The organism is Flavobacteriales bacterium, from assembly GCA_016699575.1.
In the GTDB taxonomy this organism is placed as follows: Bacteria; Bacteroidota; Bacteroidia; order Flavobacteriales_F; family PHOS-HE28; genus PHOS-HE28.
In genome coordinates, this window is sequence record CP064979.1 from 2,535,803 (window position 1) to 2,593,473 (window position 57,671).

40 protein-coding genes (2 of these 40 running past the window's edge) are annotated in these 57,671 nt (G+C 60.6%); 31 read left to right on the forward strand and 9 right to left on the reverse strand.

The genetic code is table 11. The features are described from left to right. Positions 1-772, reverse strand: the 5' portion of a protein-coding gene (locus IPJ76_10485; protein ID QQR85047.1) for a polyphosphate kinase 2 family protein. The gene continues 113 nt to the left of window position 1, outside the view; 772 of the gene's 885 nt are visible here — the first part of the coding sequence; its start codon is at positions 770-772; its stop codon lies off the left edge, out of view. Between the two features lie 109 nt (positions 773-881). Between IPJ76_10485 and IPJ76_10490 the strand changes: the two genes are divergently transcribed. The 3 genes from IPJ76_10490 to IPJ76_10500 are packed head-to-tail and all read left to right on the forward strand — an operon-like array spanning position 882 to position 5,361. After that, positions 882-4,616 carry a hypothetical protein gene (locus IPJ76_10490; protein QQR85048.1) on the forward strand — a complete coding sequence of 1,245 codons (3,735 nt, stop codon included), beginning with the start codon at positions 882-884 and terminating at the stop codon, positions 4,614-4,616. Positions 4,617-4,642: 26 nt separating this feature from the next. Further along, positions 4,643-5,173, forward strand: coding sequence for a hypothetical protein (locus tag IPJ76_10495; GenBank protein ID QQR85049.1), 531 nt, complete (start codon positions 4,643-4,645; stop codon positions 5,171-5,173). Positions 5,174-5,208: 35 nt separating this feature from the next. Beyond that, a complete protein-coding gene (locus IPJ76_10500) occupies positions 5,209-5,361 on the forward strand; it encodes a hypothetical protein (GenBank protein QQR85050.1) in 153 nt (50 codons plus the stop codon). 44 nt (positions 5,362-5,405) lie between these two features. On the opposite strand, the gene IPJ76_10505 is transcribed toward IPJ76_10500, so the two are convergent. Continuing rightward, the gene (locus tag IPJ76_10505; protein QQR85051.1) at positions 5,406-5,780 is read right to left on the reverse strand and encodes a hypothetical protein; all 375 of its coding nucleotides are present in this window, start codon (positions 5,778-5,780) and stop codon (positions 5,406-5,408) included. A gap of 214 nt (positions 5,781-5,994) precedes the next feature. Between IPJ76_10505 and IPJ76_10510 the strand changes: the two genes are divergently transcribed. After that, positions 5,995-9,939 carry a PKD domain-containing protein gene (locus tag IPJ76_10510; GenBank protein QQR85052.1) on the forward strand — a complete coding sequence of 1,315 codons (3,945 nt, stop codon included), beginning with the start codon at positions 5,995-5,997 and terminating at the stop codon, positions 9,937-9,939. A 63-nt stretch (positions 9,940-10,002) separates the two neighbouring features. Here the strand turns inward: IPJ76_10510 and IPJ76_10515 are convergent, their stop codons facing one another. Beyond that, positions 10,003-11,100, reverse strand: coding sequence for a T9SS type A sorting domain-containing protein (locus tag IPJ76_10515; protein QQR85053.1), 1,098 nt, complete (start codon positions 11,098-11,100; stop codon positions 10,003-10,005). 335 nt (positions 11,101-11,435) lie between these two features. On the opposite strand from IPJ76_10515, the gene IPJ76_10520 reads away from it, so the two are divergent. Together IPJ76_10520 and IPJ76_10525 are read left to right on the forward strand one after the other, a co-directional pair. Further along, the gene (locus tag IPJ76_10520; protein ID QQR85054.1) at positions 11,436-12,002 is read left to right on the forward strand and encodes a transposase; all 567 of its coding nucleotides are present in this window, start codon (positions 11,436-11,438) and stop codon (positions 12,000-12,002) included. Continuing rightward, complete coding sequence (locus IPJ76_10525) at positions 11,999-12,439, forward strand: IS110 family transposase (GenBank protein ID QQR85055.1); 441 nt, start codon at positions 11,999-12,001, stop codon at positions 12,437-12,439. The genes IPJ76_10520 and IPJ76_10525 overlap by 4 nt, the downstream gene beginning before the upstream one ends. 97 nt (positions 12,440-12,536) lie before the next feature. Here the strand turns inward: IPJ76_10525 and IPJ76_10530 are convergent, their stop codons facing one another. Then, positions 12,537-13,517: an Omp28-related outer membrane protein gene (locus IPJ76_10530; protein QQR85056.1), complete on the reverse strand. Its 981-nt coding sequence runs from the start codon at positions 13,515-13,517 to the stop codon at positions 12,537-12,539. A gap of 345 nt (positions 13,518-13,862) precedes the next feature. Here IPJ76_10530 and IPJ76_10535 point away from each other — a divergent pair, with 345 nt between their 5' ends. Next, positions 13,863-15,629: a hypothetical protein gene (locus IPJ76_10535; GenBank protein ID QQR85057.1), complete on the forward strand. Its 1,767-nt coding sequence runs from the start codon at positions 13,863-13,865 to the stop codon at positions 15,627-15,629. Here IPJ76_10535 and IPJ76_10540 read toward each other — a convergent pair. After that, positions 15,615-16,433 (reverse strand): hypothetical protein, encoded by an 819-nt coding sequence (locus tag IPJ76_10540; GenBank protein QQR85058.1) that lies wholly within the window; start codon positions 16,431-16,433, stop codon positions 15,615-15,617. The two genes, IPJ76_10535 and IPJ76_10540, sit on opposite strands and share 15 nt — an antisense overlap. A 70-nt stretch (positions 16,434-16,503) precedes the next feature. Between IPJ76_10540 and kbl the strand changes: the two genes are divergently transcribed. Continuing rightward, positions 16,504-17,694 carry a glycine C-acetyltransferase gene (gene kbl / locus IPJ76_10545; protein ID QQR85059.1) on the forward strand — a complete coding sequence of 397 codons (1,191 nt, stop codon included), beginning with the start codon at positions 16,504-16,506 and terminating at the stop codon, positions 17,692-17,694. 10 nt (positions 17,695-17,704) lie between these two features. Here the strand turns inward: kbl and IPJ76_10550 are convergent, their stop codons facing one another. Together IPJ76_10550 and IPJ76_10555 are read right to left on the reverse strand one after the other, a co-directional pair. After that, entirely contained in the window at positions 17,705-19,126 is a 1,422-nt protein-coding gene (locus tag IPJ76_10550) for a T9SS type A sorting domain-containing protein (GenBank protein QQR85060.1), read from the reverse strand. A 3-nt stretch (positions 19,127-19,129) separates the two neighbouring features. After that, positions 19,130-21,832 (reverse strand): T9SS type A sorting domain-containing protein, encoded by a 2,703-nt coding sequence (locus IPJ76_10555; protein QQR85061.1) that lies wholly within the window; start codon positions 21,830-21,832, stop codon positions 19,130-19,132. Positions 21,833-22,086: 254 nt separating this feature from the next. Between IPJ76_10555 and IPJ76_10560 the strand changes: the two genes are divergently transcribed. The 19 genes from IPJ76_10560 to IPJ76_10650 all read left to right on the forward strand — a co-directional run bounded on the left by IPJ76_10560 (position 22,087) and on the right by IPJ76_10650 (position 48,941). After that, a complete protein-coding gene (locus IPJ76_10560; protein ID QQR85062.1) occupies positions 22,087-25,503 on the forward strand; it encodes a beta-propeller fold lactonase family protein in 3,417 nt (1,138 codons plus the stop codon). Positions 25,504-25,690: 187 nt separating this feature from the next. Next, entirely contained in the window at positions 25,691-31,081 is a 5,391-nt protein-coding gene (locus IPJ76_10565; protein ID QQR85063.1) for a tandem-95 repeat protein, read from the forward strand. Positions 31,082-31,098: 17 nt separating this feature from the next. Then, positions 31,099-32,031: a type IX secretion system membrane protein PorP/SprF gene (locus IPJ76_10570; GenBank protein ID QQR85064.1), complete on the forward strand. Its 933-nt coding sequence runs from the start codon at positions 31,099-31,101 to the stop codon at positions 32,029-32,031. 4 nt (positions 32,032-32,035) lie between these two features. Next, positions 32,036-34,252: an OmpA family protein gene (locus IPJ76_10575; protein ID QQR85065.1), complete on the forward strand. Its 2,217-nt coding sequence runs from the start codon at positions 32,036-32,038 to the stop codon at positions 34,250-34,252. Positions 34,253-34,356: 104 nt separating this feature from the next. Beyond that, positions 34,357-34,902: a hypothetical protein gene (locus tag IPJ76_10580; GenBank protein QQR85066.1), complete on the forward strand. Its 546-nt coding sequence runs from the start codon at positions 34,357-34,359 to the stop codon at positions 34,900-34,902. Positions 34,903-34,934: 32 nt separating this feature from the next. Further along, entirely contained in the window at positions 34,935-36,914 is a 1,980-nt protein-coding gene (locus IPJ76_10585) for a hypothetical protein (protein QQR85067.1), read from the forward strand. A gap of 11 nt (positions 36,915-36,925) precedes the next feature. Continuing rightward, positions 36,926-38,302, forward strand: coding sequence for a T9SS type A sorting domain-containing protein (locus tag IPJ76_10590; protein QQR85068.1), 1,377 nt, complete (start codon positions 36,926-36,928; stop codon positions 38,300-38,302). Positions 38,303-38,305: 3 nt separating this feature from the next. Then, entirely contained in the window at positions 38,306-38,737 is a 432-nt protein-coding gene (locus tag IPJ76_10595) for a hypothetical protein (GenBank protein ID QQR85069.1), read from the forward strand. A gap of 11 nt (positions 38,738-38,748) precedes the next feature. Further along, entirely contained in the window at positions 38,749-40,134 is a 1,386-nt protein-coding gene (locus IPJ76_10600; GenBank protein QQR85070.1) for a T9SS type A sorting domain-containing protein, read from the forward strand. Positions 40,135-40,345: 211 nt separating this feature from the next. Then, positions 40,346-40,774 carry a 50S ribosomal protein L13 gene (gene rplM / locus IPJ76_10605; GenBank protein ID QQR88441.1) on the forward strand — a complete coding sequence of 143 codons (429 nt, stop codon included), beginning with the start codon at positions 40,346-40,348 and terminating at the stop codon, positions 40,772-40,774. A gap of 1 nt (position 40,775) precedes the next feature. Beyond that, complete coding sequence (rpsI, locus tag IPJ76_10610; GenBank protein QQR85071.1) at positions 40,776-41,162, forward strand: 30S ribosomal protein S9; 387 nt, start codon at positions 40,776-40,778, stop codon at positions 41,160-41,162. 109 nt (positions 41,163-41,271) lie between these two features. Beyond that, positions 41,272-42,051: a 30S ribosomal protein S2 gene (gene rpsB / locus IPJ76_10615; protein QQR85072.1), complete on the forward strand. Its 780-nt coding sequence runs from the start codon at positions 41,272-41,274 to the stop codon at positions 42,049-42,051. A 99-nt stretch (positions 42,052-42,150) separates the two neighbouring features. Further along, complete coding sequence (locus tag IPJ76_10620; protein ID QQR88442.1) at positions 42,151-42,981, forward strand: elongation factor Ts; 831 nt, start codon at positions 42,151-42,153, stop codon at positions 42,979-42,981. Positions 42,982-43,217: 236 nt separating this feature from the next. After that, a complete protein-coding gene (locus IPJ76_10625; protein QQR85073.1) occupies positions 43,218-44,204 on the forward strand; it encodes a hypothetical protein in 987 nt (328 codons plus the stop codon). A 3-nt stretch (positions 44,205-44,207) separates the two neighbouring features. Further along, entirely contained in the window at positions 44,208-45,608 is a 1,401-nt protein-coding gene (locus IPJ76_10630) for a hypothetical protein (protein ID QQR85074.1), read from the forward strand. 380 nt (positions 45,609-45,988) lie between these two features. Next, positions 45,989-46,969, forward strand: a complete 981-nt coding sequence (locus IPJ76_10635; GenBank protein QQR85075.1) for a hypothetical protein — start codon at positions 45,989-45,991, stop codon at positions 46,967-46,969. Positions 46,970-47,007: 38 nt separating this feature from the next. Further along, positions 47,008-47,736, forward strand: a complete 729-nt coding sequence (locus tag IPJ76_10640; GenBank protein QQR85076.1) for a UMP kinase — start codon at positions 47,008-47,010, stop codon at positions 47,734-47,736. Between the two features lie 72 nt (positions 47,737-47,808). After that, positions 47,809-48,369, forward strand: coding sequence for a ribosome recycling factor (gene frr / locus IPJ76_10645; protein QQR85077.1), 561 nt, complete (start codon positions 47,809-47,811; stop codon positions 48,367-48,369). Between the two features lie 62 nt (positions 48,370-48,431). Continuing rightward, complete coding sequence (locus IPJ76_10650; protein ID QQR85078.1) at positions 48,432-48,941, forward strand: hypothetical protein; 510 nt, start codon at positions 48,432-48,434, stop codon at positions 48,939-48,941. Between the two features lie 47 nt (positions 48,942-48,988). On the opposite strand, the gene IPJ76_10655 is transcribed toward IPJ76_10650, so the two are convergent. Then, positions 48,989-50,014: an SPASM domain-containing protein gene (locus IPJ76_10655; GenBank protein ID QQR85079.1), complete on the reverse strand. Its 1,026-nt coding sequence runs from the start codon at positions 50,012-50,014 to the stop codon at positions 48,989-48,991. A gap of 84 nt (positions 50,015-50,098) precedes the next feature. Between IPJ76_10655 and IPJ76_10660 the strand changes: the two genes are divergently transcribed. Genes IPJ76_10660 through IPJ76_10675 form a run of 4 tightly spaced genes read left to right on the forward strand, consistent with a single transcriptional unit; the run spans position 50,099 to position 56,777 of the window. Continuing rightward, positions 50,099-52,507 (forward strand): carboxypeptidase-like regulatory domain-containing protein, encoded by a 2,409-nt coding sequence (locus tag IPJ76_10660; GenBank protein QQR85080.1) that lies wholly within the window; start codon positions 50,099-50,101, stop codon positions 52,505-52,507. Between the two features lie 60 nt (positions 52,508-52,567). Continuing rightward, complete coding sequence (locus IPJ76_10665) at positions 52,568-54,967, forward strand: MMPL family transporter (GenBank protein ID QQR85081.1); 2,400 nt, start codon at positions 52,568-52,570, stop codon at positions 54,965-54,967. Further along, entirely contained in the window at positions 54,964-55,833 is an 870-nt protein-coding gene (gene rfbA, locus IPJ76_10670) for a glucose-1-phosphate thymidylyltransferase RfbA (protein ID QQR85082.1), read from the forward strand. The genes IPJ76_10665 and rfbA overlap by 4 nt, the downstream gene beginning before the upstream one ends. Then, positions 55,833-56,777: a polyprenyl synthetase family protein gene (locus IPJ76_10675; GenBank protein ID QQR85083.1), complete on the forward strand. Its 945-nt coding sequence runs from the start codon at positions 55,833-55,835 to the stop codon at positions 56,775-56,777. The genes rfbA and IPJ76_10675 overlap by 1 nt, the downstream gene beginning before the upstream one ends. A gap of 3 nt (positions 56,778-56,780) precedes the next feature. On the opposite strand, the gene IPJ76_10680 is transcribed toward IPJ76_10675, so the two are convergent. Then, positions 56,781-57,671 carry the 3' end of a hypothetical protein gene (locus IPJ76_10680; GenBank protein ID QQR85084.1) on the reverse strand. 996 nt of this gene lie beyond the right edge of the window, so the window shows 891 of its 1,887 coding nt (coding positions 997-1,887); the start codon falls outside the window, past its right edge; it ends in the stop codon at positions 56,781-56,783.

Consider the following 57,671-nt stretch of genomic DNA (forward strand, 5'->3'; position numbering starts at 1 on the left):
CGATAGCGCGGGTTTCCCACTGCTCGTCGGCAGGCACGATGAACCACGGCGCGTGCTGTGCGGCAGTGGCGCCGATGGCTTCTTCGTAGGCCTGCATGTAGGCGTCCCAATGGCCGCGCTCGTGCACGTCGCCCACGCTGAATTTCCAGTTCTTCTTCGGGTCATCGAGCCGTTCCATGAAGCGTTCCTTCTGTGCATCGCGGCCCATGCGCAGGTGGAACTTCATGATGGTGATGCCTTGCGCGGCCACGTGCTCCTCAAAGTTGCGGATGCTCTCGAAGCGCTTTTTCCAGAACGGCGCGGTAGCATCCTTCGCATCGTTGACGCCTGGGATCTTCTGGCCGATGAGGTATTCGGGGTGCACGCGCACCACCAGCACTTCCTCGTAATGGCTGCGGTTGTGTATGCCGATCATGCCGCGCTGTGGCATGGCGGTGCCGTGGCGCCACAGGAAATTGTGCGCGAGTTCCTCGGCGCTGGGCGCTTTGAAGTTCCAAACGCGGATGCCGGCCGGGCTCACGCCGCTGAACACGTGCTTGGCACAGCTGTCCTTGCCGCTGGCATCCATCGCTTGGAAGATGAGGAGCAGGGTGTGGCGGTCGTCCACGTAGAGCTTTTCCTGCAGCTCCACGATGCGTTCGCGCTCCTCGGTCACGATCTTCTTCAGGTCGTCCTTGGAAGGTTTGTCCTGGAGACGGGTCGCGAAATCGGCAAGCCGGATGGCACCTTGCTTGCGCACGGTGAAGCGGGGGTCGGACAGGAGGGAGGGCATGGCGTCAAAAGTGCGTGTTGCCCGTTCAACATCCGTGTAAAAATCCGTCCATGAACAAGGTCGCGCCAACGACGGATCATCTAGTTTGGTCGATGAACAAGCATTGTCCATGTCACTATCGTTCCGCTGGTTGATGCCGGCCGGGTTGGTGCTCGCCACCAGCGCCACAGGTCAAATGGTGAACATCGGGCTCTACCCGACCGCGGTTCCCGACAGTTTCGAGGTGCGCATGGTGGCCACTGCTGGTAGCTATGGCGCGCTGCTGAACGCCTCTTTCACCGTGCGCTGGGAAGACAGCGCCGGGGGAAACATCACCAGCGCCGACCTGGCGAGCGATTGCGCGGCGTACAACTTTTTTTCCAGCGGTGGTGTGGTGGTGGACGGTGGCTACCGCTACTTCACGTTCTTCATCTTCTCCTTGGAGGCGATGGGGATCACCTGTCCCATCACCACGTTGGAGGAGCCCATCGGAGGGTTCCGCATCACCGGCCTGAACGGTTGCCGGAACGTACGCTTGGTGAACGACGCCTTCACGTTCAACAACAACCGCGACTACTACATGTCAGTTGGCGGAATGCCGTACACGGGTTTCATCACCACCGGTGCGTATGCCTCCGGTGCATGCCCACCGTGCACACCGCCACAGATCACCAGTGCAAGTGCCACAGGAGCTGGCTGCTTGGTGGATCCAGTGGTGGTGGCCGCAACGGCCACTGGCACGGCCCCAGCCTTCCAGTGGTTCGGGCAGGCCCACAACTATGTGCTGAGCCCATACGCCACTGACGTGCTGCCCGATGCGTTCGATGCACCGTACATGCTACTGGTGATCAACGATTGCGGGATCGATACCGCCGAGGTGCCGGTAGCCTTCGATACGACCAACTGCACACCCCCGGACATCCAGGGCATTGCCTGGGCGCCGTGGGGCTGCAATGGGATCACCCTCTCAGCAACCGTGACCGGCGCAGGCAACTGCGCCTACTATGATTGGACCGGCCCCGGCGCAACGTCGAACGGGCAGACGTTCACCAACGTGAACAATTATGATCCGGGCGTGTTCCAATTGGTGGTGACCAATGCATGCGGCACCGACAGTGCTCGGTTGGAGATCCTTCCCGATTCGACCGGCTGCAACACACCGGTGATCAGCAGTATCGTTTCGTCAGCATTGGGTTGCGCACCGGGCACCATCATGTTGCAGGCGCAGGTGAGCAATGCACTGCCTTGCCCCACCTACACTTGGACGGGTCCGGTGGCAGTGCCTGATGGTGCTGCATCCGCAACGGTGAACAATGCAGTACCGGGCACCTACCAATTGATCGTTACCAACGTGTGCGGTAGCGATACCCTCAGTGTGGTGGTGGATCTGGACACCACAGCGTGTACGAGTGCCCCGGAGATACTGGGCATTTCCACTTCCGGCATTGGATGCCCGGGCAGCTCCATGACGTTGCAAGCGAACGTGGTGGCCAATGGTGATTGCGTGTACCATACATGGACGGGGCCGGTGGCCGTGCCCGATGGGTCGGCGACAGCGGTGGTGAACAACCCGATGACCGGCCTCTACCAACTGGTGGCCAGCAACGGATGCGGCGCTGATACAATGGCGTTGGACATTGCACCGGACACGGCGGGTTGTGAGAAACCTGTGATCCAATCCATCAGCGCCTCTGTCCTCGGGTGCCCAGGCGACCCATTGACCCTGCAAGCCACTACGATCAACGGAGGTCCGTGCCCGCAATACATCTGGACGGGCCCGCAGGGCATGCCCGATGGCGCACCCATCAGCATCGGCAACACTGGACTGCCGGGCACCTACCAAGTGGTGATGAGCAACGCATGTGGTAGCGACACGGCTACCATCACCGTGGCATTGGACACATCGGCTTGCGTGCCGCCCGTCATTGATGGCATTACGTGGACGCCCCAGTACGGATGCAACAGCAACGTCATCGTGCAGGCGCAGGTGAGCAACGGCGGCCCTTGTCCGCAATACGCTTGGGTGACGCCGCATTTCAACACGAACTTGCCCGTTGCAGGTGGCCCGCCCGGTGGCTACCAATTGGTGGTGAGCAATGCCTGCGGAACGGACACGGCCTGGGTGAACGTGCCCGACTATCCTGACACCGCCGCCTGCGTGCCGCCCACCATCCTCAGTATCAGCCCCGCTTCGTTCTGCGGCAGTGGTGCTGTGAATCTCTCGGCCAGTATAGCCAACAGCACACCATGCCCCAGCTATGCATGGACAGGTCCCAACGGCTTTCATCCGCACACCTCGATGCCCTTCCTGCAGCCCCCGGTGCCTGGCACTTACCAATTGATCTTCAGCAATGCCTGCGGAAGCGACACACTGGCGGTGGACATCCTGCCGGACACCGTGGGATGCCAGCCACCGCAGATCACAAGTTTCACGTACGACCCGCCGGGTTGCACCCCGGGCAACGTTACCCTTCATCTGGAGGTGGACACGGTGGCCTGGTGCACGCAGGTGCAGTGGTCCATTGCGGACGGCACGTTCACGGGGCCCTACCAACCGCAGATCTCCTTCAACGGTGGAGCGGACACATACAGTGTATTGGTCATCAACAGCTGTGGCGCAGACAGTGCAACTGTGCAGGTGTTCGGCAGCGACACGGTGGGCTGCGTGCCACCGGCCATCGACACCTTGATGGCCAGCGGCCCCATATGCGCTGGCGACACCCTGAACATGTCGGCGATGGTGACCGGCAGCCCGACGTGCATGAACTACGACTGGTCGGGCCCAATGACAATGCCCGATGGTGCGCCGTACGTGCAGGTCATCACAAACCCCAACACGACCGGCAGTACGTACACCCTTACGGTGAGCAATCCGTGCGGTACGGCCACCGCGTCCATCACTGCCGAAGTGATCGCTGTGGTGAGCCCAGGGTCTTCATTGGTCTGCAGCGCGGACAGCGCCTTCAGCCTGAACGATCGGCTGGGCTTTCACGTGCCCGGAGGGGTGTGGCTGCACGATGGCGCGCTGCACAGCGGGTGGTACGATCCTGCCAACGACACCACCGGCACGTACTACTATCAGGACCCGAGCGGCCTCGGGTGTCCCGATGTAGCGGTGGGCGTTTATTGGCAACCCTCCATAAGCCTTGGTACCGCAGGCACTATCACGGTGTGCAGTGCCGACCCAGCGTTCGACCTCTTCAGCGTGCTTGGAGGCAACCCCGATCCAGGCGGCTATTGGACCCAGGGCTTGGCATTGGTCAGTCCCATATACGATCCGCCCACCAACTCACCTGGCACCCGCTTCTATCGGCACAACTCACTTTGCGCTTCTGGGACGGCTACACCGGTTACTGTGGCCGAGATCCTTGCCGAAGCCTGGTTCGCGGATGTGGACGGCGATGGCTTGGGCGACCCGGGCCAAGGGCAACTCGCCTGCGATCAACCGGTCGGTTGGGTGATCAACAGCGACGACGTGTGCCCGCTTACCGCTGACACATTGGGCACGCCATGTGACGACGGCCAGTTCTGGACCTACAACGACGCCATCGACACAACCTGTGCGTGCACCGGTGAATTGGCGCTGGCCGTTGATCCGCTTGCCGATGATGCAGTGTGGCAACTATGGCCCAACCCGAACAACGGCGAAGAGTTCCGTTTGAGCGCCAACGGCTTGATCGACGGCAAGGCTATGTTGCTTGTGCACGACCTGATCGGAAACCTCGTGATGCATCGCGAGCTGGCGGTCGTCCATGGTTCACTGAACGCCACCATCCATGCGCACGGCGCATTGGCGCAGGGTGTGTACGATGTGCGGTTGCACTGTAGTGGCGCTGTGCTCGCGCAGCGTATGGTGGTGCAATAGACGGCCACCATTGCCGTTTCCCGGTCGTGCGCGGTAGGCTCATGGTCCCAGTATTCGTTGCGCTTGCCGTAGCCGGCTGTGTGCGGAGCGATCTGGCACCCGGGGTGAGCCCCGAGCGCATCAAGCGAGTTCAGCTCGGCATGACCACCGACGCAGTGGTCGGCACGCTCGGGCTGCCGCTCTCGGTGAACGCTGCGCTGCACGTGCATCAGGGTCACTGCCTTGGACTTTCGCGACCCACCGACCGCAGCGTTTCCCATGCCACGGAGATCCATGTGTTCCTGGACAGCATCTTCAACGCACCGCCGTGTTGCTCCGCCAGACGGCGAGAGCAGGAGGAAGGACGGTTCTCGCTGAACTATGCGCGCATGGTGGACAAGGATGGCATCAGCCCCATGCTGTGGGTCCATTTCGACAAGACCGGTCATGTGGTGGAAGTGTATGCCCGGCTCAACAGCCGTGTCGCCTTCCGCGATGACGTGGGCATCTACCACTTGAACGCCAAGAGGCCCGTGCAGTGCGATCACGAACTGCTTGACAAGTACTTCTCGCCATGAGCCGGACTGCGTGCAAGGCCGCTTAGCTTGGGTGCATGGCACGGGGAAATCTCATTACTGCAGTGGTGGTGAACATCGCGCGGCTAGTGTTCCCCGGGAAGTCCAAGGTGCCCCGCTTCCTGCAAGTGCTCATCGTCATGGTGGTGGCGGCGCTGCTCACGGCGCTGATCGCTTGGGCGGGGGCGTAGGGCTGGCGCCCCGGACGTGCGATCGATGGACGCCCAGCGAGAGCTCACCCCAATCTCCCCTCGTAAACGTAATTCACCACGCCTCCTTGTTGTGGGGCCTCATCGGCATTCACGGCGCGCCAGGTGCCCAGCTCGCGGCGGCTGCGCAGCCGTTGCTGGCACCGGAAGGTGATGAGGTGCTCTGTCGTGTGGCGCTCCAGCGGGTCGAGCCTTCGGTTGAGGAAAAGGATGTTCTCGATGGACTTCACGTGGCGCTTGTGCTGCGCTTCGATCACCACTTCGGCCTGTTCGGTGGCGCCCAGACCGATGTTGCTGTGGTAGACGGGGCATACGCTGGCAATGCGCGCCAGCATGGCCTGCCACTCCACGTTGATCTCCGTGTAGGGCAGCGGGCGGTGTGATGCGATGGCGGTGGTCATGGCGGAAAAACCGTCAATGACGGCGCTAATAAGATATGTACCATTGGTGCTGTGCAGCACACGAATCCTTGTTGTGCGATGACCTAGGACGAGGCCACCCCATGGCCACATCAACACATGGTCCCGCCCCGTGTCAGCCTTCCCATCCGCAGCCGCAACGGTCATGGGCTGCTTGGCCGCGTTGCCGCACATTCGCGGGCAGCAAACCACCCCCATGCGAAATACCCTGCGTTCCCTGAGCCTTGTTGCTGGTCTGTGCACCACCGCTGCCTTCGCCCAACTGGAGCAACAGCGCTACGACGCCAACGTGTCCACGCAGCCGCAGTGGGTGCAGCTCATGTACAGCGCCAACCCCGATCCGGGCGCTGTCATCGCAGCGTACGAAGCTTACTACGCTGCCAACCCCTTCGTGAAGAACAGTCACACCCAGTACTACAAGCGCTGGAAGCGCGAGCTGGGCCACGACCTGGTGCCCAACGACCCAGCGCAACTGGCCAGCTACGCGCAGGACCTGCACGACTACCTCGATGCCACCGAAGACCTGCTGCAGCAGCGCGCCGCCAACTGGAGCTGCATCGGTCCGTTCGATTGGGACCACGGCGCCGTGGCCAAGAGCTACGCCTGCGGCGCGGCCCACGTGTACACCGTGGAGCAGAGCATGGTGAACACCAATTTGCTCTACGCCGGCACCGCCAACAGCGGCGTTTGGAAGAGCACCGACAAGGGCCTCAACTGGACGAACGTGACCAAGAATATGATGGTGGGATCGGTGCTGAGCGTTGAGCTGGACCATACCGTGCAGAACACCGCCTACTTCGGCGCCGAGGGCGACCTGTGGAAGACCACCAACGGCGGCACCTCGTGGACGGCCATCGGCGATGCGACCTTCCAAGGGCTCAACCACACCATCCGCGACATCGTGCTGCACCCCACCAACAACCAGCAGCTGTACGTGATCAGCAACCAGGGGCTCTGGCGCAGCACCGATGGCGGCGCCAACTTCACGCAGGTGAAGACCGGCAGCTGGCAGGAGCTGGAGCTGAAGCCCGGCGACCCCAACACGGTGTACGCGGTGAAGCAGACCAGCAACCGCACCGAGTTCTGGCGCAGCACGGACAATGGTGTGTCGTTCACGCAGGTGGGCACCGGCTGGCCCCTACCGGCCGGTGGCGATGAGCAGGAGCGCACGGAGATCGCCGTGACACCCGCCGCACCCAACACAGTGTACGCCCTCTGCACCGGCGTGGCTGATGGCGGTAGCGGTCTTTACGGCGTGTACAAGAGCATCGACAACGGCAGCAACTGGACCTTCCAATGCTGCGGTACCGGACCGGGCGGCGTGCCGAGCCCCACCAACCTGAACCTGATGGGCTGGGACGACGCCGGACAGGACGACGGCGGGCAGTACTACTACGACCTGGCCTTCGCCGTGAGCCCCACCAACGCCAACAACCTGCACGTGTGCGGCGTGCAGCGCTGGGTAAGCACCGACGGTGGCGCCACGTTCACGTGTCCCGCCAAGTGGAGCCACAGCGGCGACCCCGATTACCTGCACGCCGACATCCACGACATGCGGTTCTACGGCAGCGACATCTGGGTGGCCAATGACGGCGGCATCTTCTACAGCAACGACGGCGGGGTGAACTTCACGCGCCGCATGTTCGGCATAGCAGGCACCGACTTTTGGGGCTTCGGCCAGGGTGGCTGGACGGGCAGCAACGTGATGCTCGGCGGCACCTACCACAACGGCACGCTGCTGAAGGACAACAACGTGTACATCAACGGCTGGGTGAGCACCGACGGCGGCGACAACTTCCGCGGCTTCGTGCACCCGCAGTACGACCGCCGTGCGCTGAGCGATTATGGCTACAAGGTGCTCAGCGGCGACCGCACCGTGAACAACAGCAACAGCAGTTGGGACAAGGAGCCCAATGCGGATTACATCACCGGGCACAACAGCGAGGTGGTGTGGCACCCCAATCTGGTGAACAGCGCCTTCGTGGGCAGTGGCAACAGCCTGTGGCGCACCGACGACAACGGCGCATCGTTCGCGGAGCTGTACAACTTCAACGAGTACGTCACCAACATCGAAGTGGCCTTCAGCGATCCCAACACCATCTATGTGTGCACCTACCCCGATTGGTGGGGCGTGAAAAAGGTGTGGCGCAGCACCAACGGCGGCGCCAGCTTCACGAACATCACGCCAACGCCAGCGTTCCTCGGAGGCAACGAGTGGGTGCCCTACGACATTGCCGTGAGCGGCACCGACCCGCAGACCATTTGGTTGTTGCGCACCAGCCAGTACGGCGACGCGCCCAACATCAATAGCAACGTGGTGTACAAGAGCGTGAACGGCGGAACGAACTGGACGAACATCACCGACGCCAACCTGAACAACGAGTGGCCCACGAACATCGCGCACCAACTGGGCAGCAATGGCGCGCTCTACATCGGCACTCGTCGAGGGGTCTATTACCGCAGCGATGCAGCTCCAGCATGGACGTTGTGGAACGCCGGTCTGCCGGCCAACATCTTCAGCACCAAGTTGCTCATCAACTACCGCGACGGCAAGATCCGCAATGGCACCAACCGCAGTGTGTGGGAGAGCGCCTTGGAAGCCGCTGCACCGCCCGTGGCCAACTTCAGCGCCGACCGCCAAACGGTGACCTGTCTGGCACCCACGGTGCAGTTCTGGGACAACAGCGCGCTCAACGGGACGAACACCACATGGAGCTGGAGCTTTCCTGGCGGAAGCCCGAACACGAGCACCATCCGGAATCCCCTCATCACCTATAGCACACCGGGTACCTACAACGTGTCGCTGACGGTGACCGATGTGAACGGCAACAGCACGCGCACCATCAACAGCTTCATCACCGTGAGCAACAGCGGCGCATCGGTGCCGCTGCTCGCCGATGCCGAGAACCAGCAGGCCGCGCCCACCGGCTGGAGCTTGCAGAACCCCGACAACCTGAGCACCTGGGGCAACGTGGCGGTGGCCGCAGGCCCCAACGGCAACGCGGGCCGCGCATGGCGCCTGGACAATTATTACTACGATGCGGTGGGGCAGGAGGACCGCTTGGTGACACCCGTGATCACCTTGGGTGGCAGCGCGGGCACGCGTCTGAAGTTCCACCGCGCCTATGCGCCTTACGGCGGCGGCTACGACGATGCGTTGCGCGTGGAGATCAGCACCAACTGCGGCAGCTCATGGACACAGCTGTACTACGCGGCCGGTGCGGCATTGGGCACGGCCCCGCAGAACGGCAACCCCTTCGATCCCACTGCGGCTGGTGAGTGGGCCTTGAACGACATCGACCTCAGCGCCTACGATGGTCAAGCGGTCGTGCTGCGCTTCGTGAACATCAACGACTACGGCAATCGCCTCTACCTGGACAACATCACGTTGGAGAACAACGGCGTGCGCCTGGCGCTGAAGCTGATGCTTGAAGGCCCTTACGACAGCAACACGCTCCTCATGCGCGACGACATGCGCAACGCAGGTATCATCCCGTCCAATGAGCCCAACACCGCAGCGGGATTCACGCAAGCCAGCGACGGGGGAGGCGAGGTGATGCAAACAGGCGTCACTTCCATCACCGGCGACAATGCCGTGGTGGATTGGGTGCAGATCGAATTGCGCAGCAACGCCAACCCGGCCACGATCATCGCAACGCGCGGCGCGCTCGTGCAACGCGATGGTGATGTGGTGGCGGAGGACGGTGTGTCGCCCATTGCAGTGCTGACTTCACCTGGCACGTACCGTGTTGCTGTTCGCCATCGTAACCACCTCGGTGCGATGACTTCCACCGGCGTCGCGCTCACCACCTTGGCCACCACGCTCGACTTCACCAACGGCAGCGTGGCGACGTTCGGCACCGATGCGCAGAAGATCGTTGGAGCGAAACGCCTGTTGTGGATGGGCAACGCGGTGCGCGACAACCAGCTCAAGTACACCGGCGCCAACAACGATCGTGATCCGATCCTGACACGTGTGGGCGGAACGGTGCCCACGGCCACGGTGAACGGCTACTGGCCCGAGGACCACACGTTGGACGGTGTGGTGAAGTACACCGGTGCGGGCAACGATCGCGATCCGATCCTGATCAACGTGGGCGGCACGGTGCCAACGGCGGTGAGGACGGAGCAACTGCCGTAGACCAACCGAAAATGAAGAGGCCCGCTCCGACTTGTCGGAGCGGGCCTCTTCGCGAATGCTGGCTTAGTGCCCCACCACCAGCGTGCGCGCTGCGGACGCACCGCTGCGGCCGATCAGCTGGTAGCTGTATACGCCATCGGTCAATTCTCTGGTGCTGATGATGACCTGTGCGCTGTTGGCGGCGATGCGCTGTTCGCTCACCAACGCGCCACGCGCATCGTGCACGCGCAGCACGGCGGCTTCAGTCAAACCGTTCAGGTTGATGGTCGCTTGCGCATCGGCAGGCACGGGGTAAGCATTGCCGAGCGTATTGCCGAAGGCCGCGTCGAACTCCTCCACGCTCACCAGACCGTAGAACCAGTCGTGGCTCAGCTTCACCATCTGCTCGCCCACGCTGGCGGTGGCCAACTGCTCGGGGCCGATGCCGAAGTACACCACTTTGTAGTTGCTCGTTTGTGCGCGCAGGCCGCCCACCTTGGTAGTGCTGCCGTACTTCAGCACGGGCACTGCCGGAGCGATCGGGGTGATCTCCTCGGGGTACATGTTGCCACCGCCGAACACATCACTGATGGTGGTGTTGGGAAGAGCTCCGAACACGCCGTCGGTATCCTCGAAGTTCGCTTGGTTGTTGCTGGTGCTGCCGTCGGCCACATACGTGGCGTGCATGTAGTCCTCGTAGAACGCCTCGGTGATCGCCGTGCCGTTGGTGCCAGCAACACCGCTGTTGTCCCAGCCGATGTCCTGGCCGGCGATCATCAGGTTGCCACCTGCGTCCATGAACGCCTGGAGCTGCTGCACCATGGCGTCCGTGAGGCAGGGGAAGGTCCAGCTCACGTTGTAGTACACGTTGTTCACGCCGGTGAGCGCATTGGCCGCGCTGAAGTCGATGAAGGTGTTGCGAGCAGTGGTCGCACGGTTCATTTGGCTTGCGGCCACAAGACCGCCCTCATAGCGCGTCACGTACGCCTCGGCCGTCGGGTTGTTCACGACCAGGTCCGTTACACCGCTGATCACATGGAACTCCTGCTCGATGGCAGGCGCTCCGGGATTGCTCGATGAGCGGATGCTCAGCAGGTAGTCGCCGATGCCGGGCGTTGCGCTGGGCGTGATCGTCACGGAGACGGGCTCGGCCACGCCATTGGTCATGGCCACGTTCGCCACCGTTGGATAGTCGATGTTCTGGATGGTGAAGAACGACTGCCAGCCGGCCGGTGCGTTGATCGCCGTGAGCTCAACGATGTACTCTAGACTTGCCCGCCTCGAAGATGGAGATCTTCGGGGAGCGAACGATCACTGAAGGAAACTGAGCAGGATCGCGGGTGAACCATTCCGCTGCATAGGCGCAAGGGCCTAAAGGACTTATTGGCACCCGTGATCCACTCGGGTCTGAGGCTCGGATAGAATTCCAGGCGTAGTGGCCTAGTAGAGTTGTCGAGCACAGGGCCCATTGCTCAGTCCCTCCAGCGATCACTTGTCTAACCCAAAGGTACACGGACATGAGACACTGGATCGGCATTGATGTGAGCAAGGCGACCTTGGATGTGGCCTTGCTGGACGAACAAGGCAAGGTCACCGCCGAAGAGAAGGTGGCCAACACGGAGAAGGGACTACGCAGCATGTGGAAGCGCTGGACCAAGATGTACGGGCTGAAGAAGGACCAATGCCTGGTGTGCCTGGAGCCCACCGGCCATTACTCGCATCTTCCGCTGGAGACACTCGTGCGGTTGGAGGTTCCCACCTGGCTTGCGCACCCCACGGACATCATCAAGAGCATCGGCACCACGCGTGGCAAGAACGACCGCATCGATGCACTTCGGATCGCGGATTACGCACGCCGCTTCCACGACAAGGCCAGGCTTGTAACCGCCGATCACCTGCGCACCAACAAGCTCAAGCAACTGCTCGCCCGGCGTGAGAATCTGGTGCGTCGCAAGACCATGCACCACACCCAGATCCGCAACCTGGACCATTGCGTGGACCAGTCGTTGCGCGCGGCCTTCACACGCATCGACAAGGCGCAGATCACCGCGCTCGACAAGTCGATCAGCAGATCGAGACCATGATCAAAGAGGTGATCGCGGCTGAGCCAGAGCACCAGCGCATCTACGATCTGCTCTTGTCCATCGATGGCGTTGGCCCCGTGTTGGCAGCGCATCTGCTGGCACTCACCGAGGGCTTCCTGCGCTTCAAGACCGCGCGCGAGCTGGCCTGCCACGCCGGGGTGGCACCCTTCGAGTACAGCTCCGGCTCCAGCATCCGAGGCAAAACGCGCGTCTCCAAACAAGCGCAGCCCACTTTGAAGTACCTGCTGCACATGGCGGCTGTGGGATGCACGGCACGCAAAGGCGAATTGCAGGACTACTGGAAGCGCAAGGTGGCCGAAGGCAAGCACAAGATGAGCGTGCTCAACGCCATCCGCAACAAGCTCATCCACCGCATCTGCGCCGTGATCGAACGGGGTACGCCATTCGTGCGCAGAACGGAACCGGCCGCTGCGTAGACTTGTGCGTCGGGCCGAAACGGAAGCAGGCTCTGCTGAGGAGCAACCTGCCAGGGATAGGTCCGATGTACGACAGGCATAACATGGGTCGAGGGCATCAAAAGCTCTTGACCCATGCCTGGAGTTCCTCATGCCTGAAAAAAAACCTGCCCATTGGCTTGCTCAGGTCATAGAATAAGTCCTCCGGTGCGCCCAGCTCATTCGTGAACGTTGCGCCGAACGTGGTGTTCGCGCCATTGCTTCCGGCGCTATGGGCATAAGGACCGGTGAGCGCTGTTTCACCGATGATGAGCGTGCTGCCACCGTCGGCGGCCACTTCGCGGGCCTGGTACACCTCGGTCTGGTATTCGCCCACGAAGGCCACCACTTCGCAGTTCGCGATGTTGAAGCTGGTGGGGACGTTGTAGGTGTAGGTGCGTGTAACGGTGGTGCCTTGCGTGGTGGTGGTCACTTCATCGCCCCACACGTCGGTGAGGTAGTGGCGGAGCACATCGGTGTGGTTGTAGTTGGCGTTGTTGCCGTTCGGGCCGTAATCGGTCTGCCATCCGATGATATCGCTCTCCTTGAGCAGCACGCTGATGTAGTCGCTGCCGCCTGGGCTGTTGGCCGTGTAGTACAGCACCACGGTCACCGTCAGGTCGTGGGTGTTGCTATCGTATGAGCTTTCCACGCCCACGTTCACCGGGCTGGTGAAGCCGAGCGCCTCGGTGGTGGCCGCATCCCACGCGCCACGGCCCAAGGTGGTTCCCGCGGCGAACGTGTGGCGGTTGATCACCCCGTTGGGGTAGCCGGGCGGTGCGAAGTGCGCATCGATAGTGGTGCCTTCCGGGGTTTGGAAGTCGGGCTGGTTGCCGCTCGGCACCGCGAACACGCCGGCGTGCACGCCAACGAACACGAACCGGTCCGTGTGGGCATCCTCGAGGTTGTCGCCGATCACGTGGCCTTCGGGGCAGTAGCCGCAGTTGACACCGGTGAAATCCTCGAGCAGCACCGTGCGCAATTGCGGATCGGTGCTCACTAGGCTTTGGGCCATGGCCAGCGCAGGGGCCATGGCGAGTAGGGTAAGGGGTTTCTTCATCGTGTTGGGGTTTCGCGGTGGCAAGCTATCCGGCCGGATGGGACTTGCTTCCGTGAACCTGCTGCAACCTTGGAACGCTGTCGAACGCCATCGTGCTATGACGGGTCCGGTCCGGACCTGCGGACAGGCGCAGAAGTGACAATGCACCGCACGGTCAAGCTTTCTACCTGACAAACAAAGGGATATGCTGTGTTGCATATGCCGCTTGCTACCAAAGGACCATGTCGAAATGGTTTCCTTGGGGAGTAATCGTCCGGGCAATTAGTAGGCGTGCATACCGTTTCTGTCGCGACATTCGATCAGCGGTTCTCTGCGGTACGCTCGCATCACATCGATCCTTGAACGATGAAGAAGCTCCTCACGATGTTAGGTGTAATGGTAGTAGTGCCCAACGGCACTGCGACCGCGCAAAGTGACACGGCAAGGTTCGCGATCAGTCCGATGCGGGCCGGTTCGGCCTTTACGATCGGCAGTGGCCGGTTCCAACGTTCATCACTGCATGAGCACCAGGAGAAACCAATGGCTGTGCGCCCGAACACTATTGAGAAGGGTAACGCAGTAGGAACGGTTTGGGAGCAATTGCCACAAGACCGGTGGGGGCTTCGGCTCATCCTTTTCGAACCCTCACGCGATAGCTATCAAACGAGCAATAGCTGGTTGGGCACGCATCGGATGCCCAACGTCCTTTACTCAGGGCTCGGGTTCGACTACGACCTTGACAGGCAATGGTCGCTCGGGTTCGATGCGCTGGCAAGTTGGGGTGCTTTGAGCGGTGGGGATGGTGGGCTCAAGGTGCATGTTTACGACCCCGCTGTTGAACGATACGACCGAAACAATGGGGACTATCTGGGCAAGGGAGTCACCAGTATTTACCAGCAACGGCGTTCGGCCATGGGCTTTACGCTGCACGCCAACCGCCGGTTTGTGCCAATGCGGCGCTCATCACCGTATGCTGGGGTGTTCGCTGGTCTGCGCCGTGAGCAAATGATGCTCTACGCGCCGGTGAATCAGGTCGATCACAACGTCGAATTGCGGAACGGGCCCAAAGAGGGGTTGACCTCCATCGTCTACACCGTGCCCGTCGGTGTGCGTTTGGGTTTGGATTTCCGCGCGGGCCCGATGTACTATGACCTGTACTTGCACGCGGCCTATCAGTTCGGTGGAGGGGACAGGTATTTCGATGCACCGCTGGACGCGAAATTGATAACCTCTACGGGTCTGTTCGGGACCGGTAAGAGAGAGAGTTTCAGGAAGAACGATTACACCTATGGTTTCGGTTTTGCCGTCGGATTTGGTAGGCGGCTGCGGAAGGAGGGCGAACGTAAGAAGCCCGAACTTCCTGTGCAGTCGACCACGGAGCGCGGCTGGGGCGTGCGCCTGGTCCTGATGGAGCGGGCCTTCGATAACTCCAGGCGTGGCGGTCCGTCTACCGGTATCATCTTCGGCGGGCTGTTCCGTCCGAGCACGTTCACTGGGATCGGCTTTGACGTGGATCTCGACAAGCGTTGGTCAATGGGCATGGAGGTTTCGATGGATCCTGTTCTGGCTTTTGGCGAAAAGCGCTACGGAGGTAGCTACCATGACCCAACTGTCACCGTTCTGCTCAATGGAAGCGCTCATGCCCAAGGAGCAAGCATTTACTACGAACAAAGTGGCGGCGCGTACGCGGTGAACACCAGGGCAGCCTACCGCTTCTCTGACCGCCGAAGATCTTCACCCTATGTCGGTGGTTGGGCTGGGCTGCGGATCGACCACGTGATCATGAGCGATCCGAAGATCTTGATCAACAACAGGCCCGCTGGTGCCGAGTATGGGTTGTCGTCGGATCCGCCGACCAGCATGTCCACCACCCGCATTACCGTCCCCGTGGGCTTGCGGTTGGGCATGGACCTGCGCGCCGGTAGAACCTACTACGACCTGTACATGTACGGTGGCTACAAGATCGGGGCGGAACGGAACTATTTCGATCTGGATATGCGGGGCACAGTGCTCGAGGGCGGAGAAGTTCAGGTTAGTGGGGTGATGCGCGACCACCCGATCAGCGTGGGTTTCGGGGTGGCCATGGGCATTGGCCGTCGGACCCATACGACCAGGGAACTAGGTGGGAACTGACCACCGCTCCCTTGCCGCAGCGATCTCCTCATCGCTGAAGAAGTGCTGCATGTAGCGCGAGCCGTACACATGGTCGAGCTCTTCCGCCGTGAAGCGGATCTCGGCCGCCAGCGACTTGTACTTCTCGCGGCTCAGCTTCTCCTCGCCGATGTTGGCGAGTTCCAGCCGTGAGAGCTTCAGGCCGATGAATTCCTCCATGGCCGGGGCGAAAACATCGTTCAACTGCTCCAGCTTAACGAACAGGATGTCGAAACGGTCCGTGCGGTGGATGCTGTAGCCGCGCTGCGTGTCGAACGGCAAGTCGTAAACGTCCACGCCCGTCCACTCCTTGAATTCCTCGTCGAACCACGTGAGCGTGTGCTGGAACTTCCGCTCCTTCAAGTGCGCGACCAGCTCCGCGTTGCTCTTGCTGTCGAAGGGTACATCGCCGAAACGACCGCGCCAGGTCTGGAACAACGCGCTCACATCGCGCACCACCGGTTCGCGCACCAGGGTGATGATGCACACGCGTTTGCCTTTGTGCTTGTCGAGGTCGGCCAGTATGCGCCGCCCCAGGCCGATGTGCTTCTTGAAGTACTCGTCGCTCTTGGGCAGCAGATCGCCCAGGAACTTCTCGCTCAGGTAATGCACGTGGTGCACCGGTATCCTGGGCAGCTTCTTCTTCAGCGTGGCGTAGAGGGTGCTGCTGCCCACCTTGCCCAGTGTATAGATCAGGAAGAAGCGGTCGCGCTGTCGGCGTCGATCGTTCCATGTGGCCAGCAACTGCCACCACCCTTTCAGTTTTTCCTTGATCCGTGCGAGCATCGGTAGGGCCGCGAAAGTAGGATCGCGCCAACGGTCGCGGATATCTTCGGCGCCCATTCAAAGCAGCACCATGTACGGCGCCATCAAGCAGCATCTGGAAAAGGAACTGGAAGGCATCCGCGAAGCGGGCCTCTTCAAGCGCGAACGCATCATAACCAGCGAGCAGGGCGCCGAGATCACCGTTGGCGGCAAACAGGTGCTGAACTTCTGCGCGAACAACTACCTGGGCCTCTCATCGCATCCCGATGTGATCGCCGCGGCGCACCGCACCCTCGATTCGCACGGCTACGGCATGAGCAGCGTGCGCTTCATCTGCGGCACGCAGGACATCCACAAGGAGCTGGAGGACAAGCTGGCGCGCTTCCACAGCACGGAAGACACCATCCTCTATGCCGCCTGCTTCGACGCGAACGGTGGCGTGTTCGAACCGCTGCTGGCCGAAATGGATTGCATCATCAGTGATGCACTGAACCACGCGAGCATCATCGATGGCGTGCGCCTTTGCAAGGCTGCGCGCTACCGTTATGCGAACAACGACATGGCCGATCTGGAGGTGCAGTTGAAGGCCGCACAGGCAGCGGGCCATCGCTTCAAACTGATCGTTACGGACGGCGTGTTCAGCATGGACGGCATTGTGGCCGATCTGAAAGGCGTGTGCGACCTGGCCGACAAGTACGACGCCATGGTGATGGTGGACGAGTGCCACGCCGCGGGCTTCATCGGAAAGACGGGCCGTGGGAGCGTGGAGGCATGCGGCGTCACCGGCCGCGTGGACATCATCACAGGCACGTTGGGCAAGGCGCTGGGCGGTGCCATGGGCGGCTACACCACGGGCCGGAAGGAGATCATCGAAATGCTGCGCCAACGCTCGCGGCCCTACCTCTTCAGCAATTCGCTCGCGCCGAACATCGTGGGCGCTTCCATTGCCGTGCTCGATCTGTTGAGCAGCACCACGGCGTTGCGCGACAAGCTCGAAGCGAACGTCAAGCGGTTCAAGTCCGGCATCGAAGCGCTCGGGTTCAAGACGCGCGGCGACCGCAGTGCCATTGTGCCGGTGATGCTGGGCGATGCCAAGTTGAGCCAGGTGATGGCCGACCGCTTACTGGAGGAAGGCATCTACGTCATCGGCTTCTTCTTCCCGGTGGTGCCGAAGGACACGGCGCGCATCCGGGTGCAGTTGAGCGCGGCCCACACCGATGCGCACATCGACAAAGCGTTGGCGGCGTTCGGGAAGGTGGGGAAGGAGCTCGGTGTGATCTGACCGGTCAGGGCTATTGCCGGATGAACCTACCGATGACCAAAGGTGGTTGATCTGCGCGGTGCAAGCGCACGGCATAGGTGCCTTTTGCAAGTGCATGCGCACTGATGGGTTGCATAGCATTGGCCGCACTGATCACCAACCGGCCAACAGCATCGAACACCTCGACTCTATCACCGGCTTCAACAGGCCCCCTGATGCGCAGGGATCCAGTCGTGGGGTTGGGGAACAGACCGAATTCGGTCGTCGGGGCAAGTGTCTCTAGCCCCACAGCCCAACCGCAGGTGTCCACGTAGTTGCCGCCTACCCACTTAGCAATGTAGTTGATGCTGTCGCCGCCTGCGGTCCAGAAGCCACCACCTATGTAGAGCGTATCGCGGAACACGGCCATGCAACCGGGAATGTTGTCCAAATAGTCCGGCGGCAGCATGCTGCACCACCGGTAGCCATCCCACTTGCTCAGGCCACCGCTCGGCACACCACCCATGCGGTCGAACGGCCCAATGGCCAAGAGGTCGTTGCCCCATTGCATGATGCGGCGCACAACAGGATTGTCGGCTCCGCGCGTGCCATCGCCGATCTCCGTCCACGTATGGCCATCGGTTTTCAGGATACCACTGCCGGGATTGTTGGCCGAACCCCACGGCGGTAAGGCGAAAGCACCGGCCACAACGATCTCGCCGTTGATGTTCGCTACTTGGAAGATCTCAGCGATCTGACCGGTCAAACCATCCTCCACTTGCATCCACCCGGAGCCGTCGCTCCATGTGAACGAGCCGAACGGGTTGTTGAAGTTGCCCCCAACATAAACGCTGTCGCCAACGATCTCCATGTCACGGACATAGTTCAAAGGTGCTGTAATGGTGCTGAAGATCGGCGCACCATATGCTGGAACCCAACCGTTGCCCGTCCACTTGGCCATTCCACCGCAGGGCTGTCCATCGGCGTATGAAAACCAACCACTGGCATAAAGAGTGTCATTGAAGACCTTCAGGCTGCGTACCGGACCATCCATGCCGTACCCGGCAGGATGCCAGTCAACACCGTCGAAGCGAGCCACGAACCTTGTCGTGTCCCCCGTGTACCAATGGTTGAACTCACCACCGGCGAACAACTCCCCATTGTACAGCGCGAGGCATGTAACCGGCTGGCCCAAGCCGATGGTAATAGGGAACTGTGGCACGCATACCCCAGCGCCGTAAAGGCAACCGACCGGCTCGAACGTGGTCCCGTTCCACTTGGCGACCCCTGGGCTCATGATAGTGTCAGAGAGCCAATAGAACTGCCCACCAACGTAGAGCACGTCATTGACGGTATCGGTGAGCATGCAGTTGATGCCGCGCGTTGGATGATTGGGCAATGGCGCCAACAGCGGTTGCGCCGAGGCCAAACCCCAAGCGCACCACACCAAGCCGACCAACGTGCCCCTGAACATCCGCTACTGTTTGATGAACCGCCCGATGAACAAAGGTGGTTCATCGGCGCGCAGCAAACGCACGGCATACGTTCCATCTGCCAATCGCTCCACACCGATCGGTTGCAAAGCGCTGGTCGCTTGCCCGACAAGGCGCCCCATTGCATCAAAGACCTCCAATCGGTCGTTGGGCCGCACAGGTCCACGAACGTGGAGAAGCTCTGCCGTCGGGTTCGGGAATAGACCGAATTCGGACGTTGATGCAGCCGCTTCCACGGCAAGGGCTGAGCCATCCAACTGGAACCGCGCCACGAAACCGTCTGCGCTGCTCGAGCCTATAGCCTCGCAATAGGAGGTCCCCGGATAAGGACAAGCCACGGGCCAGTCGTCCAAGGCACCAGATTGGCCGGTGACGTAGAATGCATGCCCGTCGCTCACGGCAATGCCCATTGGTATATCGGAGTACCCCCCGAAAATGAAGATGTCCGTGAGCGTGTCGGTGTGCGGATAGAATATACCGAGCATGGTTGTCCATTCCTTCGTGCGGTCGCTCAGGAATGCATTGATGACCGCATCCGTCTGTTGCCAACCACTGTTGCTGAAGTAGGGTTGGTGGTACCATGTGGCCGCTTGCTGGGCCACGTAGGCCAAGGGTGTTGCCGTGTGGTGTTGCACAATACCCGTGGTGAAGAGGTTGCCGTTGCCATCGAAGATGGCATTGTGGCCCATTGCCACCGGAAAAGGATACAAACCCATTTCCGGTGCGCCGGAGAAGTTGAACAGGGGAACGTGATCGCGAGTTTGCCCACCGACCAAAGTGCTCCATTCGAGCACACCGCTCGGCAGGTCGAATTCCGCCAAGTACTGGTCCACATTCTCGGGGGTGCTCCGGAAATAGGCGCCATTGCCAGGGTCGCAGAGCGGTGCTCCAACGCCGGGCGCGCAACCCACGCTTACTTGGGTCACCGAACCCGTAACAATGAGCCGGTCGCGGTCCAAGTCCAGGTCCGGGATGCCCTCCATGGTCTTCAGGTTCGTGATCCAGTGCTTTTCGTAGTCGTCTTCGAACGATGCAATGAACCCGTTGCTATTGCCGGTATCCTGGAAACTGCCGGGAGGGCCAAGCGTGGTCAAGGAACTGGAGTTGCGCCCGCCGATCACAATGTGCTCAGCACCGGGCACGCCGGTCTGTTCGTGCACCGCAATGCACAGGGCCTCATCCAAATTGCTGGTGCCGAAATAGCTGCTCCACTTCAAACGGTTGTTGGGGTCGATGTGCCCGACGAAAGCATCGCGTTGCCCGAAGAGGCTACCGGCGAAATACCCGCCGCCATCGCAAACGGGGAAGCCTGCGGCAGTGGCCGTGCAGTTGCCATTGGTGCCGCCCGTGGCGGTGTTTGTGGTGCCGCAGAAGAACAGGTTGCCCAAACCATCGAAGGCCGCTCCGTTGAACATATCGTCGCCTTCGCCGCCGAAGTAGGTGGAGCGCAACAGGGTTCCGGTCTGGCTGTTAAACCAGGAGAGCATACCATCGTAGCCGCCTTTGTTCACCCCTTGCCAGTAGGTTCCGTCATTCGGGTCGAATTGGGGTACTAGCACATAATCCGTGCTCTTGCTCCCGCCGGCCATCAGCACTTGGTCGGTGGTGGCATCATAGGCTATGGCGTAGGGCAGGTCCCAATCTGCGCCGCCGATAAGGGTCACCCAATTGTTCACGGCATCGTCGGTCGCGTTCCCCGGTGCGTAGAGGTAACGGCCCACAGAGACATCCCAAGCTGCTCCCGGATACTGCGACGAACCGTTGGTCGGCGGATAACCGGGATCATTCACGATTGTAGTAACCAACAGGTCACCATTGGGCCGTGTGGTGCTCGCCACAACGGGTTCGCCAACGGCTCCATCACCAACCAGGGTACACCAATCCAAGTTGCCATTGGCGGTGGGTGGTGGTGGTGGTGGTGGCGCACCTATGAGGAAAACCAAAGGAAGGGCGGGGTCGTAGGTGTCCCATTGCAGGTGCACGTTGTCACCAGTGTTGTCCTCTGTCCACTCACCGGTCCAGTTCAAGTTGATGATGCTGTCGTTGGCGTTCCACTGGTAGGCCAGTGCTTCGCGCAGCTCGATCCATTTCAGGCCGCTGTACGCCTTCAGCGTTCCTGTGATGTCGTCCACGTGCAAGCTGTCCTGCCCCTCGAAGTGCAACACGACGTTGTCCGGGTCCGAGCCGGGATGGCAGATGATCGCCATTTTGGGACCGCCGCCCCCGCTGTAGAGCAACAGGTCAATGTCGGGAAAGTAGTCGCGGTAGGTAACTGTCCCATAGCTCTGCACACCCGTTATTCCGGTCCCCGTTCCGGCCGTGTAGTAGTTGTGGACGCCTGGCTGCACGGCATCGAAGGTCGGATCAACGTATTGGGCCGTTTCACCCCAAGGCGTCATGGTGATCTTGTGTAGCAGGTCCGGGAAGGCCAGGGCCGGGTTGCTCTTGCTGCCCCATGAGTAGGCCAAGCTGCTTTCAATGCACGGCCATACCGTGAACTCCAAGCCTTCGCTCTTGGCCTTTGCCTCGGTCACGGGGTCGCCGTTGGTGTCCATGATCTGTCCTGCGTTGTAGCGATACACCATGGTCGGGTTCAACATATCATCCGTGTAGTATTCCACGAAATCTGACTGGGCCATCAGGGTTGTGGTGGCGGCCGCCGAGAGGGCCAGTAATTGGGTGCGCATGTCCATGGGGTTTGGGTAAGCCAAAGGGAACGATTCTTCCCGAAGGAAAAAATACCCAGTTCAGGGTATTTTGTGCCTTGGCGCCTGGCACCATGGTTGTGGCACGGGCCGCACCAGTGGTCCACCGGCCGTCGTGACCGGTCCGGATTTCTTGTTCCGGGATTTCGGGTAACGGGGTTCGGGGTAGCGCTCCGCCACCGGTTCATCCTATTTTCCCGACCCGTTCGCGAAACCTGCCCGAACGGAAAAGGACCATGGCCAACATTGTTACCCGCAACAAAATCCTCATCCCGACATTGCTCATCGGCACCGTGGTGGTGGTGAGCGGCTTCGATGCGCTGGAGCTGCCGAACGTGGGATCGGCAGTGCCCGCCACGCAGTTCGTGAACTTCGAGAGCGCGCATGTGCATCCTGTGGACATGACGCCCGATGGCACCAAGCTGCTGGCTGTGAACACCGCGAACAACTCGCTCGAGGTGTTTTCCATCACCAACAATGCGCTGCTGAACACCGCCAGCATTCCCGTTGGCCTCGATCCCGTGACGGTGCGCGTGCGCAGCAACACGGAGGCGTGGGTGGTCGATCAGGTGAGCGATGAGATCAGTATTGTCGATCTGACCACGAACCGCGTGGTGCGTAGCCTGGCCACGGAGGATGAGCCTGCCGACGTGGTGTTCGCGGGGTCGCCGCTGAAGGCCTACGTCTCCTGCGCCGGTCGCGAGAGCATCCAGATCTTCGATCTGGCCAACCTGGGCAACGCGCCTACCGAGGTGCTGCTCACGGGCGAACAGCCCCGCGCTTTGGCCGTTAGCAACGATGGCAGCACCGTTTACTGCGCCTTCTTCGAGAGCGGCAACGCAACCACGGTGCTCAACGGCAACACCTTCTTCAACTTCCAGCACGGCCCCAATCGGTTCGGGGTTTGTTCCCCACAAGGTGGCTGCACGGTGATCCCGAACGATGTTGCCAACCCGGCAGGACCATACGGCGGTGCTGTGGACGTGGCTGCGGGCATCATCCCCAACGCAGGCACGGGCTTCAACCCGCCGCTGAACCCCAACAACCCGCCGACGCCGGAAAGCAAGAGCATCATCGTGCGCAAGAACGCCGCCGGGCAGTGGATGGACGACAACGGCGGCAACTGGACGAGCATGGTCAGCGGGTCCGCCGCAGGCAAAGCCCGCGTCACCGGTTGGGACATGCACGATCGTGATGTGGCCATGCTCAACACGAGCAGTAACGCCGTGACCTACCAGACCCGATTGGGCAACATCCTGATGGCCATGGCGGTGAACCCGACAACGGGACAGGTGCACGTGGTAGGCACCGATGCCACCAACGAGATCCGGTTCGAGCCGGTCCTCAACGGCAAGTTCCTCCGCGTGAACATGAGCACGTTCTCACCCGGCGGATCGAACACCATCACGGACCTCAATCCGCACATCAACTACGCCAACGTGTCCTTGCCGCCGGCGCAACGTGTTCAAAGCGTGGGTGATCCGAGGGCCATTGTCTGGAAAGCCGACGGCTCGAAGGCGTACATCACCGGCATGGGCAGCAACAACCTGATCACCGTGAACGCAAGCGGCGCTCGCATCGGCACTACCATCAACGTAGGTGAAGGACCGACCGGTATCGTGCTGGATGCTGTACGCAACAAGGCATACGTGCTCAACAAGTTCGAGGGCAGCATCAGCACCATCGATATGGGCACCGACAAGGAGGTGGCCCGCGCCAACTTCTTCGATCCCACACCCATGGTCATCAAAGCGGGCCGCAAGCACTTGTACAACACGCACCTGGGCAGCGGTAACGGTCACATCGCATGCGGCAGTTGCCACGTGGATGGCCGCTGGGACCGCTTGGGCTGGGACCTCGGCAATCCTGCTGGTGATGTGGAAACAGTGGACGGCAAGGTGGTTCACCCATTGAAAGGCGTTAAGACCACGCAGTTCCTCATCGACATCATCGGTCGTGGACGCGGCAACCTGCATTGGCGCGGCGACAAGGACGGGTTCGCGGATTTCGCCGGTGCGTTCCAACACCTGCAAGGCCTCGATGCGCCCAAGCCGCTGGATGAGATGCAGGAGTTCTCGGACTTTCTCGCGGCCACATGGTACGTGCCCAATCCCTACCGCACCTACAAGCCGAGCGGTTCCGGATCGCAATCGAGCACCGCACGCCTGAACCCGAACCGGGTGCGCGGTATCGGCACCACCTTCCAAGCGATCCCACCTGCGGTGCCCTTGTTCGTCTCGGTCAATTTCAACTGCGCGCATTGCCACAATGCACAGACGGGCCGCGGTGAGCTGCCCGGTAACGGTAACGTGGCGGGCACCGGTACCGGCTCCTTGGTGGACTTCGACCCCAACCGCAACATGGCAGCCGATCTGCGCAGCACCTATCGCAAGAACGGCTTCTTCTACAATTCCACCGAGAACAACGCTGGCTTCGGCATGATGAGCGAGGGCGTGATGGACACCTGGTTCAATGGGGCGGGCGTGGGCAATTACTTGGGCGACTACGAGCCCGAGCTGTTGTCATGGTCCGGTGGTATCGATGCGGCGAACTGCGCGGCATGCTTCAATACCACCAATTTCCCGCTGGCGCAAACGGCCGTGAACGATGCCATGCCGGGTGTGGGCTTACGGCAAACGTTCAATGGTGCCAGCATCGGCAGTGTCACGCAATTGAACGTGATGAAAGACCTTGTTGACAGTCGGCCGGCCGAGTACGGCATGATCGTGAAGGGCACGTACGGCGGAGAGTTCCGTGGCTTCTACTACCTGGGCAGCGACAACTACCAGAGCGACATTGCCGGACAGACCGTTACGCACACGCAGTTGCTCACCTCGGCCCAAGGGAGCGGTGGTGCATTGAGCTGGACGCTGGTGCAACCCACCACGAAGGTCCGCATGGGCATCGACCAGGACGCCGATGGCGTGCTCGACCACGACGACCAGATCGCTCAGGTGAATGCCCGCGCTTACCTCGAAGGTCCCTACGATGGCACGGCGATGAAGAGCGACCTGCGCACCAACAATGTGCTGCCGAGCACCGATCCGTTCGGTATGGCCACCACCGCTAGTCCGTTCGTTATGGACTACACCGGCTTGGCTGCGCCCGTTGATTGGGTGGTTGTGGAACTGCGCAACAGCGCAACGCCCAGCACCATTGTTGCCGCCAAGGCTGCGTTGGTGCAGCGCAGCGGCAACATCATGATGGCCACTGGCGAACAGACCATCACCTTCCCCGGTGTGCCTGCGGGCAACTACCATGTGTCGATACGCCACCGCAACCACTTCGGTGCAATGACCCAAACGCCATTCCTGCTCCGCGATCCCGGCACGATGCTCGACTTCACCGCGCCGTCTCTCCTCACGTGGGGCACCGATGCGCGCAAACCCGTAGGCGGCTCCATGGTGCTTTGGATGGGCGACGTGAACGGCGATGGCGTGCTCAAGTACACCGGCAGTGCGAACGACCGCGATCCGATCCTGGTCGCCCTGGGCGGGTCGGTGCCCACGAACACCTTGCCTGGTTACATGGGCGAAGACGTGAACTTGGACGGCACGGTGAAGTACACCGGAACGGCCAATGACCGCGATCCCATCCTCATCAATGTGGGCGGTTCCGTGCCGACCAACACGAGGGTGGAGCAGGTTCCTTGACCGGTCCTCCTTTTCTATTGTTCGAGTGCCCCGGCCCACAAGCCGGGGTACTTGTTTTTCACGACCCGGCGTGTGATGCACACCGGCGTGTGGATGAACGTTGGTGCCTGTGACGGATGCCGCGTGTTGTTGCGGTTCCTTCGCGATCGGAACACAGCCGTTGCCGTGTTCCCGTTATTGACCGCTCATGAGGATCATCCTTTCCGCCGCGCTTCTTCTTCTGCTCGGCCCCTTTGGTGCAAGCGCTTCAAGCCCCGGCCATGTCCGCAGCGCAGCGCCCAATGCACTTCTCAACGCAGCGCCTGATGCTGTCGACGACGCCTTCACCATGAACGAGGACGGCGGGCTCAGCGACGACGTGGCGGGCAACGATACCGATGTTGACGATGTGCCCACGGACCTGTTGTGGACGTTGAGCAATGGCGGCACGGCTGTGCTGCACGGACAGCTCTTCTTCAATCCCAACGGCAGCTTCACCTATGTGCCGGACGCCGACTACAACGGCACGGTGGCTTTCGAGTACCGGCTCTGCGATGATGAGGCGGCCTGCGACCTGGCCATTGTGACCATCACCGTGGAACCGGTGAACGATGCGCCCAACGCTGCGGATGACAACGCGACCACCAGCGAGGAGCAGCCCGTCCAGATCGCCGTGACCGCGAACGACTCGGACGATGACGGCAATATCGCGAGCGGCACCGAGACCATCGTGTTCCAGCCCAACTTCGGGACGGTGAGCATTGGTTTGGGCGGCATCATCACTTACACGCCGAACGTCAACTACTCTGGTCCCGACCAGTTCACATATCAGGTTTGCGACGACGGTACCCCGTTGCCGGCGGTGTGCGACATCGCGGTGGTGAACATCACCGTGCTTCCCGTGAACGATGGCCCGCAGGCCACCGGCGAAGCCTACTTCACCACTGAGGACGGAGCTGATATCAATGGCGATGTTTCATTGAACGAGTTCGACCTGGACGATCCGTTGAGCGCATTGGCGTGGGCCATCATCGACAGTGGCTCGGCGGGCCAGAACGGAATGCTCACCTTCAACAGCGACGGTACGTTCACCTACGAGCCGAACGCCAACGCGAACGGCATCGTGTCGTTCCGCTATGAAGTCTGCGACCCGGGCGGGCTCTGCGCGGACAACTTGGTGCTCATCTTCATTACCGCCGTGAATGATGCACCTGTTGCGACCGACGACAACGAGTCCACCCTGCCGAACTCCATTCTCATCGCGAACGTGATCGCGAACGACAATGATGCGAACGATGCGGCCGGTGGGCTCGACCCGGGCAGCCTCACCATCCTGGCACCGGCCGCCAATGGGAGCGCAACGGCCAATGCGAACGGCACCATCACCTACACACCCGGCAACGGTTTTGCCGGCAGCGACAGCGTTGAGTACGTCATCTGTGATCTTGGGGACGCGCCGCCCACGTTGTGCGACACGGCCTGGCTCTTCATCGATGTGAACACCGATCAGCCTGTTGCAGTGGACGACTTCTTCTCCATCGACGAGGACGTGGTCAGCGTGCTGGACATCCTCGACAACGACAGTACGGTGAACGGGGCCCTCGATCCGCTGACGGTAACGTTGATGAGCCCGGCAAGCTTGGGGTCGGTCGCGGTGAACGGTGATGGTAGTCTCACGTACACGGCCGATGCGAACGTGAGCGGGGTGGACGACTTCAACTATCAGGTTTGCAACACCGGTGGTTTCTGCGCCACCGGTACCGTCACGGTCACCATCCAGCCGGTGAACGACCTGCCTGTGGCCGATGGCGATGACGCCACCACGCAGGAAGATGCGGCCGTCACCGTGGCTGTTCTGACGAACGACAGCGAGCCGTTCGACCAATTGGGGGACATTGATGCGACCTCCGTGACCATCAGCGCTGGTCCAACGAACGGTGGTGCGGTCGTGAACGGCGATGGGAGCATCACCTACACGCCGAACCCGGATTTCAACGGTTCCGACACGCTCATCTATTCCGTCTGCGACAACGGCTTCCCGCTGCCTGCGGCGTGCGACACGGCCTTGCTGGTGATCAATGTGCAACCCGTGAACGACCCGCCGGTCATCAATGGTGACACGCTCTTCTTCTCCGCGGTCGAGGACTTCGCCGTGGAGCTCTGCGTGAACGCCGCCGATGTGGACGGGGACAACATCGACATCGTCAATATCCCGAGCGGCCCGCTGAACGGCACCGCAACGGGAATGGCGGACGGCGACACGTGCTTCTTCTACACGCCTGACCCGGACTTCAACGGTACGGATACCGTGGTGGTGAACGTGTGCGATGGCAACGGCGCGTGCGATCAGGCGTTGGCCATCATCACCGTTGCGGCGGTGAACGATGCGCCCGTTGTTGTGGACGGCTTGGGGCTTCCGGTCAACAGCATCAGCATTACCACGGACGAGGAAACGCCCATTACCACCTGCTTCGACGTGCTGGACGTGGACGGTGATGCCGTACAGGTGAGCGACTTCGTGAACGGCCCGCTGAACGGTTTCGTGAACGGCTTTGCCGATGGCGACACGTGCTTCACCTACACGCCGAGCGCGGACTACAACGGGTCGGATGCAGTGGACATCATCGTGTGCGACAGCAACGGTGCATGCGATACGGTGACCGTGAACATCCAAGTGCTCCCGGTGAACGATGCGCCCATTATTGACGATGGGAACGGCAACGACATGGACACGCTGGCAGTGACGACGATGGAAGACACGCCCATCACGCTCTGCATCCCCGCCACGGATGCGGACGGCGATCCGCTGGACATCACGAGCTACGTGAACGGTCCGGCGAACGGCGGTGTCTTCAATATCCTGGACGGCAACACCTGCTTCACCTATGCGCCGAACACCGACTTCAGCGGGCAGGACACGGTGAGCCTGGTGGTGGACGATAGTAACGGAGGCACGGACACCTTGGTGGTCATCGTAACGGTGAGCCCCGTGAACGACCCACCGATCATCACCGACGAGTTCTTCACGCCGATCGACACCCTCGCCGTCACTACCGACGAGGAACTGGCGGTAACGGTCTGCCTCACCGCCATCGATGTGGACGGCGACACGTTGCAGGTGGCGTCCGTGCTCAATGGACCGTTCAACGGTGCGATCAGTGGGCTCGCCGATGGCGACACCTGTTTCACTTATACGCCCGGCTTCAACTGGAACGGTACCGATAGCGTGGATGTGCTGGTTTGCGACAACAGCGGAGGATGCGATACGCTCGCGGTCACCATCATCGTATTGCCGGTGAACGACCCGCCGATCATCACCGACGGTGGCCCGCCTGCGGATACGATCCTCGTGAACATCCAACCGGATACGCCGACGGAGATCTGCCTTGAGGCCATCGATCTCGACGGTGACAGTCTCGATGTGGTGAGCATCATCAATGGGCCGGACAGCGGATCGGTGAGCGGCGTGCTCGATGGCGACACCTGTTTCACCTACACGCCGAACAACGGGTTCATCGGCAGCGACACGCTGACCGCCGTGGTGGGTGATGGCAACGGTGGTACGGATACCGTGGTCGTCATCATCGGTGTGTACCCGAACTCCCCACCCGTGGCCGCACCCGATACGATCTACGTTACTGTAGCTGAGGATGGGTCCGTGGAGCCTTGTCCGCAAGCCACTGATGCCGATGGAGATCCGTTGCAAGTGACCGGTGAATTGGACCTGCCCGCCTGGGGCAGCGTCAGCGGGTTCAACGACGGCGACACGTGCTTCTTCTATTTCCCCACGCCCGACTACAGCGGTGGCGACACGCTCTCGGTCCTTGTTTGCGACCCGTTGAACGCATGCGACACCGTGGTGGTGATCATTGATGTGACGCCTGTGAACGACCTGCCGGTGATCGTGGATGGCGGCGGTGCCGCAATTGATACGCTGCTTGTTTCCACCAATGAGGACGAGCCGCTGACCTTGTGCCTGGACGCTATCGACCTCGATGGCGACGCGCTGGACGTGGTGAACGCGATCAATGGACCCGGTAACGGGACCATTTCTGGTCTGTCCGATGGCGACACGTGCTTCACCTATGTGCCGGCTGCCAACTACAACGGAAGCGATGCCGTGGACATCGTGCTGTGCGATGGGAATGGTGGATGCGACACGGTTACCGTGATCATTGGTGTGGCCCCGGTGAATGATGCACCCGTGATCGCGCAGGACACCCTCAATGTGACCACCGTTCAGGACCAACCGCTCATCATTTGCCTGGATGCGACGGATGTTGAAGGCGACACCCTGGATGCGGTGAGCGTGATCAACGGTCCTGACAGTGGCCAAGTGACCGGCGTGCTCGATGGCGATACGTGCTTCACCTACACCCCGAACAGCGGCTTCGTTGGTGGTGACACGCTGACCGCAGTGGTGTGCGATGGTCAGGGCGCGTGCGACACCGTGGTGGTGATCATCGTCGTGACGGAGATCTTCACCAACCAGCCACCCGTGGCCGTGGACGATGTGGCCGCCACCACACAGGGCGGACAGGTCATCATCGACGTGCTGGACAACGACAGCGACCCTGACGGGGATCCGATCTCGGTGGTTGTGGCGATCGCGGGCAACGGCACCGTGACGCTCAACGGCGATGGCACCATCACCTACATCCCGAACAGTGGTTTCTGTGGAACCGACACCATCACGTACACCATAACGGACGGTTTCGGAGGCATCGACCAAGCGATCGTGGTGGTGGACGTTGCCTGCCCCAACCAACCGCCCATTGCTGTGGACGATTCGGCCAGCACGACCGTGGATACGCCCGTTGTGATCGATGTGCTGGACAATGACAGTGATCCTGATGGTGATACGATCGGGGTCACCAACGGCGGAGCCGGGAACGGCACCATCGTCATCAATGGGGACGGCACGATCACCTACACCCCTGACAGCGGCTTCTGCGGCACTGATACGATCAGCTACACCATCAGCGATGGCCAGGAGTTCGACGTTGCGATCGTCGTGGTGGATGTGCCGTGCCCGAACCAACCGCCCATCGCCGTGGACGACAACGTGTCCATTGATGCTGGCGACGCGGTGATCATCGACGTGACAGGGAACGACAGCGACCCGGACGGGGACCCCATCAACGTGACTTCCGCCAGCGCGGCCAACGGAACGGTAGCGATCAACGGCGACGGCAACATCAGCTATGCGCCGAACGATGGGTTCTGCGGAACGGACACCATACTGTACATCCTGTGCGACACCGGGCCGCTGTGCGATTCAGCGCTGGTGTTCGTGGAAGTCGCATGTCCTGATGATGCGCTGGTGATCCCGCAAGGCTTCAGTCCCAACGGTGACAACATCGGCGATACATGGGTGATCCAGAACCTTGACCTGTACCCGGAAGCCTCGGTCATCATCTTCAACCGTTGGGGCAATGAGGTCTTCAAGGCCGATCCCTACCTCAACGATTGGAACGGCGTGAGCAACCACGCGCTCACCGTCGGCGACGTACTGCCGTCGGGCACCTACTTCTACCTGCTCGACCTCGGTGCCGATGGTGAGCCAGTGCGCAGCGGATACATCTACCTGAACAAGTGAGCAACGGACCAAGAGCCATGAAAGCGACCAACAACGCACTTGCGATCCTGCTGTTGCTCTGCGGCCTGCAGGCGTCGGCGCAGCAGGATCCCATGTACACCATGTACATGTGGAACACGCTCAGCGTGAACCCCGGCTACGCCGGTAGCAGCGACCTGCTCACCATCACCGGTCTTGCGCGCCAGCAATGGGCGGGCATCGATGGCGCGCCGAAGACACAGACGCTCACCCTGCATTCGCCCCTTCGTAACAATGCGCTCGGTGTGGGTTTCAGCGCGGTGCACGACGAAGTGGGGCCCATCAACAACACCTTGCTGTACGCCGACTTCGCATACCGCATCCGCATCACGGAAGGTGCGCGCCTCGCGTTCGGTCTCAAGGCCGGCGTGGACCTCTTCAGCGCCGACATCGCAAACCTGAACGGCGTGGATGCCAACGATCCCAACTTCCAGCAGAACATCAGCGGCAGCGCAAAGCCCAACTTCGGTTTCGGGGTGTATTACTGGAGCGCAAAGGGCTACCTCGGTCTCAGTGCACCCAAGCTCATGCAGCATGATCTCCTCGGTGTAGAGAACAACAACGTCACTGTGAACGCGATCACGCAGAAGCGGCACTACTTCATCACCGGTGGTTACGTGTTCTCATTGTCGCCCGCGGTAAAATTCCGGCCGAGCTTCCTGGTGAAGGCCGTTGATGGCGCTCCGCTCAGCATCGACCTCACGGCCAACTTCCTGCTCGCCGAACGGCTGTGGCTGGGGGCGGCCTACCGCAACGGCGACAGCATGAGCGGTATCGTGGCCTACAACATCACGCAGCAGTTGCGTGCGGGCTACGCCTACGACTTCACGCTCACCGAACTGCGCACCCAGGCCAACGGCACGCACGAGCTGATGCTGCAGTACGACCTGCGCTTCAACAAGGAGAAGACCCTCTCGCCCCGTTACTTCTGATCCCATGCTGAACAGGACGAACCTCATCGCGCTGTTGCTCGCGCTCAGCACCGTTTGTGCGGCCCAGCAGTACTCATTGCGCAAAGGCGACAAAGCCTACCACGGCATGGCCTACCACGATGCCATTGCCCACTACCAGGAAGCGGTGCAGTGCGGCGCGGACACCGGGGCGTTCATCCTCCGCTTGGCCGAGAGCTACTACAACGTGCGCGACTTCGCCCATGCGGCCGAGTGGTACGCTAAGGCGCTCAATGGACCTGGTTCACGCGCGGTGGACGCCTACAACCATTCACAGAGCCTGCGCGCCCTCGGGCGGCACGAAGAAGCCGACCGATGGATGAGCCGCTACCGCGAGATGACCGAGGGCGACCGCCGCAGTGCGGAACAACTTGGCGCGGTGCGCTATGCCGCGCAGATCGAGGCGAAACCCATTGCTGGCTGCATCGTGGAAAACCTGCGCGAGAACTGCACGCACGCCGACATGGGTACGGCCCTCGTGGGCGATCGCCTCGTGTTCGCATCCGCAAGGCATGCGGAAGCAGCAGCCCGCCGCCGCCATGCGTGGGACGGGGATCCCTTCCTGGACCTGTATTGGGCAAAGCGTGGCGAGGACGGCGAACTGGTGGATGTGCAACCGTTGAAAGACCTCAACACGCGTTACCACGAGAGCAACGCGGCCTTCACCGCCGACGGCAAAGAGGTTTGGTTCACGCGCAACAACCACACGGACGGCCGCACCCGCAAGAGCACCGATCAAGTGGTGAAGCTGAAGATCTACAGCCGCATCTTCAGCAACGGCGAATGGCTCGTGGAGCGTTCGTTCCCCTTCAACAGCGATGAATACTCGACCGGCCATCCGGCCTTGAGCGCCGACGGCAAGGTGATGTACTTCGCCAGCGACATGCACGGTGGACAGGGCGGGGCCGACATCTGGATGAGCCGCCGCAAGAGCGAGAGCGAATGGGAGAAGCCGGTGAACCTCGGTCCTTACGTCAATACGGAAGGTGATGAGCTGTTCCCGTTCGTGGATGCCGCTGGTACGCTCTACTTCGCCAGTGAGGGCCATGCGGGCATCGGTGGTCTGGACATTTTCGTGAGCCGCCAGAAGCAAGGCGCGTTCGGCAAGGCCATCAACGCGGGTGCGCCCATCAACAGTCGCGACGACGACTTCGCCCTCGTGCTCGATGGCAGTGGGCTGAAAGGCTACCTGACGAGCAATCGCAGCGGCGGTATGGGTGGGGACGATCTCTACAAGTTCGATCTGCGCAAGCCGCTCGGCGCCACCATGAAGGTGAGTGGTGCCATCACCGACCGGGCCAACGGAACACCGGTGGTCGCTAAAGCCGTTCTGCTGAAAGACGCAGTGGGCAAGGTGGTGGGTGAAGTGACCACCGACGGCACCGGCGCCTATTCCTTCGAGCTGGAAGAAGAGAAGCGTTACGCCATCGTTTCAGAAGAAGGCGGCTACCGAGCTGCCGAAGCGAACGTGGTTACCGGCGGGTTGACGGACACGGTCATTGTGCGCGACTTGGCGCTGGCCAAACTCAGCGAGGTCTTCTTATGGGCCACGGTCACGGATGCAAAGACCAATGCTCCCTTGGGCGATGTGAGCGTGAACATTACCGATGTGCGCACCATGGCGGGCGTCGCCCTGGGCCGCACCGAAGCCACGGGCGAGTTCTTCGCCAACCTGAAGAACATGAGCGTGGGCGATTCGATGGTGTACCGCGTGGAGCTGAACAAGCAGGGCTACGCCCCCAAGAGCGGCCTCCTGGTCCGTAAGGTGGACCGTGCGGGCAAGGTCATCCTCAGCGAGGCCATGGACCTGTCGCTGCAACCAATTGATGTGGGCACCGACCTGGCCAAGGTCATCGACATCAAGCCCATCTACTTCGACTTGGCCAAGAGCACCATTCGCATGGATGCCGCCGCCGAACTGGACAAGATCGTGGCCGTGATGCAGGAGAACCCCGGCATGATCATCGAACTGGGCAGTCACACGGACAGCCGCGGCAGCGACAAGAGCAACCTGGTCCTGAGCGACAAGCGCGCCAAGAGCTCAGCGGCGTACATCGTCAGCAAGGGCATCGCCAAGGAACGCATCTCGGGCAAGGGCTACGGCGAAACCAAGCTCCTGAACAAGTGCGCCAACAAGGTGAAGTGCGCCGAGGATGAGCACGCCCTGAACCGCAGGACGGAGTTCATCATTGTGAAGATGTAACGGGGGAAGGTTGGGACAAGTCAGGGCGGTGGCGTGCGCGGTACACCGTGATGCGCTAGCTCTATTGCTCGGCTGGTACTTTCGGCAGTATCGAATCAGCTGCCATGAAATCCCTGCTGCTCGTCGTTCTGGTTATGATGCCCTGCGCGCTGTGCGCTCAAGCGCCATACATCCAGCCCGACTTCTACAACGACCCGCTTCCCGAACACGCCGGTGTGACCGTGAACGCAGGCCAGACCGCGGATGAGTTCGGTGATCCGGCCTCGCAGGTCATCTACTACACCGAAGGCGGCAAGATCCGCATGTTCATGCTCAAGAACAGCACCATGGCATTCACGCTGGCCACCATGGACACGTTGCCCGCCACACCGGATACGATCCGGTCGCTGCACATGCGCTTCATCGGCGAAGCTTCGTCGTTGGTGGATCCCATAGCATATGGGGTAAGGAACTTGAAGCAGAACTTCCACATGGCGCATTGCAACGCCACAGGAGTGGAGAGCTACTACCGGGTGATCTACGAGAACGTGTATCCGTTCATAGATGTGCATGTGTACCACGGGCTCTACGGCGAGAAACTCGCCATTGTTATGCGCCCCGGCGCCGACCCGCAGATGTGCTGCTTGAATTCGAGGGGCAGGACAGTTTGAACATGGACGTGCAAGGCACCTTGAGGTTCTACATGAACCAACGGTGGATAGCGTTGCGCGAAGCCGTGGCTTACCAAGTGGATGGCAACAACAACGTGGTGCCAGTGAACTGGAACGCTGATTGTGTGGACCACAACGGCACCGGGGAGGTGAGCTTCAATTACAACAGCTACAACGCCGCGTGGCCGCTTGTCTTCCAGATCGGCCCGCCACCTGCGGCAGGCGGTGGGTTCGATCTGCCGGGTATGTGCTGGAGCACCTTGTTTGGCGGCGATGGCTACGACCAGATACGCGCAAGCACCACCGATAGCAACAACAACTACTATGTGGCGGGCCGCTCCGGAAGTGCCTTCATGACCTTTCCCACCGCACCGGGCGTTACGCTGGCGGCGCTTGGCGAGGCGGCCTTCGTGTGCCAGTTGAGTCCGACAGATGAGATGGTGTGGAAGACCTTCATTGGCGGCAGCGCCTTAGGCGAGTTCAGCGAGGCTACGAGCATTTCCATGCGCGAGGGGGCCATGAGTCCCAGCATATACATAGCCGGCACCACCACGTCGAGCAGTTTCAATACCGAGCCGAACGGTACGGCCTTCTACGATGGTATCGGGAACGCTGGTGGTGGCAAAGGATTCATTGCGCGGTTCAACGCACTGCCGGGCGCCAACGGAGCGCGCTTGTGGACCACCTACTTCGGTGACGACGATATGCAGATAGAAGGTCTGCGGCGGTCCAGTGATGACCACCTGTACGTGGTGGGTTCTTCATACGGTGTGCTTCCCGCCGAGCAGGACGCGCCGCCTGCGTTGGCCGCAGACCTTGCATACGGAGGCAACGGCGATGCCTTCATCTGCCGCTTGAACCCCAACGACCGCACCGATTGGTGTACGTACATGGGAGGATCCGAGGGCGATGCAGCCATGGAAGTGGTGATCGATGAAGCTGCGGGCACCGTGGTCGTTGCAGGCAATACCTATAGTGCAGACCTGCAACCGTACGATCCTGGCGGCGGGGCTTATCACGAACCCTACGGTGGCCAGGGCGATGCCTTTCTGTTCGAGTACAGTTTGAACGGTCTGCCGCTTTGGAGCACCTGCTTCGGCGTTAACTCGCCTGAGACTGTGGGTATCAACGCCCTGGCCATCGATCCCACCAGTGGCGACATCGTGATCGGCGGAAGCATGGGCGCCTTCGCGGGCTTGGATGTTGTGCCCGGGCCTAACTGGTACCGCGATACCTATCCTGCGGGAACGAACCCTTCTTACCTGGCGCGCTTCAATGGTGGCAACCGCGCCATTGAGTGGGCCACGTACGTGCCCAACAACAACAAAATAGATGTCCTGTGCTTGTTGTTCGACGACATCGGGAACCTCTTCGTGGCCAGCCAAGCCAGCCACGATGGGGCACCGTACGTGGCGTTGCCTGGGGTGTACGACCAGCCGGTCATTGTATGGGACATCCTCAACGGAACGCCTCTTACGGAGAACGACATGCACATCATGTGCTTCACCCCGGATCAGTTCCTCAGCTACGCCAGCTACATCGGCGGGGAGGGCTTCGCCGTCGGTGGCGAGGTGCCATTCAGTATGCTCAAGCGCTTCGGCAACCTGTATGTGAGCGGCCGCGCCAGCCAGGAGCCGCCCTACACCTGGTACTTCCCGCTGGACGATGGCACGGCGGGCGGCGGCACGCCCTACTTCGAGCCGGTGTACAAAGGCGGATATGGCGAAGGGTTCATTTCTGCGATCTGCACGGAGGCGTTGACCGCAGTATATAACGAAGTGACGCCGGTCGATGGGTTCACGGTAATAGCGAACGATGATGGGTTGCTCGTATCAGGTTTACCCTTTGGAGTACACATGGGCGTACTGTTCGACGCGACAGGACGTGTGGTACAGCGGCATCAATTGAACGGCGGCGGCATACGGTCATGGCCATTGCCACATGCTTTGTCAACCGGTGTTTATGTGCTTGCGGTTCAAGGCATCGGTGCCGAGCGCTTGCTCGTTCGCTAAAACGCCCAGGCATGCGAAGTGTTCCTCTGGCCTTGGCCGGTTGCTTGGTTTGCAACCTTGGTAATGCGCAGACCCATTGGGTCGGCACAGGTGTGCCCATTGATTTCGACTGGTTGCACAACGTGTACAACGATACGACCACTGATGCTTTGTACTTGGGTGGTATCGCCAGTTCCATTCCCTTCAACGGCACGCAAGGCATGCCCTTGATGAGTTGGAAGGATCAAGAGTGGGACACCCTTGCTGTGTTCGGTAACGAGGTGCGTTCCGTCCTGCGCTGGGGTGATACGCTCGTGGTAGCTGGTGTGTTCGAAACCGTTAACGGCGACACCATGCCTGCGTTAGCGGGCTTGGTTGACGGCCAATGGACGTCATTTGGGCAGGTGACCGACGGTGGCATGGCCAAAGTAAAGATCATAGACGGGGATCTTTTTGCGCTTGGCGGGTTCAGTTACATCGACGGCCACCTCTGCAACGGCATAGCCAAGCGCTTGGGCGGGCAGTGGGTGAGCGTAGGGCCGATTATGAACTCCGTTACCTGCAACATCCAGGATCTCACCAAGTACAACGGCCAACTGGTTGCAACGGGAGCCATCCATTTCACAGGTATACCCTACAGCAACATCATGATCCAAGCGGCAGACAGCACATGGGGACCAGTAGGACCGAACGGATTATTGGGCGGTTTTTCCAGCGGCCGCTGTGTAACGGTGTACCAAGGCGATCTGTACGTTGGCGGCAGCATACCGGTGCTGGCGGGCAACGCTGGGCACGGCATCATGCGATGGGATGGCAACCAATGGAACGCCGTGGGCGGTGGCCTCACCTACCTGCCCAACAACTACACGTACTTAACGGGCGCCATCGATTTCCTGGAGCGCGATGGGCTGCTCTTCGTGGCAGGCAGTTTCAACTACGCCGATGGCAACCTGCCAGCCACTGGCGTAGCTACTTGGGATGGTGCGCAATGGTGCGGCTTGGGCGGCACCTTGGATGGCCCTGTGAACAGCATTGCCTTCTATCACGACACGCTTTACGCCGCCTGCTTCCACAACGCCGATGGCATCGATGTGAACTGCGCGGCCAAGTTCATCGGCAGCAGCTATGCGGATACGTGCGGTGTGCCAGTGGGCCTTGCTGAGCAACCATCAACCAACGACCAGCCACTGCTCTGGCCCAACCCGGCATCGGAGTTCGTTACCGTGAGCGGACAGCGCCGTGCAGCCACGGCCTTCGTTTACAATGCACTTGGCCGGTTGGTGCTCGTAAGCGACCTTCATCAGAGCAACCGGATCGATGTGCGCGACTTGTCGGGCGGCATGTATCTGCTGGTGGTGCGCAACGCGCAAGGCAGGGGTTTGGCGCGCACAACATTCCTGAAAGAGTAGATCATGAAGAACATCATCACCAGCATGCTGCTCGCGGCAAGTCCCGCCAGCCAGGAAGCGCCCTACCTCAGCTACTTCCCGCTGGACGATGGCACAGCCGGTGGCGGCACGCCCTACTTCGAGCCGGTGTACAAAGGCGGATATGGCGAAGGGTTCATTTCTGCGATCTGCACGGAGGTGCTCACGGCGGTGAATGGCCCGAACGCCCAGAACAGTGGTTTTGGTGTTGTCCATACAACTGACGGATTTGCGATAACTGGATTACCTCTTGGACGCTATACGGGTGTGCTCCATGATGCGGCCGGTCGTGTGGTGCAGCGAGAGGAATTGCACGGAGGCGCCATGCACGCCTGGAAGTTGAGCGTAACGCTGGCCCCCGGAGTCTATGTATTGGCCGTGCCCGGCATCGGTGCGGAGCGCGTGATCGTTCATTAGCGCGCTTTGACATGAGGTGCATAAGCGTGGTTTTGGCCGGTGTGTGCAGTGTTTCTGTTGCGCATGCACAAACCCATTGGCAGGGCATCGGGCTTCCGGGAAATTTCGCCGAGGTGTTGCAGGTGTACACCGACACTACCAACGATGCCTTGTACTTCTGTGGTGTTGGGACCGCTATTCCGTACAACGGTTTCAGCGGCAACCCGTTGTTCAAGATGCAGAACGGGCAGTGGGATACCCTTGCGGTATTCGGGAACCAACTGAACGCGGTGATCGTCTGGCATGACACACTGATCGTAGGTGGTGGTTTTCCATACGTCAACGGATCGAGCATCGAAAACATCGCAGCTTACGATGGTCAAACTTGGCTGGGCTACGGGTTGTTGCCTTGGTTGGGCGGTGGGGTAACCAAGTTCAAGGTCTTGGACGATGAGTTATATGCCATCGGCACCTTCGACTACATCGACGGCCACCTCTGCAACGGCATCGCCAAACGCGTGGGCGGGCAGTGGGTGAGCGTGGGGCCGATCATCACCACCAGTTCGCACAACGTGGCTGATCTCACCATGTACAATGGGCAACTGGTGGCTTGCGGCGGTATCTCCTTCTCGGGCAACCCCTACCGCAACATCGTTATCCAAAACCCCGATAGCAGTTGGAGCCCTGTGGGTCCGGAAGGGTTGATCGGCAACTTCTCGTACGGCCGCTGTGTAACGGTGTACCAAGGCGATCTGTACGTGGGTGGCAGCATACCGGTGTTGGCGGGCAACGCTGGCCACGGCATCATGCGGTGGGATGGCAACCAGTGGCACGCCGTGGGCGGTGGGCTCACGTACTCTCCCAACAACTACAGCATCCTTACCGGCGCCATCGATTTCCTGGAACGCGATGGGCTGCTCTTCGTGGCGGGTTCGTTCAACTATGCAAACGGCGACCTGCCCGCCACCGGCGTAGCTACTTGGGATGGCAGCCAATGGTGCGGCCTGGGCGGCACCTTGGATGGCCCCGTGAACAGCATTGCCTTCTACCACGACACGCTTTACGCCGCCTGCTTCCACAACGCCGATGGCATCGATGTGAACTGTGCGGCCAAGTTCATCGGCAGCAACTATGCGGATACGTGCGGCGTGCCAGTGGGCCTTGCCGAGCAACCAGAAACCAACAACCAAATCCTGCTCTGGCCCAACCCGGCATCGGAGTTCGTTACCGTGAGCGGGCCCGTGGGTAATGGACGCATGGATGTTTTCGATGGCACTGGGCGGCTCGTTTTGTCGTGGCCTTATGCTTCGGGCTGGTCGGGTCCGGTGAAGGGCTTGCAACCCGGCATTTATGAGTTGGTGCTCCGTCTCGAGGGACAGGCGGCCATGCGGCGCCAACGCTTGCTGGTCCAGGAATGACCGGTGCCGGTCCGCTAGGGTTCGGCGACCGGTCCAGGAGCCCCGTTCACAACCCATTGTCCGTATCGTTTGTCCGATCGGGTACTCCGCCTATCTTCGCCGCCCCTTTCCAGCGCCTTGGGCGCACCCGATCCGTCGGGAACCCACGCTGGGCGGGCATTAGAACGATAATCCCCCAGGACCCGTGGCATCTACCACACACATCACGTCCATGGCCAACAGCGGCACCGTCCAGAAGGAATGGGTGCTGGTGGACGCCGAGAACCTGCCCGTTGGCCGCTTGGCCAGCGTGGTGGCCATGCTCGCCCGCGGCAAGCACAAGCCCATCTTCACCCCCCACGCCGATTGCGGCGACCATGTGGTGGTGATCAACGCCGAGAAGGTCCGCTTCACCGGCGCCAAGTGGGAGGACAAGGAATACCAGCGCTACAGCGGGCACCCCGGTGGCCAGACCCGTGAAACCGCCAAGCGGCTCATGAACCGCAAGCCCACCGCCGTGGTGGAGCTCGCCGTGAAGGGCATGCTCCCCAAGACCAAATTGGGCCGCGCCCAGTTCGGCAACGTGCATGTGGTGGCCGGCACCGCCCACAAGCACGAAGCACAGAAGCCACGCACCATCGACCCCAAGACCATCAAGTAAGATGGAGATCATCAACAGCATCGGCCGTCGCAAGGCCAGCACCGCCCGGGTTTACCTGTCACAGGGTTCCGGCGCCATCACCGTGAACGGCAAGGAAGGCAAAGAGTACTTCCCTCTGGTCATCCAGCAGTTCAAGCTCGCCCAACCCTTCAAGCTCACCAGCACCGAAGGCCAGTTCGACGTGAGCGTGAACGTGGAAGGCGGTGGCATCAGCGGCCAGGTGGACGCCGTGCGTTTGGGCATTGCCCGCGCGCTGGTGAAGCACAACGCCGAGCTGAAGCCCGCCCTGAAGAAGGAAGGCCTGATGACCCGTGACCCACGCACCGTGGAGCGCAAGAAATTCGGCAAGAAGAAGGCTCGCAAGAGCTACCAGTTCAGCAAGCGTTAAGGTCCCACGCTTGTTCAGGATCCAATTCTGGCGGACTCAGCTGCTCCGGTGGCTGGCTACCCTCAGGATGCCTGTGATAACGGGAACAAGGAAAGTGAACTAAAGAGACATGGCACGTACCAATTTCCAGGAGCTGCTCGAGAGCGGCGTGCACTTCGGCCACCTGCGCCGCAAGTGGAACCCCAACATGGCGCCCTACATCTTCGGCGAGAAGAAGGGCATCCACATCATCGATCTGAACAAGACGGTGGTGAAACTGGACGAAGCCGCCAATGCGATGAAGAACATCTCGCGCAGCGGCAAGAAGGTCCTCTTCGTGGCCACGAAGAAGCAGGCCAAGGAGCTCGTCGCCACCAAGGTGAAGGAGACCGGCATGCCCTACGTGACGGAGCGTTGGAGCGGTGGCATGCTCACCAACTTCGGCACCATCCGCCGCGCCATCAAGAAGATGGCCACCATCGACCGCATGAAGGTGGACGGCACGTTCGCCAACATGAGCAAGCGCGAGCGACTACAGGTGATGCGCCAACGCGAGAAGATGGAGAAGAACCTCGGTTCCATCGCTGACCTCACGCGTTTGCCAGCCGCTGTGTTCATCGTGGACATCGTGAAGGAGCACATTGCGCTGGCCGAGGCCCGCAAACTGGGCATCCCCACCTTCGCCATGGTGGATACCAACAGCGACCCCAACCTCGTGGACTTCCCCATCCCGGCCAACGACGATGCCACCAAGAGCATCGAGAAGATCGTGGGCGTGATGCTGGACGCTGTGCGTGAAGGTCAGGAAGAGCGCAAGAACGATAAGAGCTTGGCCGACGCCGAAGCAACCGAAGGCGAGGAAGGCGAAGAGGCCGCTGAAGTGGAAGGCGGCGCAGAAGGCAAAGAGTAAGAAAAGGTTGATGGTTGTTGGTGGACGCGCGCCCATGTCGGACGCTGGACCAACGACCAAGGACCGAGAACCAACAACTACCAAGAAGTGAGCACGACCATGGCCATTACCGCCGCCGACGTGAACAAGCTCCGCCAGATGACCGGCGCGGGCATGATGGATTGCAAAAAGGCCCTCACCGAGGCCAATGGCGACTTCGATGCTGCCATCGACCTGCTGCGCAAGCAGGGCCAGAAGGTGGCCGCCAAGCGCGCCGACCGTGAGGCCACCGAAGGCTTGGTGATCGCCAAGACCTCCGCCGATGGCAAGCGCGGCGTGATGATCTGCCTGAACTGCGAGACCGACTTCGTGGCCAAGAACGCCGACTTCACTGCAATGGCCGAGCGCATCGCCGATATCGCTTTGGAGAAGGGCTGCAAGAACGTGGACGAACTGAAGGCGCAGGCCTACGACAGCAACGGCCTTACCATCGCCGAAAAGGTGATCGAGCAGACCGGTGTGATCGGCGAGAAGATCGACGTGAGCGTGTGCGAGATCGTGGAGGCCGCATTCGTTTACGCCTACAACCACCCGGGCAACAAAGTGGCCAGCATGGTCGGGTTGAACAAGTCAGGTTTCGAGGGTCCCGCCAAGGATGTGGCCATGCAGATCGCTGCCATGGCGCCCGTGGCCCTGAACAAGGACAGCGTGCCCGCCGACATCATCGCCAAGGAACTGGAGATCGGCAAGGAGCTCGCCATCCAGGAGGGTAAACCCGCCGACATGGCCGAGAAGATCGCCCAGGGCCGCCTGAACAAGTTCTTCAAGGAAAGCACCCTGCTCGCACAAGAGTTCATCAAGGACAACAAGCTGAGCGTGGAGCAGTACCTGAAGACCCAGGACAAGGAACTCACCGCCACCGGCTTCAAGCGTCATTCGCTGATGCAGTGAGTCCAACTCGCTATGAACGAAACGCCTCGGAAAGTCTCCGGGGCGTTTTGCGTTCTTGGGATTGAACGTCGGCTGCGAATAGCTTCGGTTGACCAAATGCCCAAGCCATGAACCTCCGAGCTTGCCTGTTTCTCTCTGCGTTCACTTTGATCGGAACCGTCCGCTCGAACATCCCGCCGGATTTTTACGGTCAGAAGTCGAGCCGAAGCATAGGCTATTTTGCCAATGAAGGCCAAGTGCTGCAGACCAATGGCAATAGTGCCAGTGCTGTAGCGGCATACTCGTTCGGAGCTTTCCCGCAGACCTATTTCCTGCACGAGTCAACCGTCTACTTCAACGCAAGGGAGAACGACGGAGACTTCAGTACCCCCGACCCGTCTTTCTCTTTGCGGTTCCGTCCGATCGGCGAGAATGCTGCACTTGTTTCGCCAGACCTTATTGGCCAGCGGTCCAACTATCAGAACTTCTTCCTCCCGCAAACGGCTCCCAACGGTGTGGTTGGTGTGCATGACCACGAACGTCTTCACTACAAAGATGTCTACCCCGGGATCAGCATGCAGTTCTATGGCACGAGCGCTGGGCAGAACCTCGCTTTCTACGCGGAACCGTACAGCGACCCTTCGGAGATACAATTGCTGTTCGAGGGCCAAGACAGCTTGCATGTGGACTGGCTCGGGAATCTCAAGGTGCTCATCGCGGGGAAGTGGATCCTTTTGCGTGAGGCCGTTGCGTACCAGGTCGATGCCAACGAGAACGTCATCCCGCTAAATTGGAACGCACAGTACGAGGAGATCAACGGGCAGGACATCATTGGATTCATCTTTGATACATATGACCCGAGCCTAGCTCTGGTGCTCCAGATCGGTGCGATGCCCCTCGATGAGCCGGACCCAACCGAATACTTGTGCTGGGGCTCATACTACGGTGGTACTGACATGGAGGAACTCTACGCGAGCGACACCGATTCAGATGGGAATTTCTACCTCACAGGGTATTCGAGCAGCGACTTCCTCACCTTCCAAAGCAACGTTGGGGTGGATCTGGTTGGCAATGATCAGGCGGTCGTTGTGACCAAGTTCCTGGCCAACTACGAGTTAGACTGGACCTTGTTCTACGGCGGATCGGATGATCAAGCGGGTAGGGACATTGGGGTGCGGGAACTTGGTGGCAACACCGAGATTTTTGTAACAGGATACACGAGGGCGAACGATTTGTACACCTGACCCTTGGCCGGCGCATACAATGACTTGACGGCGAGCAGCCTCTGGGAGAAAGGCTTCATACTACAGCTCGATGTGACCGGAGGAATAGACTGGAGTACCTACTTCGGCGACGATAGAACTCGCTTGGAGGGGTTGGATTTCGATGCGACGGGTCGGCTCTATTTGGTAGGCGATTGGGAGTACAGCTATCCCTCACAATCGCTTGCCGGTGCGTCCTCTTGGGCAGCCGGTGGTGAACACGATCTTCTGTTGGCGCGCTTCAGTGCAGCAGGAGCTCTTCAATGGTGTACTTCGTACGGGGGCTCAGACTCCGAGTTTGGGGGCGATATCGTTTGCACGCCACAGGGCTTTTGGGTCAGTGGGCAAACGCTGAGCACCACTGTTCCGCTCATCGCTGGGAGCGGGTATAACCAATCTGTTAATGCTGGCGGGCGCGACCTACTGCTGCTCGCGTTCAATAGTTCAGCGGCCTGCCAGAAAGCAACGTTCGTTGGCGGGAGCGATCATGACACACCTGGGGTCAACAGCCTCGCAGCAACGAGCAACGGGCATGTCTACTTCGTTGGGAATACATTGAGCAGCGATTTTCCATTGCAACAGAGCACTGGATTCTACGACGACACGAACGGGGACAGGGCTGCATTCGTGCTTCAGTTCAGCGGCGTCACTAGGGCAATGATGTGGGGTACTTATGTGTACGGCAGTGGAAACAACGCCTTCGAGACGGCCGTGGTGGACAACCAAGAGAGATTGATAGCCGTTGGCTTCTCCAAGGATCCGAACTTCCCGTTGTGGCAGGCGCCGAACACGTTCTTCCAAGGTTCCATTATCGACCCTGTAGGTTTTGTCAGCTACTGGGGATACGATGGTGCCATCATGTGCTTCAACCCTGCGCACGTTGTGCAGTACGCGAGCTATTTCGGGGGAGAACAAGGCATTTACGGCGACGTGGTGCACACTGCCTCAGTGCATGCCAATCGTTTGTTGATCGCCGGCATGACAGACAAGGATGGGATTAACGTTGCTGGGTACTTCCCGCTTTTTGATCCCGGTTTCCCGGCGTACTACGACGAGACCTATGATTACAACGGCGGTAGCAACTATTGGGATGGTTGGGTTGGAGCGATATGCACAGATTTCTTCAGCGCACTGAGCGTGGATGAAAGCACTTTCGGCATGCCTACCGCGCAGTGGTTGGATGGCACGATCACACTGTGTGGCCTGTCACCTGGGAGGACGCACTGCCGGTTGGTAGATTCTCGTGGAAGACTAGTTCGAGAGAGTAGTGTTGTGGTGCGGCCTGATGGGCGGGCCGACTGGAATTGTGGCTCTGTAGCCGCTGGAACCTACGTGCTTCGCACGGATCAGAACTCGTCGGCGGTAAAGGTGGCCGTTCAGAACTGACCTGCTACATGAAATCGCTTGCTGTACTTGTTGGGTGCTTGCCGTGTTTTGCACTGGCTCAGGACAATTGGATTGGGGCGGGTATGCCATACCTCACGTATGGCGTTCGAGAACTCTACGTTGAACAGGAAAAGGATCGCCTCTTAGCGATGGGAGTTACTTCGGTGGGGCCTTTGACCTTTCCTGTTGTCATTGGAGAATACAACGGGTCCTCATGGGACGCATTCGGCGAGTTCGGTGGGTGGGTCTATTCTGCGTGTAGCTACGGTGATACGCTCGTAGTTGGCGGTGCGTTCAATGATGTGGGCGGAGAACCCTTTGAGCATATTGCCGCCTTTTATGACAATGCGTGGCACCCATTTGGCGATCTTGACCAGTCTGTGCGCCGACTCCGGATTCTGAACGGAATCCTCTATGCGGTAGGTGCATTCGAGTACGCCGATGGGCACTTGTGCAACGGGGTGGCCAAACGTGTGGGTGGTGAATGGGTGAACTTGGGGAACTTGCAACAGGATGTGCCTGGTGCCCCCATCTTGGTGGAGGTTGCTGAGTTTGCTGGAGATTTGTACGTCGGTGGTTCGCTCTCCTTGGCCGATGGAACCAATGGAATCGCCAAGTTCGATGGCACCATGTGGAGCGGGCCGGGAGGAGGAATTCTCGGTGGTGCAACCGCTGTGCTTGCCATGGAGGTTTACGGTGGTTCCCTATATGCTGGTGGTGAGATCGACATCAACTCCGGCAACGTGGGTCATGGGATAATGCGTTGGGATGGTAGCCAGTGGCATGCGGTAGGTGGTAGTGTGCAAGACATCTATTGTGGGAGCAGCTATCCGGCGCGGGTATATGAACTACTGGAGCATGATGGACTGCTGCTGGTGGGCGGCGGCTTCGGCTGCGCGGGCGGCATACCGGCCAGCCGCTTTGCAGTTTGGGACGGCTATCAGTGGTGTGCCAATGCGAGTGTCATGACAGGCTACGTGGAGAGCATGGCTTTCTACCACGATACGCTCTTCATCGCCTGCGGTCATGTGGTGGAGGGCGATAGCGTGAACCGTGTGGCCAAATGGGTAGGGGGAGCTTACGGGGATAGTTGCCAGGTCGTGGCCGTGAACGATCCCGGGCCATGGCGGGACCGGCTGCGTGTCAGGGTCAGTGGTGCCGGGGTCCTGACCATTTCGGGGCTTCCCGACGGTCGCAGCGATTACTCACTATGCGATGCGATTGGTCGTGTGCTTGACACTGGCTCTTTGGCTGCCTTTGGTCCAAGTGCTGTGGAAGTTCGGCTACCAGGCCTTGCTTCCGGCGCATACGTTTTCGTTGTTGAGGGCCTTGCTTACCGATTCATTGTGGCTGAGCCATAGCGGTTGGCTTGCCGGGATCGCTTCTTTTGCGGCCCGCTATGAGCAACACCTCCGCCCCCCGTACCTACAAGCGCATCCTCCTGAAGCTCTCGGGCGAAAGCCTGATGGGCACCAAGGACTACGGCATCGACAGCGATCGCCTGAACATGTACGCTCAGGAGATCATCGGGGTGGCACGCGGTGGCATCCAAGTGGCCGTGGTGATCGGTGGCGGCAACATCTACCGCGGCATGCAGGCCAACGGCAGCGGTATCGACCGTGTGCAGGGCGACCACATGGGCATGCTGGCCACCATGATCAACAGCCTGGCCTTGCAAAGTGCTCTGGAGGCACAGGGCTACAACACCCGGCTGCTCAGTGCCATCAAGATGGAGCAGATCGCGGAGCCCTTCATCCGCCGTAGGGCCGTGCGCCACTTGGAGAAGGGCCGCATTGTCATCTTCGGTGCGGGCACAGGCAATCCCTACTTCACCACGGACACGGCAGCCAGCCTGCGAGCCATCGAGATCGAAGCCGATGTGATCCTGAAGGGCACCCGCGTTGACGGCATCTATACCGCCGATCCCGAGAAGGACAAGACCGCCACCCGTTACGAGCGCATCAGCTTCACGGAGGTCTATGACAAGGGTCTCAACGTGATGGACATGACGGCCTTCACGCTCTGCAAGGAGAACAACCTGCCCATCATCGTCTTCGACATGAACAAGCCCGGCAACCTGGGCCGCTTGGTGAAGGGCGAGCAGGTAGGCACGCTGGTCGAGTTCTGAACAGCGCTATTGAACGGTATTTCTCATCCCGAGCCCGGTCGAGGGATATTTTCGCCGACCTATTCCAGCACCATGACCGATACACGCGCCATCATCAGCCAGGCCGACGACAACATGCGCAAGGCCGTTGCGCACCTGGAACAGGAACTCACGAAGATCAGGGCCGGTGCCGCCACCCCCAGCATGCTCGATGGCGTGCGGGTGGATTACTACGGCAGCATGATGCCGCTGAGCCAGGTGGCCACCGTGAACACCGGCGATGCACGCACGCTGTTCGTGAAGCCCTGGGAAAAGAAGATGATCGACGCGATCGAGAAGGCCATCATCGCGGCCAATCTTGGCTTCAATCCCAGCAATAACGGGGAGAGCGTCATCATCAATGTGCCCATGCTCACCGAGGAGCGGCGCAAGACCCTGGTGAAAGGCGCCCATGCCGAAGGGGAGCATGCCCGGGTCAGTATCCGCGGGTTCAGGCAGAAGGCCATGGAAGCCGTGAAGGCCGCTAAGAAGGACGGGCTCCCCGAAGACACTGCCAAGGATGCCGAGGAGCAGATCGAGAAGATCACCGGCATCAACAACAAGAAGGTCGAAGAGCACATCGCGGCGAAGGAGAAGGACATCATGAAGGTGTGAGGACGGGCGTACTTAAATGCCCCAGTGCCCCAGTGCTGCTGGATGAAACCCGACTCTCACGGATGCGCTTTTTGATCAGCCGACAAATGGTGATAGGTGCTTTGGCTTTGTTCACGGCATCGGCAGTTGATGCTCAGCAACTCGTGCCCGACGGCTCGTCCGTTCGACTTCCGCTCGCTAAGGGTTGGAAACTCGAAACCACCGACCATGTTGATGGTCCATGGCAAGTGCTAACCGTTGAAAAGAAGGGGTTGAGCACGAGCGGAAACGTAACAGTGCGCTGGACACCAGGTCAATTGAAGCTGGACAGTGTTGCAATGGAAATCGTGTCGGCTTATCGAAGGCGATCGGAGGTCTTGGACTTGAATACGGGTTCCGCGGCGTTCCAAGAGCGTTCAGCCTTCCGGGCTGATTTCAAGGTTTTCCCGATAATGCCGTTTCTCGTCGATGTGCGGTCGTTCCACGCTTGCGGGAAGACCTTCGTCTTCATCGTCTATGTTGCTCAGGAGGATGCTGGTAAGAGGCAACGCGACTTCCAGGAGATTGAGGCGGGCTTTGTCTGTGATGAGTAGAGCAACTGCGAACAGTCTTGCCTTACACATTTGATCGAGCCGAGGACTCACGCCCACACCGGGCTTCCCTCACTGCAGTTCCTGCACATCTCCAAATTGCTGCGGCTTTGTAGCAACGCAGCTCGGAAGTCACGGTAGGAGGCGCCGTTCCAGATCTCTTTGAAGGGGCCTTGCCCAACACTGCCGAGCACATGGTGCGCGTCCTTGTCGAAGCAGCACGGCACCACACGACCGTCCCAGGTGATCACACAGCTGTGCCACATCTTCCAGCAGTGGTCGTGCATTGCGTTCTTCAATTGCCATGAGCCATCGGCCGCGCGGCGGTAACGTGCGTACTTGTCTTGGGTGGGTATGAGGGGATGGTCCTCGCGAGGGTCGTACACCTGAGCGGTTTTCAGCCACAGGTCGTCGACGCCGATGCGCTTGGCCAACGCGCGGGCTGCGGGGATCTGGTGTTCATTCGGTTTCACCACCAGGAACTGGAACACCAGGTGCGGCGTGCGGCTCTTCAGCAGGCGTTTCCATTTCACGATCCGCTCGGCTCCCTCGATCACCTTGTTCAACGTGCCTTCCTTGCGGTAGGCCTCGTACGTCGCCTGATCCGTGCCGTCCAGTGAAATGATGAGCCGCGACAGCCCGCTCCGCACCGTACGCTCCGCGACTTCCTCCGTAATGAAATGCGCGTTGGTGCTGGTCGCCGTGTACACGCCACGCTCGCTGGCATGCGCCACCATGTCGAGGAACGAAGGGTTGATGTACGGCTCGCCTTGGAAGTAGAACGTCAGGCTCAGGAGGTCGTCGCCCAGTTCATCGATCACCCGGTGGAAGAGCGGCTGCTTCAGGTTGCCGGTCGGCCGGGTGAATGAGCGCAGACCGCTCGGGCATTCAGGGCATCGAAGGTTGCATGCCGTGGTGGGTTCGATGCTGATGTTGATGGGCAGGCCTTTGATGACGGGCTCCTTCGTGCGCTTGGCCCGTTGATAGCTGCTCCAGATGCGCCACGCGTTGGTTGCACGGCGCGCGGAGAGCTTCCGCGACCATTCGCGCGCATCGTGCAGGGGGGCAAGGAGCATCTGCGGGACAATGTAGCGGGCACCGGGGAGGGCGTCTGTTACTTTCTTCGTCGCCCGACCGTCACACTTCACATGCTTCCCTTGTTGCGAACGGCGACCGCGCTGTGCTGTTGCTGCCTTTGGGTGTTCACCGCTGCGCAAGTGATGGTCGCCGGTCGTGTGGTTGACGATCGCACCGGAGAACCGTTGCCTTTTGTGCACGTGCGACCGGATGGTGCAGGACAGGGCGTGCTGGCGGATGCGGACGGACGCTTTGCGGTGGAAGTCGCTGCTTTGCCGACCACCTTGATATGCAGCTATGTGGGCTACCAACCGCTGCGGTACGAGAGCTGGGACGAGCGACCGGTCGTCCTGCGCTTGCATGCCCTGACCAAAGAGCTGAGCGAGGCGGTTGTGCGTCCGGGCGAAAACCCCGCGCACCGCATCATCGAGGCCGTGCACGCCAACCGCAAGCGCAATGACGGGCTCAGCGCGGGCAGCTTCCGCTACACCAGTTACGCGCGCACGGTCTTCACCATCGAAGCGGACAGCGCCCTGATGACCGACAAGGCGCGCATCGCCCAGTTGGACAGCAACGGCCGCGAGATCGTGGAATTCATGAACGAGCAGCACCTCCTGCTCATCGAGAGCGCGACGCGCCGAACGTTCCGGCCGCCCAACGGTGACCGTGAAGAGGTGCTGGCCTTGCGTGTGAGCGGCTTCGAGGATCCCGGATTGCTGGCGCTCGTCGCCTCAACGAAAACCTTCAGCATGTACGAGCCGCTGATCCCCTTGGGCGAGAAGACGTACATGAGCCCCATCGCGCGCGGATCGGTGAACAGCTATCTCTTCATCCTGGAAGACACGCTCTTCCAAGGAACCGACAGTGTGTTCGTGATCAGCTACCGTCCACGGACAAGCAAGAATTTCGAGGGACTTTCCGGAACGCTCTGGGTGAACAGCGATGGCTACGCCCTGCAGAACGTGGTGGCCGGTCCGGTGAAGCGGGGTGAAGGCCAGGGCCTGAAGGTGCAGCAGGTGCACAAGCGCATCGGTGCGACTTGGTTCCCCGTGCAGCTCAACACCACATACTTCTTCGATGGCATAACGCTGAACGGGTTCCAGCCGCTGGGTATCGGCCGCGTGCAATTACGTGACGTCGAAACGGGCATAGAAGTGTCGCGTTCGGAAGTGGCCGGTCCCGAATTCGTGATGGACCCCTTGGCGTTGCACCGCGACGAAGCCTATTGGCGGGCGCTTCGTCCCGATACGTTGGGAAAGAAAGAGCTGAAGACATACCAGGTCATCGACAGTATCAGCAAGGCGGAGAACTTGGGCAGGACCTTGAAGGGACTGGAGGCGTTGCTCAGTGGCAGCATCCCCTGGGGGCCGGTGGACTTCGAGCTTCGGCGCATCATTTCCGCCAATGCGCTGGAGGACGTGCGGCTGGGCCTCGGCCTGAGCACCAACGACCGCGTGTCCCGTGTGGCACGCCTTGGTGGTTGGTTCGGTTACGGCTTCGGGGACAAGACATGGAAGTACGGCGCTGATGTGCGTGTGAAACCCAAGCCGGCGAGGTCGTTGGAAGTGCACGCGTACTACGCGAACGACCTTGTGGAAAGCGGTGGCGTTGCCTTCAAGGGCCCGCGTACACTACTGCTCAGCGATGACGTGCGGCTGCTCTACATGGACCGGATGGATCGCGTGGAGCGGATCGGAGGAACGGTGCACCTGCGCTTGGCCAGCGGACTCCGCATGTGGTTGGGCACGGCTAGTGAGTTGCGGATCAATGACCTCGGATATCGTTTTGTGCAACCGCTTGGAGAAGGAGTGGAGCGCTTGGTCAACGATTTCCGCAGTGGCGAGGTGAGCGTTGATGTCCGCTACGCACACGGCGAGCGCTTGGCCCAGTTGCCCGGCCGCCAGGTGGACCTCGGTACGAAGTGGCCCGTGCTCCAAGTGTCGTTCGCGCAAGCCGTGGATGGGCTTTGGGAAGGCGAGCAACAGTGGTGGCGTGCGGCTGTGCAAACCGGCAAGTCGTTCAGGACGCGTCGCATGGGCACTCCATCAGTACGGGTGATGGCCGGTATGGCAGATGCCACGGCCGCGTACCCGTTTCTCTTCAACCTGAGGGGTTCGCGCGGCGAGGGATGGTGGCTGAACACACCTTATGCGTTCGAAACCATGGTGCCGGGCGAGTTCCTGTCGGACCGTTTCATCGTGGTCCATTACCGGCATTCGTTCGGCAAGCTCCTGCTGAAGACCAAGAAGTGGCAGCCGTTGCCCACCCTGGTGACCAGCGCGGGTTGGGGTGGGCTGGAACATGCGGCGAACCATCGCGGCTATGACTTCCGCAGCATGGTGGAAGGGTTCTTCGAAAGCGGGGCGGAGGTCCTTTTCCGCAACAACCTCTCGGCCCTGGGCTTCGGTGTGTACTGGCGCTACGGCCCCTACGCGTTACCGGACGCAATGGACAACCTCTACCTGAAGCTGGCACTGGGGATCGGGATCTGACCCGGGGCTGCACGTCCATTTCGTTCCTTTGGTCGCCGCAGTGCGGCACCCTGAACGCTCATGTGGACATGGCTCGCCGGTAAGATCCTACGCAACCGCATCGCGGTGCTGGTGGTCACCGGCCTGCTCACCGTCTTCATGGGCTGGATGGCAAGCCGGGTGAAGATGAGCTACCGCAATGGTGGCCTGTTGCCCAAGGACGACAGCACATTCGTTGCCTACCAGCACTTCGTGCACCAGTTCAGTGAGGATGGGAACGTGGTGGTCATCGGCACCGACGACCCCGACTTCTTCAAGCCCGAACGGTTCGCCGCGTGGTGGCGTTTGGGCAAGGACCTGAAAGCCATCAACGGGGTCGACTCCGTTTTCAGTGAGGCGCACCTGTTCGATCTGGTCCGCGACGATTCGCTGATGACCTTCAAGCTGCGTCCTGTCGTGGTGGCCCCGCCAGCGGACCAGGCAGGCATGGATTCCTTGAGGGCGCACATCCGATCACTGCCCTTCTACGACCGGCTGCTCTTCAACGACAGCACCAGGGCGCACGTGATGATGCTCTTCTTGGATGCGGCCATGTTCAACAGCGAGCGTCGAGGCCACATGATCGAGGATATCATGCAGCTTGGCGATGCCTATGCCGCTGACCATGTGCCGCTGCACTACAGCGGGCTGCCGTACATCCGTGTGAAGGTCGCGTCACTGGTGAAAGGCGAGATGCCGGTCTTCATGGGAGGCAGCCTTTTCGTTTGCGCGGTGCTGCTCCTGGTTTTCTTCCGCAGTTGGCGGGTGATGTGGGTATGCACGGCCGTAGTGGCCATCAGCGTGGTGTGGAGCTTCGGGATGATGGCCTTGTTCGATTGCCCTATCACCCTCATCATGTCGGTGATCGCACCGCTGGTCATTGTTACAGGTGTGCCCAACTGCGTGTTCTTGATCAATAGCTACCAGATCGAATACGTGCATCATCGCAACCAGATGAAAGCGTTGCAGCGCGTCATCACCCGGGTGGGCGCGGCCGCGTTCATGACCAATGCTACCACCGCCGTGGGCTTCACCAGCTTCATGCTCGTGAGCAGCGAGACCTTGCAGGAGTTCGGCCTCATCGCCACGCTCGGGATCATGGTGCTTTGGGCATTGAGCATGGTGCTCATCCCCATCTTCTTCAGCTTCATGCCGCCGCCCACGGCCAAGCACCTCAAGCACCTCGACCGCAAATGGATGGACACGGTGGTGGACCGCATTGTGCGCATCAGCCACCGCCATCGGCCCTTGGTGTACGCCATCACCTTGCTTGTCTTCATCGTTGCGCTTGTGGGCATGGGCCGCTTGAAGGACGAGAGCCGCGTGGTGGACGACCTGCCCGAGGAGAACGAAGTGCTGGTGAACATGCGTTGGTTCGAGCGCAACTTCCGGGGTGTGATCCCCTTGGAGGTGGTCATCGATACGAAGAAGAACGGCGGTGCGCTGAAGGACCCTACGCTCAAGCGGATCCAACGCCTGCACGACACGCTGGCCACCTACCCGCAGTTCAGCCGTCCGCTCAGCGTGGTGGATGCCGTGAAGTTCACCAAGCAAGCTTTCTACGGCGGGGATCCCGATCGCTATGAACTGATCAAGCCCAGCTATGCCCCGGACCAGTTCATTGTGAAGTACCTCCCGAAGGCAGCGGAGAAGAAGGACATGGGCAAGGCGTTCCTGGACACGGCCCGACAGGTCACACGCCTCACCGTGCAAATGGCCGACATCGGCACCACGCGGATGGACGAGCTGATGACACGTCTGCGTCCTCAGGTGGACAGCATTTTCGCACCGGACAAATACGATGTCAGCTTCACCGGCAACAGCATCATTTTCCTCGAGGGCAGCCGCTACCTCATCGACAACCTCATCTGGAGCCTCTTCTGGGCGGTGGTGTTCATCGTGGCGTTGATGGCCTTGCTGTTCAACTCATTGCGCATCCTGGTCGTTTCGCTCATCCCCAACCTCATCCCGCTCGTGGTCACCGCCGGGCTGATGGGCTACTTCCACATCCCCATCAAGCCGAGCACCATCCTCGTGTTCGGCATCGCGTTGGGCATCGCCGTGGACAATGCGATCCACTTCCTGGCGCGCTACCGGCTTGAACTGAAACTGACCAACAACGACTACAAGCGCGCGGTTGACCTGGCCACGCGCGAAGTGAGCGTGGGCATCATCTACACCAGTGCGGTGCTCTTCTTCGGCTTCATCATTTTCGCGTTCAGCAAGTTCGGCGGCATCCAGGCGCTGGGCATCCTCACCAGCATCACATTGTTGGTGGCCATGTTCACCAACCTGCTGGTGCTGCCGGGGCTCCTGCTCACCTTCCACCGCAACCTCATCACGCGTGCGTTCCAGGAACCGCTCCTGGTGATCCTCGACGAAGAAGAAGACATCAACCTCGATGAACTGAAGGTGGAGGACACCGCACCTCAACAACCATGAAAGGCATCATCCTCGCCGGAGGGTCCGGCACCCGACTGCACCCGTTGACCTTGGCCGTGAGCAAGCAGCTCATGCCCGTGTACGACAAGCCGATGATCTACTACCCGCTGAGCACGCTCATGGCGGCGGGCATCCGCGATATTCTCATCATCAGCACACCGCACGACCTGCCCAACTTCCGGAAGCTGCTGGGCGACGGTGCAAGTCTCGGTTGCTCCTTCAGCTATGCCGAGCAACCGGTGCCTAACGGGCTGGCGCAGGCCTTCGTCATCGGTCGCGAGTTCGTGGGCAACGATGGCGTGGCACTCATCCTCGGCGACAACATTTTCCACGGCAGCGGCTTGGGCACGCGGCTTATGGAGCACAACACCGTGAGCGGCGGCCTCGTCTTCGCGTACCGCGTGAGCGATCCGGAACGTTACGGGGTGGTGGAGTTCGACGCGCACTTCAACGCGTTGAGCATCGAGGAGAAACCGGCCAAGCCGAAGAGCAACTATGCCGTGCCCGGGCTGTACTTCTACGACAACAGCGTGCTGGACATCGCCCGCGACCTGAAGCCGAGCGCGCGCGGCGAATACGAGATCACCGACGTGAACAAGGAATACCTGCGCCAGGGCAAATTGAAAGTGCTGGTGTTGGACCGCGGCACGGCATGGCTCGACACGGGGACGTTCACCAGCCTCATGCAGGCGGGGCAGTACGTGCAGGTGATCGAAGAGCGGCAGGGGAGAAGGATCGGTTGCATCGAGGAAGTCGCCTTCCGCCGGGGCTTCATCACCGCCGATGAACTGCGCAAGCTGGGCGAGCCGTTGCGCAAGAGCGGTTACGGGGAATACCTGATCCAGGTGGCGAACGGCACGGTGTGATGACCGATCATCGTGCGCTCATCGAAGCACGCATCACCGATTGGTGCGCGGCCCTACCGAAGGACGGGCTCTACGCGCCCATGGCCTACCTCATGGGCCTTCCTGCCAAGCGCGTGCGGCCTGCCTTGGTGCTGATGGGGTGCGAACTGTTCGGCGGCGACCCGCGCGAAGCCCTCGACGAAGCCATCGGTATCGAGCTCTTCCACAACTTCACTTTGATGCACGATGACATCATGGACGCTGCGCCCTTGCGCCGAGGCCAGCCCACCGTGCACGCGAAGTGGAACGTGAACATCGGCATCCTCAGCGGCGATGCCATGTTGGTGAAGGCCTATCAGCTCATGGGTCGGCGTCCCGACGTCCTCGACTTGTTCAGCCGTTACGCGTTGATGGTCTGCGAAGGCCAGCAGCTGGACATGGACTTCGAGCAGCGCGACGATGTGCACGTGAAGGAGTACCTGGAGATGATACGGCTGAAGACCGCCGTGCTGCTCTCGTGCGCGTTGCGAACGGGTGCGATGGTCGCCGGTGCACCGCGCGAAGACCAGGAGCGGATCGGTGCGTTCGGCGAACATGTCGGGCTCGCCTTCCAATTGCGCGACGACCTGCTGGATGCGTTCGGTGACCCGGGCACCACCGGCAAGCAACAAGGAGGTGATCTGCGTGCGGGCAAGAAGACCTTCCTGCTCATCAGGGGTCTTGAGCGTGCTGCGGAAGGGCGTTGGGGCGTGTTGCGCGAAGAGCTGTCCAAGGCCCCGGATGCGCGTGACGTGTCCAGGATGCGCGACGCCATCGAACAGCTTGGTGTGCGGGCCGAAGCCGAAGCCGAGGTGCTCAAGCACGACCGTGCTGCCATGGCCGCATTGGATGCGATCGATGTGCCTGTCGTGAAGAAGGAGCCCCTGCGGATGCTGGCCGCGCACTTGCTGGAGCGGAAGTCCTGAGCGCTACTCGCAGGCCTCGCAGTACGTCTTCAGCAGGTACGGGTCCTCGAGCAATTGGAACGTGACACCGCCTTTGCCATAGGTCTTGAACAACGAGCAGAACCGTGGCTTGTCCTTGTTCACGGCGTTCATCATCACGCGCCGGTAGGCTTGTTCCTTGGTGCGCTCGGGGTCGGCGATGGTGAGGTTGAGGTAGTAGAAGAGCAAGTCTTCGTCCACGTTGATCTCCAGCGCGCGCGGCTCCACCACGTTCAGTGCCATGGCGTGGTTCATATAGCTGGCGAAGTACTGGGCCAGGCTCAGGTGGTCCTGCTCGCTCATGGGGATGCTCTTGTAGTTGCGTTGGATGTACTTGAGGCACTCGTCCTTCTGCGCGTACTCCAGCTTGGCCATGTGCTCCTGCGCCATCATGATGTTCCAGTTGATGAGCATGCGTTTGATCAGCGGTTCCTCGATGCGGTACACGCGCAGGTGCTCGATCTCCTTCTTGAACGCGGCCGGGTCAACGGTGTGGCCGCCCAGCAGCCACAGCCGGAACTTCACCGCGCAGAGATTGTATTTGACGTGGCCGTCCTCGGGCAGCAGGCGGTCGAGCTCTTCCAACGCTTGGTAGGTGTCCCACGCGTCGCTGGGGTCCATGAACTGGCGGAAGGCCACCCTCGAGTGGAGCATCTGTGCGAATTCTATCCTGCTCGGCACCTCCAACTGTTCGAGGAACGATGACGGCAACTGGTTGTCCATCACACGATCGAACACGGCGTTCTGCACGGCGATGGCGCGCTCCAGGTTGTTGTTGGCAACAGCCTTCTCGAACTCCTCGATCAGTTCCACGGCCTTCACCCCGGCGAACTCGTCCTTGCGCGCCAACTCCACGGTAATGACGGCTTTGCGATG

What these genes read in the sequence shown, in the direction of transcription:
- IPJ76_10565 (QQR85063.1), top strand. Translation starts at nt 25,691, where the DNA reads ATGAGGATCATCCTTTCCGCCGCGCTTCTTCTTCTGCTCGGCCCCTTT.
- rfbA (QQR85082.1), top strand. Translation starts at nt 54,964, where the DNA reads ATGAAAGGCATCATCCTCGCCGGAGGGTCCGGCACCCGACTGCACCCG.
- IPJ76_10555 (QQR85061.1), bottom strand. Translation starts at nt 21,832, where the DNA reads ATGCGCACCCAATTACTGGCCCTCTCGGCGGCCGCCACCACAACCCTG.
- IPJ76_10535 (QQR85057.1), top strand. Translation starts at nt 13,863, where the DNA reads ATGAAGAAGCTCCTCACGATGTTAGGTGTAATGGTAGTAGTGCCCAAC.
- IPJ76_10540 (QQR85058.1), bottom strand. Translation starts at nt 16,433, where the DNA reads ATGCTCGCACGGATCAAGGAAAAACTGAAAGGGTGGTGGCAGTTGCTG.
- IPJ76_10650 (QQR85078.1), top strand. Translation starts at nt 48,432, where the DNA reads ATGCGCTTTTTGATCAGCCGACAAATGGTGATAGGTGCTTTGGCTTTG.
- IPJ76_10620 (QQR88442.1), top strand. Translation starts at nt 42,151, where the DNA reads ATGGCCATTACCGCCGCCGACGTGAACAAGCTCCGCCAGATGACCGGC.
- IPJ76_10600 (QQR85070.1), top strand. Translation starts at nt 38,749, where the DNA reads ATGAGGTGCATAAGCGTGGTTTTGGCCGGTGTGTGCAGTGTTTCTGTT.
- IPJ76_10640 (QQR85076.1), top strand. Translation starts at nt 47,008, where the DNA reads ATGAGCAACACCTCCGCCCCCCGTACCTACAAGCGCATCCTCCTGAAG.
- IPJ76_10500 (QQR85050.1), top strand. Translation starts at nt 5,209, where the DNA reads ATGGCACGGGGAAATCTCATTACTGCAGTGGTGGTGAACATCGCGCGG.
- IPJ76_10665 (QQR85081.1), top strand. Translation starts at nt 52,568, where the DNA reads ATGTGGACATGGCTCGCCGGTAAGATCCTACGCAACCGCATCGCGGTG.
- IPJ76_10550 (QQR85060.1), bottom strand. Translation starts at nt 19,126, where the DNA reads ATGTTCAGGGGCACGTTGGTCGGCTTGGTGTGGTGCGCTTGGGGTTTG.
- IPJ76_10580 (QQR85066.1), top strand. Translation starts at nt 34,357, where the DNA reads ATGAAATCCCTGCTGCTCGTCGTTCTGGTTATGATGCCCTGCGCGCTG.
- rpsI (QQR85071.1), top strand. Translation starts at nt 40,776, where the DNA reads ATGGAGATCATCAACAGCATCGGCCGTCGCAAGGCCAGCACCGCCCGG.
- IPJ76_10525 (QQR85055.1), top strand. Translation starts at nt 11,999, where the DNA reads ATGATCAAAGAGGTGATCGCGGCTGAGCCAGAGCACCAGCGCATCTAC.
- IPJ76_10570 (QQR85064.1), top strand. Translation starts at nt 31,099, where the DNA reads ATGAAAGCGACCAACAACGCACTTGCGATCCTGCTGTTGCTCTGCGGC.
- IPJ76_10490 (QQR85048.1), top strand. Translation starts at nt 882, where the DNA reads ATGTCACTATCGTTCCGCTGGTTGATGCCGGCCGGGTTGGTGCTCGCC.
- IPJ76_10530 (QQR85056.1), bottom strand. Translation starts at nt 13,517, where the DNA reads ATGAAGAAACCCCTTACCCTACTCGCCATGGCCCCTGCGCTGGCCATG.
- IPJ76_10595 (QQR85069.1), top strand. Translation starts at nt 38,306, where the DNA reads ATGAAGAACATCATCACCAGCATGCTGCTCGCGGCAAGTCCCGCCAGC.
- IPJ76_10505 (QQR85051.1), bottom strand. Translation starts at nt 5,780, where the DNA reads ATGACCACCGCCATCGCATCACACCGCCCGCTGCCCTACACGGAGATC.
- IPJ76_10575 (QQR85065.1), top strand. Translation starts at nt 32,036, where the DNA reads ATGCTGAACAGGACGAACCTCATCGCGCTGTTGCTCGCGCTCAGCACC.
- IPJ76_10590 (QQR85068.1), top strand. Translation starts at nt 36,926, where the DNA reads ATGCGAAGTGTTCCTCTGGCCTTGGCCGGTTGCTTGGTTTGCAACCTT.
- frr (QQR85077.1), top strand. Translation starts at nt 47,809, where the DNA reads ATGACCGATACACGCGCCATCATCAGCCAGGCCGACGACAACATGCGC.
- IPJ76_10675 (QQR85083.1), top strand. Translation starts at nt 55,833, where the DNA reads ATGACCGATCATCGTGCGCTCATCGAAGCACGCATCACCGATTGGTGC.
- kbl (QQR85059.1), top strand. Translation starts at nt 16,504, where the DNA reads ATGTACGGCGCCATCAAGCAGCATCTGGAAAAGGAACTGGAAGGCATC.
- IPJ76_10585 (QQR85067.1), top strand. Translation starts at nt 34,935, where the DNA reads ATGAACCAACGGTGGATAGCGTTGCGCGAAGCCGTGGCTTACCAAGTG.
- IPJ76_10510 (QQR85052.1), top strand. Translation starts at nt 5,995, where the DNA reads ATGCGAAATACCCTGCGTTCCCTGAGCCTTGTTGCTGGTCTGTGCACC.
- IPJ76_10560 (QQR85062.1), top strand. Translation starts at nt 22,087, where the DNA reads ATGGCCAACATTGTTACCCGCAACAAAATCCTCATCCCGACATTGCTC.
- IPJ76_10520 (QQR85054.1), top strand. Translation starts at nt 11,436, where the DNA reads ATGAGACACTGGATCGGCATTGATGTGAGCAAGGCGACCTTGGATGTG.
- IPJ76_10655 (QQR85079.1), bottom strand. Translation starts at nt 50,014, where the DNA reads ATGCTCCTTGCCCCCCTGCACGATGCGCGCGAATGGTCGCGGAAGCTC.
- rpsB (QQR85072.1), top strand. Translation starts at nt 41,272, where the DNA reads ATGGCACGTACCAATTTCCAGGAGCTGCTCGAGAGCGGCGTGCACTTC.
- rplM (QQR88441.1), top strand. Translation starts at nt 40,346, where the DNA reads ATGGCCAACAGCGGCACCGTCCAGAAGGAATGGGTGCTGGTGGACGCC.